Genomic DNA, 57,671 nt, shown 5'->3' with positions numbered 1-57,671 from the left:
GAACGCACCGAAGTCCGTCGTCTTCACCACGGTGCCGAGGAACCGCTCGCCGATCTTGGGCAGCTGCGGGTTGGCGATGGCGTTGATCTTGTCGATCGCCGCCTGCGCCGCCTCGCCGTTCGAGGCGCCGACAAACACGGTGCCGTCGTCCTCGATGGAGATGTTCGCACCGGTCTCCTCGGTGATCTGGTTGATCACCTTGCCCTTGGGCCCGATCACCTCACCGATCTTGTCGACCGGCACCTTGATGGTGGTGATGCGCGGCGCGTACGGGCTCATCTCGTCGGGCTCGTCGATGGCCTCGGCCATGACGTCCAGGATGGTCAGACGCGCGTCCTTGGCCTGGGCCAGGGCACCGGCCAGCACCTTGGACGGGATGCCGTCCAGCTTGGTGTCCAGCTGCAGGGCGGTGACGAAGTCCTTGGTACCGGCGACCTTGAAGTCCATGTCGCCGAAGGCGTCTTCAGCACCGAGGATGTCGGTCAGCGCGACGTAGCGGGTCTCGCCGTCGACCTCGTCGGACACCAGGCCCATGGCGATACCGGCGACGGGGGCCTTCAGCGGCACACCGGCGTTCAGCAGCGCGAGGGTCGAGGCACACACCGAACCCATCGAGGTGGAACCGTTGGAGCCCAACGCTTCCGAGACCTGACGGATGGCGTACGGGAACTCCTCGACGCTCGGCAGCACCGGCATCAGGGCCCGCTCGGCCAGCGCGCCGTGGCCGATTTCGCGGCGCTTGGGCGAACCCACGCGGCCGGTCTCACCGGTCGAGTACGGCGGGAAGTTGTAGTGGTGCATGTAGCGCTTGGTGGTCTCGGGACCGAGCGAGTCGATCTGCTGAGCCATCTTGATCATGTCCAGCGTGGTGACACCCATGATCTGGGTCTCGCCGCGCTCGAACAGCGCGCTGCCGTGCGCCCGCGGGATCACGGCGACCTCGGCGCTCAGGGCGCGGATGTCGGTGATGCCACGGCCGTCGATGCGGAAGTGGTCGGTCAGGATGCGCTGGCGGACGAGCTTCTTGGTCAGCGAGCGGAACGCTGCGCCGATCTCCTTCTCGCGGCCGGCGAAAGTCTCGGCCAACCGGCTGAGCACCTCGACCTTGATCTCGTCGGTGCGCTCTTCGCGCTCCTGCTTGCCGGCGATGGTCAGCGCCTGCGACAGCGCGTCGGTGGCCACCGCGGCGACGGCCTGGAAGGCGTCGTCGGCGTAGTCGGGGAACAGCGGGAACTCGCCGGTCTCCTTGGCAGCGGCTTCGGCCAGCTCGGCCTGGGCGGTGCACAGCGCGGCGATGAACGGCTTGGCGGCCTCCAGGCCCTCGGCCACGACGGCCTCGGTGGGGGCACCGGCGCCACCGGCAACAAGCTCGATGACATTGTCGGTGGCCTCGGCCTCGACCATCATGATGGCGACGTCACCCTCGACCTTGCGGCCGGCGACGACCATGTCGAACACGGCCTTCTCCAGCTGCTCGATGGTCGGGAAGGCGACCCACTGGCCCTCGATCAGCGCGACGCGGACGCCACCGACCGGACCGGAGAACGGCAGACCGGCCAGCTGGGTGGACGCCGATGCGGCGTTGATGGCCACGACGTCGTACAGATCCTTGGGGTCCAGGCTCAGCACGGTGACGACGACCTGAATCTCGTTGCGCAGACCCGAGACGAACGACGGGCGCAGCGGCCGGTCGATCAGGCGGCAGGTCAGGATCGCGTCGGTGGAGGGCCGGCCCTCACGACGGAAGAACGAGCCGGGGATGCGGCCCGCGGCGTACATGCGCTCCTCGACGTCCACCGTCAGGGGGAAGAAGTCGAAGTGGTCCTTGGGGCTCTTGCTGGCCGTGGTGGCCGACAGGAGCATGGTCTCGTCGTCCAGGTAGGCGACGACGGAGCCGGCGGCCTGACGTGCCAGACGGCCGGTCTCGAAGCGGATGGTGCGGGTGCCGTAGCTCCCGTTGTCGATGACGGCGGTCGACTCGAAAATGCCGTCTTCAATTTCAACTGCAGACATGGATGTCGCAATAACCTCTCTGGGCCCGCCCTATGCGGGTTCCGTTTTTTCTGGTTCCTCTTTGTTACAGCTGTCGCATCGTCACACGTGAGCATCCAGAAAACCCGAAAACCATCCCGCTGATTGCTGACGGCCGTCGATCGAAGCGGCCGGGGTCGTGCCCCGGCAGCCACTACCGAAGACCGCCCCACGAGGTTCAGGCGGACGCTGTGTGACGTTCCGACGTCTTGGGCGCTAGGCCCAAAACAAATACATGCTACACCGGGGTGATTTGCCTGATCGGCGCGGTAAACCGACCGGTGTGAGGGCTACGCACGGGAAATCGCGCAAATCTGTACATGACCCTCACACTCGTCGGCGTCCCCCAACGAAAAAACCACCAGTCTGCGTGGCAGACCGGTGGCTCTTTTCAGACTTGCGTCAGCGACGCAGACCCAGACGCTCGATCAGCGAGCGGTACCGCGCGACGTCGACCTGAGCGACGTACTTGAGCAGCCGGCGGCGACGGCCGACCAGCAGCAGCAGGCCACGCCGGCTGTGGTGGTCGTGCTTGTGCTGCTTGAGGTGCTCGGTCAGGTCCGAGATGCGCTTGGTCAGCAGGGCGACCTGAGCCTCCGGCGAGCCGGTGTCGGTGTCATGCAGGCCGTACTGACCCAGGATCTCTTTTTTCTGCTCGGCAGTGAGTGCCACGAAACAACTCCATCAATTCGGTCCGCGAAGAACAACGAGGGCGCGGCCACCGCGAACTGCAGCACGCGCGTCGGGCAGTTTATCAGGAAGCTACTGCGGAACCAGAATCGTGCGAGCCCGCTGGGTATCGCGATCCATGGCCACGACCAGGTCGTCCACCGAATCGAACTTCTCCTGGCCGCGGATGCGCGAGACGAAATCGACCGCCACGTGTTGCCCGTACAGATCGGCCTCGGTGTCGAGCACGAAGGCCTCGACGGTGCGGGTACGACCGGAGAACGTCGGATTGGTGCCGACGGACACCGCGGCCTGGTAGCGCTCCCCCGGCGTCACGGTGCCGACCGAGGGGCCGTGCCCCAGGACGGTGAACCAGGCGGCGTAGACGCCGTCGGCGGGGATCGCCGAGTGCATCGGCGGCGCGACGTTGGCGGTCGGGAAGCCCAGCCCGCGGCCGCGACCGTCCCCGCGGACGACGACGCCCTCCACGCGGTGCGGCCGGCCCAGCGCCTCCGTCGCGGCGGCCATGTCACCGGCGTCCACGCAGGACCGGATGTAGGTGGAGGAGAACGTGACCGTCTCGGCCTGGTGGTGCTCGGCCACCAGCGAGATGCCCTCGACAGCGAAGCCGAAGCGCTCGCCGGCCTTGCGCAGCAGCGGCACGTTGCCGCCGGCCTTCTTGCCGAACGTGAAGTTCTCGCCGACCACGACCTCGAGCACGTGCAGGCGCTCGACGAGCAGCTCGTGCACGTAGCGCTCGGGGGTCAGCTTCATGAAGTCCGTGGTGAACGGCATGACGAGGAAGACGTCGACGCCCAGTTCCTCGACCAGTTCGGCCCGGCGCGTCAGCGTCGTCAGTTGCGCGGGGTGACTGCCCGGGAGGACCACTTCCATCGGATGCGGATCGAACGTCATCAACACGGTGGGGACGCCGCGCGACCGGCCGGCCTTCACCGCGTGGCTGATCAGTTCTGCATGTCCACGATGTACGCCATCGAATACCCCGATGGTGAGCACACATCGGCCCCAATCCGTGGGGATCTCGTCCTGCCCACGCCAGCGTTGCACGACCGCAAGCCTACGGCGCGCCGCCGCGGCAGGCACCGTGAGATCCCCGGATGAGGTGACGATTGCCTAAACTTTGTGCTGTGAGTCCTGCAGAAGACGCCGGCAATACGCCGGATCTATCCACGGTCGCCCAGGACTACCTCAAAGTCATCTGGACCGCGCAGGAGTGGTCACGCGAGAAAGTCAGCACGAAAATGCTGGCCGAACGCATCGGGGTGTCGGCATCGACGGCCTCGGAGTCGATCCGCAAGCTCGCCGATCAGGGCCTGGTGCACCACGAGAAGTACGGCGCGGTGACGCTGACCGACATCGGCCGCAGCGCGGCGCTCGCCATGGTCCGCCGCCACCGATTGATGGAGACATTCCTGGTGCGCGAGCTCGGCTACGGCTGGGACGAGGTGCACGACGAAGCCGAGGTGCTCGAGCACGCGGTGTCGGACCGGATGCTGGACCGCATCGACGCCAAGCTCGGCTTCCCGACCCGGGACCCGCACGGCGATCCCATTCCCGCGGCCGACGGCCAGGTGCCGACTCCCCCGGCGCGGCAACTGTCGGCGTGTTCGGACGGTGACGCCGGCACGGTGGCCCGGATTTCCGACCACGATCCCGAGATGCTGCGGTACTTCGACAGCGTCGGGATCACGCTCGACTCACACCTGCGCGTCGTGGCCCGGCGCGACTTCGCCGGGATGATCTCCGTGGCGGTCACGGCCGCGGACGCCGCCAATGACGACACGACGACGGTCGACCTGGGCAACCCGGCGGCCGAGGCGATCTGGGTCGTCGCCTAGGGCGCGTCACCACACCAGGCTGACCTGCTCGGCCCAGCCCAGTAGGTGTTCGACGGCGATGGTCTGGCCGTCGTCGGTGCGGATGCGGCCGTCGTAGTGGCCGAAACACTGATGCGTGCCGGGTCCGGGTGCGCGATCGTGGAACGGCGTGAACACCAGGTCCACGTCATCGGAATCGGGTGTGCGGATGGACCACGGTGCCAGGTAGTCGGTGTACTGCCAGTCCAGCTCCGCGCCGATCTTGGTGAGCCTGCCGTCGACGCAGAGCGCGTTCTCGGTCATGCCGGTGCCCACTGTCCATTTGCCGCCGAGTTGCAGTCCGACGACGTGGCCGTCGGTGTGGCCGGACGCCGCGCCCCAGTTCCAGCGGACCAGTGCCGGCCATCGGCCGCGGCCGTGGTCGAGAACCCCCCAGCCGCCCGTGAAGTCGTACGTCTGGTCGCCGAGCTGCACGCTGCCCGACGCCGGCCGCGCGGTGTGCTTGGCGGTGTACTGAAACTTGCGGTCACTCCACGGGACAACGACGCCGAGCGTCTCGTGTCCCGGCGGCAGGGCCACCGTCAGGTCACCGGTCAGCGGGCCATGAGCGGTGTTGCAGGAGAAGTGGATTCGGGTGCTACCGGGACCATCGGTGAGATCGATGGTGACTGCGCCGCGGGCGCGGGTCGGACCGTCGCCCAGGCTCGTCGGCAGCGTCACGCCGCGCGCCAGCGGCAACACGCTGTTGCGGTTGACCTCGCGGCCACCGTATTCGAGGAAGTAGATGTTGTTGACTGCCAGGTAGTCGAGGCTGGAGACGGTGACCGCGACCAGATGGGTCGGTGTCGTCACGCACCAGTACTCCCAGCGCTTGGTGCGCCCCCAGCCGCGTAAGTTGCAGCGGTGCAACGATGTTCGGGTCCAGCCGACCGCGTCGCGGTTGAGCCGCCCGGACGGTGTGCACAGGTCGACCGGCCGCGTGATCTCGCGCTCGTGGGTGGCCATGTGCCGACGCTACAACGTGACGGGGTGATCAGTTCACGAGTCGGCGGTGGTACGCCGCGCGCACCGCGGGATCCGTATGGGTGAACGTCGTGTCGAAATGGGCGACATGGGAGATCCAGTGCCGGGCACCGTCCGGGAGTGCGCCCATGATCTTGATCATGGCCCCGAGTGCTTGTGGCACGGCCACTTTCGCCCTGCCCCGCACCACAGCTCGGACGATGGCGGCGGCGACGTCGTCGGGCTCCACCTCGCTGATGGGCTGAATCCACCGCGGGGCGCTGTGGCCGGCGGACAGTTCGGTGTGTACGACGCCCGGCAGCACGGCCGTGACGGCGATGTCGTCGGCTGCGAGTTCAAGATGCAGCGCCTCGGTGAATCCGACCACCGCATGTTTGGTGGCGCAGTACGTGGCCAGGCCGGGAAATGCGCTGACCCCGGCTAGGGAGGCCACATTGACGATGTGACCCCCGCGTCCCCGCATCCGCCCCGCGGCCAGCTTCGAGCCGTTCAGCACGCCGCCGAGGTTGATCGCCACCATCCGGTCGGTCATCTCGTCGGTCTCTTCGGCGAACAAGCCGGTCGGCATGATGCCGGCGTTGTTGATGAGGACATCGACGGGGCCCAGCCGGCTTTCCACCTCGTCGAGAAATGCTTCGAAGGACGTCCTGCTGGTGACGTCGAGCTGCAGCCCACAGACCTGCTCACCGGTAGCGGCGAACTCGGCGGCGGTCTTCTCGGCGAGCTCGACGTCGATGTCGCCCAGGGCAACCCGGGCGCCGGCCCGCAGGAAAGCCAGGCCGGTGGCCCGACCGATCCCCCTGGCGCCGCCCGTGATCACCACGACGCGACCGCGAATGTCGGTGTTCTTCTTGGTCATTGCTCCACCATCTTGTGCAGTTGTGCTTTGAGGACCTTGCCGGTTTCGTTGCGTGGCAATACGTCGACGAACACGACGTCGCGCGGCACCTTGTGCCGAGCCAACTCCGCGCGTACGTAGCTCCTGACCTGATCGGCATCGAGTTCAGCGTCGGGACGGCGTACTACGAACGCGCACAGCCGCTTTCCGAATTCCAGGTCATCCACCCCGACCACCGAGGTCTCGACGACGGCGGGGTGGCCCGCGAGCAGATTCTCGACCTCCAGCGGGAAGACGTTCTCGCCGCCGGAGACGATCATGTCGTCGTCGCGGCCGTCGACGAACCACAGTCCGTTCTCGTCGAAATGACCGGTGTCGCCCGAGGACAGCAGCCCGTCGACGCACTCCTTGTGTCCACCGTCGGTGTAGCCCGCGAAGCTCAAGTTGCTGGAAACGAAAAGCGTTCCGGTGCGGCCCGGTTCGGTGATTCGCCGCCGGTTCTCGTCGTATACGGCCAGCGTGCATCCGACCGGCGGCCGACCCACGGTGCCTGGCGCGGTGCGTAATTCGCTGGGCGTCGCTACGGCCGCGACCGCAACTTCTGTCGACCCGTACAAGTTGTACAGCACGTCCCCGAACGCTTCCATGGTGCGACGGCACAGATCGGGTGACAGCGCCGAGCCCGCGGCGAACACAACGGTCAGGGACGAGGTGTCGTAGCGCGCCAGCACCTCTGGCCCCAGATCGAGGATGCGACTCAGCATCGTGGGCACCACGATGAGCGCACCCACCCGGTGGTGTTCGATCGCCGCCAGGGTGGCCTCCGGGTCGAATCGGCGGGCCAACACGACTCGGTTGCCGAGGGCAAAACCGAGAGAACAGGTCGCCAGCCCGGTGGCGTGAAACATCGGCGCCGCAACGTAATAGGCGCCGCCCGACGGCCACGGAATCCGGTCCAGCAGCTGCGCAGACTGCAGCGGACTCACCTTGTTGCGCGGCGCGCCCTTGGGGGTGCCGGTGGTACCGCTGGTGAGCAGCACCATGCCGCCGATCGAAGCCGGCGCGGGCAACGCCTTGGCGGTTCGGCCGGCGGCGACGCCCGCCAGCCCGCGCACACCGGACCAGCCGACGATACGGTCGACTCCGAAGGGCAGGACCTCGAGCAGGTCGCCGAACTCCTCATCCGCGATCACCGCGGTGACGTTCTCGCGCTTGCACACGTCGGCGAGTTGCGGTGCCGCAAAACCGGTATTGAGCAAAACCACTCTCGCGCCGATTTTTCCGGTGGCGAACAGCGCCAGCGGAAGCGCTCGGTGGTTCCGCAGCAGCAGACCGACCACTGTGCCCGCGCCGATCCCGCGATCCCCGAGGCCCCGGGCCAGCGCGTTGGACGCGGCTTCGAGTTCGGCGAAGCTCATCGTGCCGAGTTCATCGGTGAGCGCGGGGGCGTCGCCGTAGCGGGCCGCGACGTGACCTACCAGACCACCGAACGAACCGTAGCGGCGCAGGCCCCGCGAGGCGGTCACCGCATCGAGGGGACGGCAGACGTCCACCAACCCCCGGCGCTGCAGCACCAGTGCCGCCTCGACCATGCCACGCGCGTCCCGCACCTGGCGCAGCAACTGCGTCATCACTTGTCCTACTCCTTCGCCATGGGCCGGTCGGGCTGAGCCACAGCGGCACGCAGAAACGCCCCACCGGTCATCATGCTGTCCAAACTTCCGTCCTTGCGGCGCGGGAACATCCAGTAGGCGTGTGCCAAACCCGGCCACAGGCGCTGTTCGCAATGACCTCCCGACGCCGTCACCCGCGCGGCGAACGCCTCGGCATCGGCTCGCATGACTTCCCTTGTTCCGTAGTGCAATTGGATGGACGGCAGCGCTGACAGGTCGGCGTTCAGCAGACACAGCCGCGGATCCGCCGGGTCCGCATCCCCGACATACAGCGCCAGGGCGCGGGCGGCGGCCTGCGGATCGAAGGGCTGCCGGCGCACCCGGGGATCGGCGATCGAAGCGCGGTACGACGGATCGATCAGTGGACCCCACAAGGCGAGCGCGGCGGGCGTGGGCAGTCCCTCAGCCCTGGCGCGCAAGGCCACCGCCACCGCGAGGTGCCCGCCCGCCGAATCACCCGCGATCACCACTTTGCTCGGGTCGTAGCCCCAGATGCGATGCGAAACCCCGGTGTGTGCGCGGCGAACAGATCAGATAGCCACTGCCGTGTAGCACCAGCACGACACCATCGCCATCACGAGCGCCGGGCGCTCGGACCCACTCACCGGACAGCGGTGCCGTCGCCGGCGCCACCGCCGTGCCGGCGACGACGGGGCTGACGCCGACGATCGCCGAGTTGGCGACCGGCCGGATCAGCGTGATCAGCCGCGGGTTGGCCATCAGAAACCGCAAAGCGGCACCGATGGTCAGCCGCGCAACCGAATTCGCCGTCAACCGGTCGAACGCCATCATGAGTGGGTCCGCCGCTCTCATCCGGCCAGCAGTCCCTTCGCGATGTGGGTCACCTGAACCTCGTTGCTGCCCGCGTAGATCATCAGCGACTTGGCATCGCGCGCCAGCTGCTCGACGCGGTATTCGGCCATGTATCCGTTGCCGCCGAAGAGCTGTACGGCGTCCATGGCCACCTCGGTCGCCGCTTCCGATGAGTACAGCTTCACGGCCGACGCCTCGGACAGCGACGGGATCTTGCCGGCCTGCAGCTTCTCCAGGGTCTGGAACACCATGTTCTGCACGTTGATCCGCGCGACTTCCATCTTGGCCAGCTTGAGCTGGATCAGCTGGAACTGACCGATGTTCTGGCCCCACAGCGTGCGGGTCTTGGCGTAATCCAGGCAGCGCCGGTGACATTCGTTGATGATTCCCAATGCCATCAGCGCCACGCCGAGTCGCTCGGCCGCGAAGTTCGCCCGAGCGCTCTCCCGCCCGTCACCGCCACCATGATCTTCGGTTTCCCCGAGCAACCGGTCCGGGGTGATGCGCACATTGTCGAAGAACAGCTCACCCGTCGGCGAGGACATCATGCCCATCTTCTTGAAGGCCTTGCCCTGCGTGAGGCCGGGCATCCCGGCTTCGAGGACGAACGTCAGCACCTTGCGGTTCCGGCGGTCCGCAGTTGGGTCGCCTTCGTCCAGTTTGGCGTAGACGATCAGCACGTCGGCATCGGGACCGTTGGTGATGAAGGTCTTCTGGCCGTTGAGGATGTAGTCCGCGCCATCGCGTTTGACGTAGGTCTTCATGCCGCCGAAGGCATCTGAGCCGGCGTCGGGTTCGGTGATGGCCCAGGCCGCGATCTTCTCGAGCGTCACCAGATCGGGCAGCCACCGCTCTTTTTGGGCCAGCGTGCCGCGGCTGGCGATGGTGGCCGCGCCGAGGCCGAGGCTGACGCCGATGGTGCTGAGCAATCCGATGCTGACGCCGGCGATTTCGGACACCAGCACCGCAGCCATCGACACCTGGCCACCCAGGTCGCCCATACCGCCGGATGAGCCCTTCTCGGGCCTGGGCTCCCCTGCGGCAATCGCTTCCGCTTTGGCCCGTTCCTTGTCCAGCATGGTCTTGACCGCTTCCGCGGCCACCACGTCGAGACCGAACTCACTGAACAGCTTTCGCGCGACCGGATACGGTGACAGCTCGCCGCGTTCCAGTCCATCGCGGTGCGGCTCGACTTCTTTGGCGATGAATTCGCGGACGCTGTCCCGAATGAGCTCGTCTGATTCGGACCACTCGATCATGACAACCTCGCCGAGATGTCGTCGATCTCCCACAGCCCGTCGGTCTCGATCGTCGTCACGTCGTGCCAGCCGCCGAGCTCGGAGATCGCGCCGCCCTGCACCGCGAAGACCTTGCCGGTCAGCGGGCACTTCTCCGTCGCCAGGTAGGCCACCAGCGGTGAGATGTTCGCCGGACTGAAAAGGTCGACCCCGCCGTCTTCGGGCTCGGCCATAAGCGCACCCATGCCCGGTGTCGCCAGCGTCAGCCGGGTGCGTGCGATCGGGGCGATCGCATTGGCCCGTACGCCGTATCGCTCCAGCTCCTCGGCCGCAACCAACGTCATGGCCGCGATACCTGCCTTTGCAGCACCATAATTCACCTGCCCTGCGTTCGGGATCGTGAGGCCCGACCCTGACGCCGTGTTGATGACGGCGGCGTTCGGCTGGTTACCTGCCTTGCTCTGCGCCTTCCAGTACGCCGCGGCGTGCCGGAGCACCGAGAAGTGACCCTTGAGGTGCACCGAAACCACAGCGTCCCATTGGGATTCGTCCATGGTCGGGATGAAGCTGTCCCGCAGAATCCCCGCGTTGTTGACCACGACGTCCAGACCGCCGAACTCGCTGACCGCCTGCTCGATCAGGCCGGCCGCACCGGTCCAGGTCGCGATGTTGTCGGTGTTGGCCACCGCCGTTCCTCCGGCCGCGATGATCTCGTCGACGACCTCCTGCGCCGGTCCAGCATCTGCGCCCTCGCCGGTGTTGCTGCCGCCGAGATCGTTGACGACGACGCGCGCGCCCTCGCGCGCGAACAGCAGCGCGTGCTCGCGGCCGATGCCGCGGCCGGCGCCGGTGATGACGGCGATCCGTCCTTCCAAAGCTCCCATGTCTAGCGTCCTTTCAAATCAACTAGTCGGCGAAGACGGCCAGGCCGTCGGTGATGGCGAATTCCTCGCCTGCTTCCGCATTGCGCGCGGTTTCGAACGCGTACGTCGTCTCACCGCCGCCGCTTTCGGTCTGCCAGATCCGCGTCTCCAGATCGTCACCGGGCAGCACCATCTTGGAGAACCGGACCGCAAACCGCTTGAGCCGGTTCACATCCGAATTCCCGACCTCGGTCAGCAACGCCCATGAAGTGAACGCCATCGTGCACAGACCATGGGCGATGATGCCGGGCAACCCGGCATCTTTAGCGACCTCTTCTTCGAGGTGGATCGGCATTGGATCACCGGAAGCCGGCGCGTAACGGAACGTCTGGTCGGCATCGACGTGCTGCACGACTTTGGCCAGTGGCGCCCCGTCGCGCAGCGCTGGGTCGAACTTGTGGTTGGGAACCTATTCTCCGACCGCCTGGCCCGCGTTGACGCCACGGAAGAAGCCGATCAGGTACTGCTCGTTGACCAGTTCACCGTCGTGTGCACGGGTCTCCAGGTGAATCGACACCCGAGCGCCCGAATCCACCGTGTCGTACCCGATCACCCGGGCCCGCGACGTGAGCTTGTCCCCCGGACGGATGGGTCGGTGGAAATGGAAGTCCTGTTCGCCGTGGACGATTCGACCGAAAATTTCGATCGGGACGACGTCGATCACGGGTCCCATCAGCGCGTCGAAGGCAGGCACGATGGCGAACACCGGCGGCGCGATATCGCCATTCAGATGCGCCGGTATGGGGTCGTTGGTCGCCGCGGCGTACTCGGCAATCCGTTCCCGGGTCACCTCGAAGGTCTCCGGGTCGGCCCATACATTCAGTCCCGAGTTGTCGAACTCGGTTACCGGCTCTGCCACGTCAGACCGCCGCCGCGGCCAGTGCGTCGAGCTGCTCGAGCGTCTTGTCCAGCTGCTTGGCGCCGTCCTTCTCGACGGCCTTGGCCAGCGCGCCCTTCACCAGCGCGCCTTCGAAATCACCGGCGACCTTGAATTCCGACCCGTCACCCGACGGTGTCACGGTGAACTCGAAGAGCGCCTTCACCCCGGCCATACCGGTGCCGGACAGCGCGAACGTCGTCGGCGCGTCCATGCGCTCGATCTTCCATTCGATTTTGTTCAGCATGCCGAGCATGACGATCTTCGCGGTCAGCGCGGTGCCCGGGGTGACGGTCGCCGGCACGTCGCTCAGCCACTTCTCGTGGACGGTGAACCACTTGTCCCACGTGGAAAGGTCAGAAACGATCGCCCACAGCGCTTCCGGCGTGGCCGACAGCTTCTTGGTGGCTTCGATGTGTCCCATGGTTGTACTCCTTGGTTGATCGGTTGTGTTGTTGTGGTTGATGTTTCGGTTCAGCGCTCGGCGCGCTGGTAGGCGGTGACCACGGCGGCCCCGCCCAGGCCGATGTTGTGCTGCAGGGCGGCGGTGACGCCGGACACCTGCCGCTTGTCGGCGGTGCCGCGCAGCTGCCAGGTGAGTTCGGCGCACTGCGCCAGACCGGTCGCCCCCAGCGGATGCCCCTTGGAGATCAGCCCGCCGGAGGGGTTGACCACCCAGCGCCCGCCGTAGGTGGTGTCGCCGTTGTCGATCAACTTCGCCGCTTCGCCTTCGGCGCACAGACCTAGCGCTTCGTACAACAGCAGTTCGTTGGCACTGAAGCAGTCATGCAACTCGATGACCTGGAAGTCCTCGGCACCCAGGCCCGACTGCTCGTAAACCTTTTGCGCGGCAGCGACATTCATGTGGTAGCCGATCAGCGCCTTGCAGGTGCCGTCGAAGCTGTTCTCAAAGTCGGTGGTCAGCGCCTGTCCGACAATCTCGACGGCTTGGGCGGCCAGGCCGTGCTTCTCGACGAATGCCTCGCTTGCGAGGATCGCGGCGCCGGAGCCGTCCGACGTCGGCGAGCACTGCAGCTTGGTGAGTGGGTCGTAGATCATCCGCGCACCGAGGATGTCGTCGAGGCTGTACTCGTCCTGGAACTGCGCGTACGGGTTGTTGACCGAATGCTTGTGGTTCTTGTAGCCGATCTTCGCGAAATGCTCAGCGGTGGAGCCGAATTGCTTCATGTGCTCGCGTCCGGCCGCGCCGAACATCCACGGCGCCGGCGGGAAAAGCACCTCGCTGATCTCGGCCAGCGCCAGGAAGTGCTTCGCCATGGGCTGCTCGCGGTCGTCATATGTCGAACCGAGTGAACCGGGCTGCATCTTCTCGAATCCGAGCGCAAGCGCGCAGTCGGCCAGACCGCTGCGTACCGCACGTGCCGCGAGGTACAACGCTGTCGATCCGGTCGAACAGTTGTTGTTGACGTTGACCACCGGGATGCCTGTCATGCCGAGCTCATAGACCGCCCGCTGCCCCGATGTCGACTCGCCGTACACGTAGCCGACGTAGGCCTCTTGCACCTCGCGATAGTCAATCCCGGCATCTGCCAGCGCTTTTGAACCGGACTCGCGGGCCATATCCGGATAGTCCCAGGGCGAGCCGTCCGGATTGAGCCGAGCGCCGGGCTTCTCGAACTTCGTCATACCGACGCCGACCACATACACCTTGTTGGGCATGAACCCTCTCCTTCTGCGTGTTGGCAGAAACATACCGACTTGTTTGTATCTTTACAAGAGGCCAGCCGGTGCTGATGTTCAGCAATCGACGGAGATGGGTACCCGGTGGGCGAAAAGTACTAGCTAAGAGGAGGTTTCAGCAGTGACGGCACTGCCGTCGAGCGCGTCGACAAACATGCCGCGCAGCTGGCTACACACACGCTTCCAGCGCTTCTGGGCCCGTTCACTATCGCGGTCCACAAAGCTCGACAGGAGAATCCCCCGCAGCGCATCCATGGCCGTGAACGCCAGATCGCGCAGTTCTTTCTGAGCAGCTCGATTCGGAACCAGCTGCGCCAGCGCGCTGATCAACGCGCCGGTGACGATGGGCTCTACCCGATCGATATTCTCGGCCAGACCTGGGTCGGTCCGGGAGGCCACCCAAAGCTCGAGCGTGGCAACGAAAACCGGCCCCTGGTGCGATTCCCACAGGTAGTCCAGCAACGTGGATACCGGATCGGGGTTCGCTGCTACCCGCCCGAGATCCCGGATCGCGGCCTGCACCCGCTGCTCGGCGAGATGCTCCACAGCAGCCGCCACCAGGTCTTCCTTCGAACGGAAATGGTGTACCTGCGCACCGCGCGTGACACCGGCGATTTCCGCGACGCGTTGCGTCGTCGTGCCGGAGTAACCGTAGGTGACCAGGCATTCCACGGTGGCATCCAGCAGGCGCGCACGCATGGCCGCACTTCGCTCGGCCTGCGTGCGCCGCCTGGTAGGCCCATCCACCCCAGCAGTCACGATTGCATCGTACGTGGCCGGAAGGCGGATTCCGGCCCAAAACCATTCCAATTGGAACGTAAGAGCGCCGTCCGCGGCGGCCGCTACAACGTCGCCGGCCGCAGCACCACGACGCTGCTGGTGCGCTTGGGCCCGTCCTCCAGCAGCGCGATGACCCGCCCGTCGGGCGCGGTCGCAGCGTAGGTCCCGTCAATACCCGCCGGCGTGAGAGCCCGGCCATGGCGCGTGTCCTCGGTCTCGCCGTCGGTCAGGTCGCGCCGTGGGAACCCCAGCAGGCACGCCGCGTCCAGCGAGTAGCTCAACTCGGCCGCATCGGTCAGCTGTTCCAGCGTGCGCGCCTCGTCCAGCCCGTAGCGGCCAACCTTGGTGCGCCGCAACGCCGTCAGGTGCCCACCGACGCCGAGCGCGGCACCGACGTCACGGGCCAGCGCCCGGATGTAGGTGCCCGACGAGCAGTCCACCGTGACATCGACATCGACGAAATCCTCGACCCGCCGCACCGCGTCCACTGTGAAGCGTTCGATCCGTACCCGGCGGGCCGCCAACTCAGGCGCCTTGCCTTCGCGCACCAACTTGTAGGCCCGCTCGCCCTCGACCTTGATCGCACTGACGGCCGACGGCACCTGGTCTATCTCACCGCGCAATGCCGCGACCGCGGTTTCGATCTGCCCGTCGGTCACGTGCGCGGCCGAAACCGTCTGCAGCACTTCCCCTTCGGCATCCTCGGTCGACGTGGTCTGCCCGAGCCGGATGGTCGCGATATACGTCTTGTCGGTGGCGGTCAGCAGGCCCAGGATCTTGGTGGCACGCTCGATGCCGACCACCAGCACGCCGGTCGCCATGGGGTCGAGCGTGCCGGCGTGCCCGACCTTGCGGGTGCCGAACAATCGCCGGCACCTGCCGACGACGTCGTGGCTCGTCATTCCGGCGGGCTTGTCGACGATCACCAGCCCCGGCGGCGGAGCCGGCTTCGACGCCGCCTTCACAGCGAGATCGCCGTCAGGACAAGGCCGTTCGACACGGTGAAGCGGCCCGGCAATTCAATCAGCGGCGGGCCGGACTCGGCGGCCGGGTCAATGAGGATGCGGGACAGGAACGTGCCCGAACTCCCCGACGAATCCAGCTCGAACGTGATGTGCGCGTCCTCGAAACCCAGCCAGCGGTGCGTCAGCGGGAACCAGGCCTTGTACGTCGCCTCCTTGGCGCAGAACAGGATTCGGTCCCAGTGCAGGTCGCCTTCCAGCGTCGCCACGGCGTCCTGCTCGGCAGGCAGGGCAACGGCGCCGAGCACCCCCTTGGGCAACACCCCGTGCGGTTCGGCGTCGATGCCGACGGACCGCACCTGCGTGGACCGCGCCACCACCGCGCCACGGAAACCCTCGCAGTGCGTCAGACTGCCCACGATGCCGTCGGGCCAGCACGGTTCGCCCTTGTTCCCCTTGAGGATCGGAACCGGACCCACGTCGAGCTTGCTCAACGCTTCCCGGGCACAGTGCCGGACGGTGATGAACTCGTTGCGGCGCTTGGCCACCGAGCGGGCGATCAGCGGCTCTTCCTCCGGTAGCGGCACGAGATCGCCCGGGTCCGAATACGTCTCGGCGGTGGCCACCACGTCGGGCAGCACCTGGGTCAGCAACATCACAACCGCCTCGAATTGATTCGGTCCTGCATCTTCTGCGCGTGCTCCCGCATTTCCTGGGTGATCTCGAAGTGGCCACCGAAGTCGTTGAGGTAGCCGGGTGGGTACTGGGGGTCCGGCAGGATTTGGCGCATCCACCGATAAGGCTTGCGGCGCCGCCACTCTCGCGGATAGCCGACCGAGACCTCCTCGAACCGCACCCCGTCGTAGTAGGTGGTGCGCGGAATGTGCAGGTGGCCGTACACCGAGCAGATGGCGTTGTAGCGGGTGTGCCAGTCCTTGGTCGCGGTGGTGCCGCACCACAGCGAGAACTCCGGATAGAACATGGCGTCGCAGGGTTCGCGCACCAGCGGGAAGTGATTGACCAGAACCGTCGACTCCATCCAGTCCAGGTCGTCGAGCTTCTTGCGGGTGACGTTCAGCCGGTCGCGGCACCACGCGTCCCGGGTGGCGTACGGCTCGCTCGACAGCAGGAACTCATCGGTCCCGACGACGTTGCGCTCCTTGGCCAGCGCCAGGCCCTCGGCCTTCGTCGCGGTGCCCGCGGGCAGGAAGCTGTAGTCGTACAGCAGGAACATCGGCACGATGGTCGCCGCGCCGCCCGGGCCGGTCCACACCGGGAACGGATGCTCGGGGGTCACGATGCCCATCTGGTCGCACATGTCGACCAGGTAGTCGTAACGGGCCTTCCCGAAGATCTGCATCGGGTCCTTGTTGGTGGTCCACAACTCGTGGTTGCCCGGTACCCAGATCACTTTGGCGAAGCGCTTGCGCAGCAGGTCCAGGGACCACCGGATGTCGTCGGTGCGCTCGGCGACGTCGCCGGCGACGATCAGCCAGTCGTCCGGTGAGGCCGGGTGCAGCGACTCGGTGACCGGCTTGTTTCCGGTGTGCCCGATGTGCAGGTCACTGATTGCCCATAGGGTCGGCTGAGTCGACACAAAAATCCAGGGTACTTGGGTGACAGCAACGCCCGCTGGAGTGCCAACCGTCCCGCGCAGCGGGAGAAACTAGAACAGGTTCTCCCATCCTGTCCGGTGTGACGCAGGCGACTTGTAGACTCCCCGCAGTATTGCTCGGATTTAAGGGGTGTCATGGCAGCGATGGCCGGGAAACTGCGGCTCGTGTCGGCGCTGTGTGCGCTCGTGACGGCGGGCGTGGTGGTCGCACAGACCAACCCTGTGACACCCACCGGCGGCGACAACGTCGAGTTGCGCTCCACCGCGGCCCCCTTGGCCCCGATCAGCAGCACCATCAAGTCGCCGATCATCTCCACCACGAACCCGAGCCCGTTCGACCCGTGCGATCAGATTCCGCTCGACGCCATCAACGCCATGGGCCTGGGCTTCACCCCGCCCGACCACGAAGACGGCCTGCGCTGCCACTACGACGCCGGTAACTACCAGATGGCCGTCGAGCCGATCGTCTGGCGCACCTACGAGCAGACGCTGCCGGCCGACGCCGTCGAGCTGAACATCGCCGGCCACCGGGCCGCGCAGTACTGGATCATGAAGCCCACCGACTGGAATGACCGCTGGTGGGTGACTTGCATGATCACCTTCAAGACGAGCTACGGCCTGATCAACCAGTCGCTGTTCTACTCCCCGATCGAGTCGCCCGACCGCCCGGACTGCCTGCAGACCAACCTGCAGCGCGCCAACCAGCTGGTGCCGTTCTACAAGTTCTGATTTCCGGCCGGACCAGCGGGCACGGCGCCGACCGGTACGGATCGGTACCATCCGAATGGTGAGCTCCCGAATCGCCCGTGTCGGCTCCCGGTTGCTGAGCCGCATCCTCGACGTCCCGCCCCCGACAACCGACTACACCGTCAGCCGCGTCACCACCCCGATGCGTGACGGCGTCGAACTGGTCGGCAGCCACTACGCGCCCACCGGCACCGCGAAGGGCACCCTGCTGGTGCGGTGCCCCTACGGCCGCGGCTTCCCGTTCGGCCCGGTGTTCGGCGCGACGTACGCCCGCCGCGGTTACCACGTGCTGCTGCAGAGTGTGCGCGGCACGTTCGGCTCCGGTGGCGACTTCGAACCCATGGTGAACGAGATCGCGGATGCCGTCGACACCGCCGCCTGGTTGCGCGACCAGCCGTGGTTCACCGGATCGTTCGCGACGATCGGGTTGTCGTACCTGGGCTTCACCCAGTGGGCGCTGCTCACCGATCCCCCGCCCGAACTCAAGGCCGCGATCGTCATGGTCGGCCCCCACGACTTCGCTGAATCAACCTGGGGCACAGGCGCGTTCACGCTCGACAACTTCCTGGGCTGGAGCGACATGATGGCGCACCAGGAAGACGCCCCGCTCTCCGTCGTGTTACGGCGATTCCGGGCACCGCGCCTGGTCGCCCGCACCCACACGCAGGCTCCCGCCGGGGCCGCCGGACGTCGGCTGCTGCGTTCCGGAGCGCCCTGGTACGAATCGTGGCTCAGCCACCCCGACGGCACCGACCCGTTCTGGGAGAACATGGCCCTGGCCGACACCCTCGACAAGGTCGACGTGCCGGTGCTGCTCATCGGCGGCTGGCAGGACCTGTTCCTGGAGCAGACCCTGACGCAGTTTCAGCGCCTGAAGTCGCGCGGTGTGCCGACCGCGGTCACCATCGGGTCGTGGACCCACAGCCAGGTGATGGCCCGCGGCGGCACCACGGTGCTGCGCGAATCGCTGGCCTGGCTCGATACCCACCTGGCCGAGAGTCCTACGTCACCCGAGCGGCCGGCGGTGCGGGTCGAGGTCAACGGGCAAGGCTGGCTGACCATGCCGGACTGGCCACCGGCCGCCACCGAACTCGAGCTCTACCTGCAGCCGGCGCATCGGCTCAGTGCGACCGCGCCCGCCGAGACCGCATCGCCGTCACGGTTCACCTACGATCCGGCGGCGCCGACGCCCACGCTGGGCGGCCGGCTGCTGTCATCGGCTGCGGGCTACCAGGAGGACTCGGCGCTGAGTCGGCGCCCGGACGTCGTCGACTTCACCGGTGAGCCGCTCGCCGAAGACCTGTACCTGATCGGCAACCCGGTGATCGAGCTGACCCAGTCGTGCGACAATCCCAACCGGGACATCTTCGTCCGGCTCAGCGTGGTCGACGCACAGGGCAAGTCCCGCAACGTCAGCGACGGATTCCGTAGGCTCACAACACCTTCGGACGAACCCGCGACCGTCCGACTCGAGCTCGACGCCGTCGCGCACCGGATCCCGGCCGGGTCCAGGCTGCGGGTGATCGTCGCGGGCGGTTGCCATCCGCGCTACGACCGGAACCTCGGCACCGGCGAGCCCGTCGTCTCCGGTGAGCGCATGGTGCCGTCCACCCAGACGGTGCATCACGGTACGGGCGGGGTGTCCCGGCTGCTACTGCCGATGGTTGCACTGTCAGCCGACTGAGTCACGTACCCGCTGGGCGACGGCGGCCAGCGCGGCGTCGTCGTGCACCGGCGGGCCCCACTCCGGCGTGACGGGCAGGTCCACCCAGCTGCGGCAGCCGGCGTAGTCCGGGGTGCGCAGCAGCCGGACTGGTGCCACGAGCGGTTTCGCCTGCACCACCAGGACCGTCAGCCGGTGCCGGGGCCGGAAATCCAGCCGGTCGCTCTGCACCGATTGAGCGGTCCAGATGTGCAGATCGGCGATGGCGTCCAACCGCTCCGGGCGCTCGACTGCCACGGCGGCAACGACTTTCGCGCCGCCGCGCAGAACCACTTCGGTTTCGGTGCTGTCGCCCGCCGCCCGCTCGAGAAGATCGGCGAACTCCGGCCGGACCCGCGCCGCGTGGCTGTGCTCGACCGTCGGAAAGAACACGAACTCGGGAGCCTCTACCGCAAATCGCTTCTCCCCGATGCCGCCCTTGCGCAACAGCACCGTCTGTCGGCCGTCGAGCAGCGCCTGCACCGCCGCGCCCCACTCCTTGAGCGCGGGCGAATTCACTTGGCGGCCAGCCTCGCCTGCACCTCGGGCCGGCGCAGCGGCGGCACCGTCTTGGGTGGCTGCCGACGGGCCGGCAGCTGGTTCAGCAGCCTCTCGGTCACGGCCGTGACCTCCGCGACCGCGGCTTCGAAGGCGTCGACGTTCGCAGCGGTGGGACGGGTGATCCCGCTGACCTTGCGGATGTACTGACGCGCGGCGGCCTCGATCTCCTCGGCCGTGGCGGCCGGTTCCAGGCCACGCAGTTCGGTGATGTTCCGGCACATGGCCTCCACGATAGGCCCGTCCCGGCCGCAAGTTACGGTGTCGGTGGGTGACCACGAAATAAGGAGCCAATGTGACTGACGTTCTACTGATCGACACCACCGACCGCGTACGCACCCTGACGCTGAACCGGCCGAAGTCGCGGAACGCGCTGTCCTACGAGCTTCGGGACGCCTTCTACGGCGCACTGCGCCATGCCGAGGCCGACCCGGACGTCGACGTGGTGATCCTGACGGGCGCCGACCCGGTGTTCTGCGCCGGCCTCGATCTCAAGGAACTCGGCGAAGGCGCGGATCTGCCGGACATCTCGCCGAAGTGGCCCAACATGACCAAGCCCGTGATCGGCGCCATCAACGGTGCCGCCGTCACCGGCGGCCTGGAACTGGCGCTGTACTGCGACATCCTGATCGCCTCGGAGAACGCCAAGTTCGCCGACACCCACGCCCGCGTCGGCCTGCTGCCGACCTGGGGTCTGAGTGTGCGACTGCCGCAAAAGGCCGGCGTCGGGCTGGCCCGCCGGATGAGCCTGACCGGCGACTACCTGTCCGCGGCGGAGGCACTGCGCGCCGGGCTGGTCACCGAGGTGGTCCCGCACGACGAGCTGCTCCCGACCGCACGCCGCGTCGCCGCCTCGATCGTCGGGAACAACCAGAACGCCGTTCGCGCGCTGCTGGACTCGTACCACAAGATCGACGGCTCGCAGACCGACGCCGGGCTGTGGATCGAAGCCGCGTCGGCCCGGAAATGGATGGACGCGTCCAGCGGCAACGACATCGCCGCCAACCGCGACGCCGTCATGCAGCGCGGCCGCACCCAGGTCTGATAGCTGTCCTTTCCTTCCCGCGAGCTGTCCTCTCCTTCCCGCGAGCTGTCCTCTCCTTCCCGCGAGCTGTCCTTTCCTTCCCGCGAGCTGTCCTCTCCTTCCCGCGAGCTGTCCTTTCCTTCCCGCGAGCGGCCGTGTCTGTACGCCGACACGCCGCTCCAGCTGTGCAAGACCGTCCCGCTCACCAGCGCTGAGCGGGACGTTTTTGCACGGAAACCACGGTGTGTCGGGTACAGACACGGCCGCTCGCGAGAGGAGCCAATTAAGCCCAGCGGCCGGACAACGCACGCCAGCCGACGAAGACGAGCCGCAGCACCAGGAACGTACTGAGCCCGGACCAGATACCGGCCAGACCCCAGCCGAAGGCCAGCGACAACCAGATCAGCGGCAGGAAGCCGACGAGCCCGCTGACCAGGGTGGCGTTGCGCATGAACTTCGCGTCACCGGCGCCCAGCAGCACCCCGTCGAGGGCGAAAACGATTCCCGCGATGGGCAATTGGGCCACCATGAACCACCACGGGATGCCGATCTGACCGCGCACCCCCGCGTCCGAGGTGAACAACGCAGGCAACACGCCGGAGCCGAGCGCGAACACCGCCGCCAACACCGTTGCCGCGGCAGCCGAGTAGATCGTCACACGCCGCGCCACGATCTTGGCATGCGCCGGCTCCCCCGCGCCGAGGGCCGCACCCACCAGCGATTGCGCCGCGATGGCCAGCGAATCCAGCACCAGCGCAAGGAAATTCCACAGCTGCAGCACCACCTGATGGGCCGCGACGGCGGCCGCGCCGAACCTGGCCGCGACTGCGCCGGCAGACAGGAAACACACCTGGAACGCCAGGGACCGCAGCACCAGGTCGCGTCCCATGGTCAGTTGGGCGCGCAGCACGTCGGGCCGCGGCCGCAGCGAAACCCGTTCGGACAGCAGCGCATACCCGAACAGCGCCGCGGCGAGCCACTGCCCCACGAGGTTCGCCACCGCCGAGCCCGTCAGGCCCAGCCGTGGCAATCCGAGCCACCCGAAGACCAGCAGCGGGCACAGCACAGCCGAAACACCCACGCCGACAAGCACATACCGCAGCGGCCGCACCGTGTCCTGCACGCCGCGCAGCCACCCGTTGCCGGCCATCGACATCAGGATCGCCGGCACTGCCAGGACCGCGACGCGCAGCCACGGCAGCGCGGTCTCGGCGATGCCGCCCCGAGACCCGGCGATGGCCGTGAGCAGAAATGGCGCCAGCGCCTGCACGACGGCGACGATCAGCAGCCCGACACCCAGTGCCAGCCACGTCGCCTGCACGCCCTCCCCGACCGCGCCGGCCCGGTCACCGGCGCCGAAGCTCCGGGCCGAGCGTGACGTCGTGCCGTACGACAGGAACGTCAGCTGCGACCCGACCAGACTCAGGATCAGTCCACCGACGGCCAGACCGGCCAAGGGCAGCGCCCCCAACCGGCCGACGACCGCGGTGTCCAGCAACAGGTAGATGGGCTCGGCGGCCAGCACCCCGAGCGCCGGAAAAGCCAGCGCCACGATGCGCCGGCCGGTGACCTCAGTGGTCATGATGCGCACCCTCGTGGCCGACGAGCGGCCCTGAACTGCACGCCAAACACGGCGTGTCGGCGTACAAACACGGCCGCTCGCGGGGAGGGGGCTGGCACGGGCAACGGCGTCTAAGAGAGGGCGGCGACGAGGGCCGCGACGACGTCGTCGGCGGTGCCGGTCGGTGAGTAGCCCGCCGCGAACCGGTGGCCGCCGCCGCCGAACGTACTGGCCAGCACCGACACATCGACCTCGGTCTTGGCGCGCAGGGACACCGACCACTGCCCCGGTTCGATCTCTTTGAGCACCGCGGCCACCTCGGCCTCGGACGTGGTCCGCACGATGTCCACGATGCTCTCAACCTCTTCCGATCGCGCAGCCGCGTATTCCTGGTGCGCCACAACGGCATACACCAGGCCTTTGCCGCCGGCAGCCTCGGGCACCAGGCACGCCGTCGACAGCACCCGGGACAGCATGGGCAGCCACGAGTACGGGTGGGTGTCGAGCAGCGCGCGGCTGACCGCTGCGTTGTCGACGCCGATGTCGAGCAGCCGCGCCGCGAGCCGGTAGGCCCGGGCGCTGGCCCACCGGAACGAGCCGGTGTCGGTGGTCAACCCGGCGTACAGGCAGTGCGCCACCGGAAGCTCGATCGGTTTGCCCCAGGCGTCCAGCAGCTCGGCCACCAGCATGGTGGTCGAATCCGCCGACGGGTCAACGTAATTCGCGGTGCCGAACAGCCGGTTCGAGGCGTGGTGATCGATCACCAGCACCTGCCGCCCGGGATCGGCCAGCTTCGCCAACGAACCCAGGCGGTTGACGCTCGGAATGTCGACGGTGACCACCAGGTCGGCGTCGGGACGCATCTGATCCGGCGGCACCAGCAGGTGCCCGCCCGGCAGGGTCTGCAGCGAGTCCGGCACGGTCGCAGGAGCGGCAAAACCGACCTGCACGTCCTTACCGGCTTCGCTGAGCACCAATGCGAGCGCGAGGCCCGCCCCGATGGTGTCGGCGTCGGGGTAGACGTGGGCAACCACGCTCACGCTCTCGACCGCACCGAGCAGATCGGCCGCACCGCGCGCGTCAACCCGCGCGCCCTGCGGCCGAATCTCAGTCGTCGGTTCGATCGCCGTCACCTGCATCCTCGGAATCGCTGTCCCCCACCACACGGTACGGATCGGCGTCACCGGCGTGCTTGGCACCTTCGCGGATTCGGGCCACGTCCTCGTCGGCGGCGCGGGCCCGGGCCAGCAGCTCTTCCATCTTCAGAGCCGCATCCGGCACGGTGTCGCGCTCGAAAGTCAGCGTGGGCGTGAACCGAACCCCGATTCCCGCACCGACTTTCGAGCGCAACGCGCCCTTCGCCTTCTCCAGGGCAGCCGCGACACCGGCGTAGTCCGGCTCCTCGTCGAGGCTGGTCCCGATGACCGTGTAGTACAGCGTCGCGTCGTGCAGATCACCGGTCATCTTGGCATCGGTGATCGTCACGCCGTCCAGCCGCGGATCCTTGATCTCGTACTCGATCGCCGAAGCGACGATCGTCGAAATGCGCTTGGCCAATCGCTTGGCCCGTGCTGGATCCGCCACCTACGTCCGAGCCTTCTCGACGAGCTCGTACGTCTCGATGACGTCGCCTTCCTTGATGTCGTTGTAGGTCAGCGTCAGACCGCATTCGTAACCTTCGCGCACCTCGGTGGCGTCGTCCTTCTCGCGCTTGAGCGAAGACACCGTGAGGTTCTCGGCGATGACGATGTTGTCGCGCAGCAGGCGGGCCTTGGCGTTACGCCGCATGATGCCCGACTGCACGAGGCAACCAGCGATGTTGCCGACCTTCGACGACCGGAAGATGGCGCGGATCTCGGCGCGGCCGAGCTCCTTCTCCTCGTAGACCGGCTTGAGCATGCCCTTCAGCGCGCTCTCGATCTCGTCGATGGCCTGGTAGATCACCGAGTAGTACCGGATCTCCACACCCTCGCGGTTCGCCAGCTCCGTCGCCTTGCCCTCGGCACGGACGTTGAAGCCGATGATGATCGCGTCCGAAGCCGACGCCAGGTTGACGTTGGTCTCGGTGACGCCACCGACACCGCGGTCGATGACGCGCAGTTCCACCTCGTCGTCGATCTGGATGCCCATCAAGGCCTCTTCGAGCGCCTCGACGGTGCCCGAGTTGTCGCCCTTCAGGATCAGGTTCAGCTGGCTGGTTTCCTTCAGCGCCGAATCCAGGTCTTCCAGGCTGATGCGCTTGCGCGAACGGGCGGCCAGCGCGTTGCGCTTGCGCGCGCTGCGCCGGTCGGCGATCTGCCGGGCGATGCGGTCTTCGTCGACGACCAGGAAGTTGTCGCCGGCGCCGGGCACCGAGGTGAAACCGATGACCTGGACCGGACGCGACGGGAACGCCTCTTCGACGTCCTCGCCGTGCTCGTCGACCATGCGGCGGACGCGGCCGTAGGCGTCGCCGGCGACCACCGAGTCACCGACGCGCAGCGTGCCGCGCTGCACCAGCACCGTGGCGACCGGGCCGCGACCGCGGTCCAGGTGCGCCTCGATGGCCACACCCTGGGCCTCCATGTCGGGGTTGGCCCGCAGGTCCAGCGAGGCGTCCGCGGTCAGCAGCACTGCTTCGAGCAGGCCGTCGATGTTGGTGCCCTGCTTGGCCGAGATGTCCACGAACATGGTGTCGCCGCCGTAGTCCTCGGCCACCAGGTTGTACTCGGTCAGCTGCGCCCGGATCTTCTGCGGATCCGCGCCTTCCTTGTCGATCTTGTTGACCGCCACCACGATCGGCACATCAGCGGCCTGCGCGTGGTTGATGGCCTCCACCGTCTGCGGCATGACGCCGTCGTCGGCGGCGACCACGAGGATCGCGATGTCGGTGGCCTTGGCGCCACGGGCACGCATGGCGGTGAACGCCTCGTGACCCGGGGTGTCGATGAACGTCACCAGACGCTCGTTGCCGTCCAGCTCGGTCAGCACCTGGTAGGCGCCGATGTGCTGAGTGATGCCACCGGCTTCGCCCTCGCGGACGTTCGCCTTACGGATGGTGTCGAGCAGTCGCGTCTTACCGTGGTCGACGTGGCCCATGACGGTGACCACCGGCGGCCGGCTGGCCAGATCGTCCTCGTCGCCGGCGTCCTCGCCGTAGGTGAGGTCGAACGACTCGAGCAGCTCGCGGTCCTCGTCCTCCGGGGAAACGACCTGCACGACGTAGTTCATCTCGCTACCGAGCAGCTCGAGGGTGTCGTCACCCACCGACTGCGTGGCGGTCACCATCTCGCCCAGGTTGAACAGCGCCTGCACCAGCGAAGCCGGGTTGGCGTTGATCTTCTCGGCGAAGTCGCTCAGGGACGCACCGCGAGCGAGGCGGATGACCTCGCCGTTGCCGTGCGGCAATCGCACGCCACCGACGATCGGGGCCTGCATGTTCTCGTATTCGGCGCGTTTTGCGCGCTTCGACTTACGGCCACGACGGGGCGCGCCACCGGGACGCCCGAAGGCACCGGCGGCACCGCCACGCTGACCGGGACGCCCGCCGCCGCCACCGGGACCACCGCCACCAGGAGCGCCGCCGCCACCGGGACGACCACGGAAGCCACCACCGGCACCGGCACCTGCGCCGCCACCGGCGCCACCGCCGCGGTAGTTACCGCCGCCACCGGCACCGCCGGGACGAGGGCCACCACCGGGACGCGGACCGCCACCCGGGCCGGGACGCGGACCACCCGGACGACCGACGGCACCCGGACGGGCACCCGGCGGACGCGGGGGCATGTTGCCCGGCGTGACACCCGGACGCGGGCCGCCGCCAGGACGGGGACCGCCGGCGCCGGGACCCGGACGCGGGCCACCGGGACCGGGAGCCGGACGCGGGGCCGGGCGCTCGACCGGCTGCTGGGAAGAGAAGGGGTTGTTGCCGACGCGCGGAGCCCGCGGAGCCGGCTTGGGTGCGCCGGGACGCGGACCCGGGGTCGCACCCGGGGTGGCCGGACGCGGCTGAGCCGGAGCGGCCGGGGCCGCGGACGCTGCCGGAGCGGCGGGCGCTGCGGGCGCCGGGGCCTGGGGCTGCGGCGCTGCGGGCCGCGGTGCACCGGGCTTGGGGCCACCGGCGGCGGGAGCTGCCGGTGCTGCGGGAGCCGGAGCTGCTGCGGCCGACGCTGCCGGTGCAGGCGCGGCGGGAGCCGGCTTGGGTGCGCCGGGCTTCGGGGCACCCGACGGCCTGGCCGCGGGGGCGGCCGGTGCCGCAGAAGCTTCGGACTTGGCGGGCTTGCCGCCGCCGAACGCTTCACGCAACCGGCGTGCGACGGGCGCCTCCACAGTGGAGGACGCAGATTTTACGAATTCGCCCTGTTCGCTCAGTCGGGCGAGCACTTCCTTGCTGGTGACACCGAGTTCTTTGGCCAACTCGTGTACGCGTGCCTTACCTGCTGCCACTTCTCTCCTCGTCGTGAGGCGTCAGCGGTGGGTAGGCCGCGCCTCGGTTTAGCTATGACGCATGGTCATCGGGACTTCACGGTGTGCTCATGTTCTTCGCTACCTGTTCTCTAGCTGTGGTGTTCCGGGTCCGTCAGGCGGGTAAGGCACTGAAGAACTCTTCGACCGCAGAGGTGTCCGGCGAACCGGTGATGCGCAACGCTCGGGCGAATGCTCGCCGCCGAACTGCCGCGTTGAGGCACTGCTGAACCGGGTGCAACCACGCACCCCGACCCGGCAGGTTACCCGCTGTATCGACCGAGACGGCGCATTTACCGTTCCCGTCGCGTACAGCTGCCACTCGAAGCAAATCGACGGCCAGCTCTCGTTTCCGGCAGCCGATGCAGGTACGCACCGGAGCTGTCGGAGTCTCGCGCTGGATCACAGTGCAGTCTACCGTCTCGGGGCCCTTGGACTTCAATCGCGGTCGCGGCCCCGACACGCCGCCGGTAACTGCGGGTTTTGGCCTCAGCGGTCGCGGCCGGCACCGTGGCCGGTCGACCGGCCGCCGGCGTCTGCCCCCTGACCGTCGGCGTCGCTACGGATGTCGATGCGCCACCCGGTGAGACGCGCCGCCAGGCGGGCGTTCTGGCCCTCCTTGCCGATCGCCAGCGACAGCTGGAAATCGGGCACCACGACCCGCGCTGCGCGCTGCGCCTCGTCGATCACGGTCACCGACACGACCTTGGCCGGCGACAGGGCGTTGGCGACGAACTTCGCCGGGTCCTCGTCGTAGTCGATGATGTCGATCTTCTCGCCCGAGAGCTCGCTCATCACGTTGCGCACACGCTGACCCATCGGGCCGATGCAGGCGCCCTTGGCGTTCAGTCCCGGCACGCGCGACGCGACCGCGATCTTGGACCGGTGGCCGGCCTCACGCGCCACCGCGACGATCTCGACCGACTCGTCGGCGATCTCGGGGACCTCCAGCGAGAAGAGCTTGCGCACCAGGTTCGGGTGGGTCCGCGACAGCGTGATGACGGGTTCGCGGGCGCCGCGGGTGACCCCGACGACGTAGCAGCGCACGCGGTCGCCGTGCACGTAGCTCTCCCCCGGCACCTGCTCGGCGGCCGGGATCACGCCTTCGGAGCCCTTGGCCTCCGTGCCGACCCGCACCACCACGAGGCCGCGGGCGTTGGCCCGCGCGTCGCGCTGGATGACGCCGGCGACGATGTCGCCCTCACGCGCCGAGAACTCGCCGTAGTTCTTCTCGTTCTCCGCATCGCGCAACCGCTGCAGGATCACCTGACGCGCGGTGGTCGCCGCGATCCGGCCGAATCCCTCGGGGGTGTCGTCCCACTCGTGGATGACGGTCCCGTCGGTGTCGGTCTGGCGCGCGATCACCCGCACGATGCCCGACTTGCGGTCGATGTCGATGTACGCGTCGGGCTCGTGCCCTTCGGTGTGCCGGTACGCGGTCAGCAGCGCCGTCTTGATCGTGTCGACGACGACGTCGACGCTGATTCCCTTGTCCGCCTCGATGGCATGCAGTGCCGCCATGTCGATATTCATCCGTCGGCCCCCTCTCCGGTCATACCCGCCAGCTCCAGTTCCCGGCGATTGGGTGGTGAAAATTCAACCTGTACAACAGCTTTCGTAATGTCCGCGAGCGCGACGGTCTGCACCGACAGCACCCCGCGGTTGGCGACGACCAGTTGGATCGCGCTGCCGTCGTGCTCGCCCAGCCGGCCCGTCAGCGACGTGCCGTCGGCCAGGGTCAGCTCGACCTTTCGACCACGGGCGCGGCGGTAGTGCCGCTCCGCGGTCAGCGGGCGCTCCACGCCGGGCGAGGTGACCTCCAGCACATACGGCTCGGAATCGGCGGTCACCTGGTCCAGCAGCTCGGATGCGAGGCGGGAAAGGTCGGCGACGGCGTCGAGGTCCAGACCCGAGTCGCCGTCGGCCACCACGACGATGCGCGGGGGCCGCGCGGCAGCGTCCACCCGCACATCTTCGATGTCATATCCGGCGTCCGCAAAAGCACTGCTGAGCAGCTCAAGCACTTGGCCTGTGGTCGGTAACCGACTGGGTGGCAGCGGTCGTTCCGGCGTGTCCCGGGCCACGGCGAGCTCCTCATCTTGAGTTGTGCGGACAGGGCCCCCAGAAGGGTGAACCCGGTACCAACGATACGCCAGCAGCGCATGGCCGAATGGCAATCGCGACCGCGGCACCGGAGAACATCCGGCGCCGCGGTGCCCGGCGGCCGGTGTCCGCAATGGCAGGATGTGGCTGTGCCGCACACCGAAACCACCGTCAGCCGACGGCGTGTCCTGTTGGGCACGGCGGCTCTGGCGCTGCTCGGCGGCGCGGCGTCGGCCTGCGGGTCGGCACCGCAGCGCGATCCCGCCCTGGACATCCTGACCGCCGAACTCGACCGGGCCCGTCGCGACAGCCGACTGGCCGCGTCCGCCGCCACCGGCGTACCGCCGCAACTGGCGCCGGCGCTGACGGCCGTCGCGGCACTCCGGGACGCGCACGCCCGCGCGCTGTCCGACGAACTGACCCGGATGGGCAACCCGCCGTCAACCGCGCCGTCGTCCACCACCGAGACCTCCGCCGCCGCGTCGCCGACGCCTGGCGCCACCCCGCCGCCGGCACCCCCGACACCTCAGGAAGTCGTGGCAGCGCTGGAACAGGCCGCCGACAGCGCGGGCCGCGCCGCCGCCGGCCAATCGGGCTACCGGGCCGGGCTGCTGGCCTCGATCGCCGCCGCCTGCACCGCGGCGCACACCGTCACCCTCGCCGGACAGGCCGCGCCATGACCAGCCCGCAACCCACCCCGACCCGCCCGGGCAGCGCCGCCGACGCCGCGCTGTACGACGCGATCGCCACCGAACACGGCACCATCTACGGCTACGGCCTGGTGTCGGCGCACACCACACCCGACGTCAACGATCTGGTGGCCGAGGCCATGGCCAAGCACCGCGCCAACCGCGAAGCCGGCATCACCGCGCTGGCCGGACGGTCGGTGCCGGCTCCGCTGCCGGCCGCGGGCTACCAACTCCCCATCGACGCGAACAACCCGGCAGACGCGAGCAAGCTGGCGCTGCAGATGGAAGAGGAAACCGCCGTCGCGTGGCGCGCCGTGGCCGAGCAGGCCACCACCACCGACGACCGGACGCTGGCCGTCAAGGCCCTCACCGACTGCGCGGTGCTGGCCGCCCGGTGGCGCGCAGCCCTCGGCATGACGCCGGCCGTCGTGGCGTTCCCCGGCGGCGCCGAGCAGTCCTAGCCGTCAACGCCGCGGATCGCAGTCACCTGGTGACCGCAATCCGCGGCACAACGAGGCCTACCCCGCCAGCGCGGCCGTGATCGCCGCCGCGGCGCCGTCGACCGGCACCTCGGTCTTCTCACCGGTGAAGCGGTTGCGCAGCTCGACGGTGCCGTCGGCCCAGCCGCGGCCGACCACGACGATCCACGGCACACCCAGCAGCTCGGCGTCCTTGAACTTCACGCCCGGCGACGAGGTGCGGTCGTCGAGCAGCACGTCGAGGCCGAGGCGGTCGAGTTCGCCGGCCAGCTCGGTCGCACCGGTGCGGGCTTCGGCGTCCTTGTTGGCGATGACCAGGTGCAGGTCGAACGGCGACACCGACGACGGCCAGCGCAGGCCGAGCTCGTCGTGGTGCTGCTCGGCGATCACCGCGACCATGCGCGAGACACCGATACCGTAGGAGCCCATGGTCAGCCGCACCGGCTTGCCGTTCTCGCCGAGGACATCGGCGCTGAACGCATCGGTGTACTTGCGGCCCAGCTGGAAGACGTGCCCGATCTCGATGCCACGCGCCGACACCAGCGGCCCGGCGCCGTCGGGCGAGGGGTCACCGTCGCGGACGTCGGCGGCCTCGATGGTGCCGTCGGCCACGAAGTCGCGGCCGGCCACCATGCCGACGATGTGCTTGTTGGGCGCGTCGGCGCCGGTGATCCACGACGAACCGTCGACGATGCGCGGGTCCACCAGGAATCGAATGCCGTTCTCCAGCAAGGCTTTCGGGCCCACGTAGCCCTTCACGAGGAACGGGTTGGCGGCGAAGTCGGCGTCGTCGAGCAGCGCGTACTCGGCGGGCTCGAGCGCCGCGGCCAGGCGCTTCTCGTCGATCTCACGGTCGCCGGGCACGCCGATGCCCAGCAGTTCCCACTCCCCGCCCGGCTGGCGCACCTTCAGCAGCACGTTCTTCAATGTGTCGGCGGCGGTGATCTCGCGGCCGAGGTCGACGGTGTTGGCCCACTCCACGAGGGTGGCGATGGTCGGGGCGTCCGGCGTGTCGTAGACGACGGCCTCGGGCTGGCCCTCGATCGGCAGCGAATCAGGCACCGCGGTGACGACGGCTTCGACATTGGCCGCGTAGCCGGACTGCAGGCAGCGCACGAAGGTGTCCTCACCGACCTCGCTCTCGGCCAGGAACTCCTCGGAGGCACTGCCGCCCATGGCGCCCGACACCGCGGACACGATGACGTACTTGACCGCCAGCCGGTCGAAGATGCGCTGATAGGCCTCGCGGTGGGCGTGGTAGGCGTCCTTGAGTCCGCTGTCGTCGATGTCGAACGAGTACGAGTCCTTCATGATGAACTCGCGGCCGCGCAGGATGCCGGCACGCGGGCGCGCCTCGTCGCGGTACTTGGTCTGGATTTGGTACAGCCGCAGCGGGAAGTCCTTGTACGACGAGTACTCACCCTTGACCGTCAGGGTGAACATCTCCTCGTGGGTGGGCCCCAGCAGGTAGTCGTTCTTGCGGCGGTCCTGCAGGCGGAACAGGTTGTCGCCGTACTCGGTCCAGCGGTCGGTGGCCTCGTAGGGGGCCCGCGGCAGCAGCGCCGGGAAGAGGATCTCCTGTGCGCCGATGGCGTTCATCTCGCTGCGGATGACGTCCTCGATCTTGCGCAGCACCTTCAGGCCCAGTGGCAGCCAGCTGTACAGGCCGGGCGCGATCGGGCGGACGTAGCCGGCCCGGATCAGCAGCTTGTGGCTCGGCACTTCGGCGTCGGCGGGGTCGTCGCGCAGCGTGCGCAGGAACAGCTCGGACATGCGGGTGATCACGGGTGGCCAGCTTAATCGCGGCCCTGCCAGGTGCAGACACACACCTCATTGCCTTCGGCGTCGGCGAGCACCCAGAACGCCGGTGCCGCTCGGTCACTGAGCAGCACCCCGCCGGCCGCCAGTGCCGCGTCGATGCGCGCGGACGCCCGGTCGTGCGGGACGTCGACGTCGAGGTGGATGCGATTGCGTTGCGGCCGTGGCACATCCATCTGCTGGAACCACAGGGCGGGGCCACGGCCCGTGGGATCGACGAGTCCCCCGCTCAGATCCGACGGCCCCGCTTCGTCGACATAGCCGGTGACGGCCTTCCAGAACGGGCGCACGGCGGCGATGTCCATGGCGTCGATCGCGATCTCGATCGCCTGTACCGCGACGTCGCCCGGCGTGGTCGCCGCGCCGCGCTCGGCAAGTGATTCAGAGATGCGGCGTGCCAGCGCGATGTCGTGCGCGGTGACCCCGTCGGCCGAGCGCAGCCGCATGACGATCCGGTCGGCGCGAATGTCGACGGTCAAGTGGCCCTGCGCCTCTGGGCCGGTCTCCTCGACCACCGCGGCCGCGAGCGCCGCCGCCGCGCCCAAGCCAACCACCGGCACCTCCGTGTAGACGGCACCGAGCACCAGGCGCCACCCCAGCGGATTTACCGCATCCGAAATCTCCTGCCGCAGCATCATGATTCGGCCCCCGCGACCATGTCGAACCCCCTGGCGGTCATGCCTCATGCATAGCACCGCGGCGCGTCCGACGTCCTCAGAGCAGTGCTTTGTTCACCACCTGCTCGTATGCGGTCTTGTCCGCCGCGCTGACCGTCGGGCCGAACTGCAGGACGATGTTCATCGCCTGGAACGTGCCCGGCGTCGCTCCCGCATACCCTTCGGCCGCGCCGGTCGTGGAGAACACCAGCACCGTCACGGTGTCGGTCTCGATGGCCTCGATGCACTTGATGTCGGGGCATTTCTGCTTGGCCACATCCCGCGGGTTGGCCACCGGCAGGCCGGCGGCACCCATGTCCCGCACCACGGCCTGCGCGGTGACGGTGTTGAGGATCGGGGCGCCGGTCCGCGCACCGGCCTGTGGCCCGGGAGCCGGCGGGCGCTGGCATCCGGTGATCACCGCCGCGGCGAGCACAGCCGCCACGATCACAGCTCGGGCTCGCATTGCAGTCATGCACCATCAATAGCAGCGCAACCTGGAGCGCCGGCCACCGGGCGACGAAGCGGACGGCCCTTACAGCGTCGGGACGGCGTGCGGCCCGGGCGGTGCCGCGGCTCCCGGCGTGCGCAGCTTGCCTGCCACCCACGGCAGCGAATCCGCGAAGGCCTCGTTGGCGAAGCCCCAGTCATGAAGGCCGAGCAGGGCCCGGATGTCGGCGTCGATGCCGTGCTGCTGGGCGATTTCGCACAAGGTGCCGGCCGCGATGTCCTGGCCCTCCGGATTCGCGCGCGCATCGCGCGGCACACCGGGGCCAGGTGCGTGGCAGGCCGCGACGGTGCCGGGAATCTCGAACAGCCCGGAGATGCCGTGGTACCGGCCGTACTGCCGCATCACGGTGCTCGGATCGAACTCGGCCCATTTGGCCGCGTCACCCCCGTAGAGCTTGGCGATGGTCTGGTCCTTGCTACCGATGTTCGGGCTCAGGTCCCCGGCGATGTCGACGAACGCGCTGAACAGGTTGGGGTGGCGCGTCGTGAGCTGCACCGCGCAGGTGCCGCCCATGGACCAGCCGACGATGCCCCACTTCTCGGGCTTGGGACTGACGCCGAAGTTCGAGATGAGATACGGAACGACCTCTTTGGTCAGGTGGACCGACGAATTGCCGTGGCTGCCGTTGACGCATTCGGTGTCGTTGTTGAACGAGCCGGTGGCGTCGGCGAAGACGAACACCGGCGCCTCACCGCCGTGGGCCGCCGCGTAGTTGTCGATCGTGGCCTTGGCGTTGCCGGCCCAGATCCAGTCCGCCGGGGTGTTCAGCTGCGAGCCGATCATCATGACCGTCGGCAGCTGCGGCGGCGGATTGCTCGCGAACCATGCCGGTGGCAGGTAGACGAGTTCGGCGCGGTGCGTGAAGTTCGATTCCTGCGAGGTGGTCACGATGGGCACCACGACACCGCGCGGCGGCCGGATGCCTTTGAGCTGCATGGCCGTGACCGTCCAGCGGTCCACCTCGTCGGGCACCTTGCCGACGGTGAACTTGTGCCACGCCACGTACGCGGTCGGGAAATACCCGACCCAGACATTCATCATCAGCAGCGCGCAGAGTGCGCACAGGGGCACCGCGAGCAGGGCCACCCCGCGGCGCCGCCAGGGGGATCCGCGCCAGCCGAGGATCAGGACCGTGGCGGCGAACCCGCCGAGCGCCGTCCAGATCCACAGCAGTACCGGGGCCGGGTCGCCGGCGATACCGAGCGAGGTGATGTACCAGTACAGGCCGGCCGCGCACGCGACGCCGACCGCGAGTGCCCACGGCAGCCGGCTGATGCTCCACTGCCGCGACCGTCGCCCGACCGCACAGCACAGTGCCGCGAAAGTCAGTAGCTGGATCAGAAACGGAAGCCACCCATGCGTCAGCGACGCATGGGTGACGAACGAAGGCACGCCGATCCTCCAGGAAGCTACGTCGAGATCGAGCTACAGCTCGCCGGCGTCCAGCGCTTCCTTGGTGTCCTGCGCCGCCGCAACCTCGTCGGCGGTGTAGGTGATGAACAGCGACACCACGCCGACGATCACCGCCACCGCGGCGACCCAGAGCAGGCCGTAGGTGTAACCGTGGTCGAGGGCCGTGTGCTGCGCGGCGTTCATCTTGGCGACCGGACCGGTGGTCCCGCCGAGGTACAGCGTGCGCGACGTGATGACGGCCTGGATGACGGCCAGCACGACCGGCCCACCCAGGTTCTGCAGCATCAGCGCGATGGCAGACAGCGGACCGATGTCGCTCAGCGCGACGCCGGCGATGGCCGAGACGGTCAGCGGCACCACGATCATGCCGATACCGAAACCACCGACGGTGATCGGGATGACGAGGTTCGGGAAGTACGGGATACCGCCGTTGAGGGTGGACCCGTAGATCATCGCGGCGAGCACCAGGATGCCGCCGGCGATCACCAGCACGCGCGGCGAGAACATCGCCACCAGCTGCGACGACAGGCCCAGACCGATGCCGAGCGCGATGACGAACGGGATGAAACCGATGCCGGCCTTCAGCGCGCTGTAGCCCATGATGTCCTGCACGTACAGGCCGATCAGGACGGTCAGCGTGAACATCACGCCACCGGCGAGGAAGACCGCGGCGAAGGTGGCCACGCGGTTGCGGTCCCGGAACAGGCTGAACGGCACAACGGGGTGCTCGGCGCTGCGCTCGACGAACAGGAACGCCAGGAACAGCACGGCCGCCGCGGCGCCGGAGCCCAGCGTCAGCGGGGACAGCCAGCCCTTCTCCGGGCCCATCGAGAAGCCGAACACCGCCGCGGTGCAGGCCAGGGTCGCCAGGATGGCGCCTGCCGCGTCGAGCTTCATGCGCTCGCGGGACGTCTCGGTCAGGGTGGTGCGGGCCAGGTAGATCATGACCAGGCCGATCGGCACGTTCACCAGGAACGCGTAGCGCCACGAGAACACCGTCAGCGCGCCGCCGACGACGAGGCCCATCACCGAGCCGACGCCGGTCATGGCCGCGAAGATCGCGGTGGCGGCGTTGCGGGCGGGGCCCTTCGGGAAGGTGGTGGCGACGAGCGCCAGGCCGGTCGGCGAGGCGATGGCCGAACCGACACCCTGCAGCAGCCGGGCGATGACCAGGGTCGTCTCGTCCCACGCGACACCGCACAGGATGGAAGCGATGGTGAAGAGCGCGACACCGACGATGAAGGTGCGCTTGCGGCCGATGGTGTCGCCGAGGCGGCCACCGAGCAGCATCAGACCACCGAACGTCAGCACATAAGCAGTGATCACCCAGCTGCGGCCGGCATCGGAAAGCCCGAGCTCGTCCTGAATCTTAGGAAGGGCAACGATGGCGACGGTGCTGTCCATCGTGGCCAGCAGCTGCATGCCACCGATGGCGATGACCGCGGAAAGAAAGCGGGGGGACGGAAGCCAAGCTGGATACCAGCTCTTTCGTTCGTCCTCGGTCTGCCCCACGTGAATCGTGAGCGGTTCGCGGCGGCTGTGTGCCATGGCGGTGCGCTCAGCGTCGTTGAGAGCCGTCATGGAAAGCTACCTTACAGTAATCTTAAGATTTCTTTAACCCTGCGAAGGCCGCGACGTCCCCGATCACGATGATCGCGGGGGGTCGGATGCCCTCGGAACGGATGTCCTCCGCCGCATCGGCAAGCGTGGTCTGCAGCGTCTGCTGCGCCGCCGTCGTCCCGTGCTGGACCACCAGCACCGGTGTTTCCGCAGGTCGGCCGCCTTGCAGTAGAACCTTCGCGAAAAGCTCGATGCGCTCGACGGCCATCAGCAGCACGATCGTGCCGCGCATCGCGGCCAGTGCGTCCCAATTCACTAACGATTCCGGGTGCCCGGGGGCGACGTGGCCGCTGACCACCACGAATTCGTGCGTCACGGCCCGGTGGGTGACGGGAACGCCGGCCAGGGCCGGAACCGCTATGGCGCTGGTCACACCGGGTACGACGGTGACCGGAATGCCCGCGTCGGCGCATGCCAGCACCTCTTCATAGCCGCGCGCGAAGACGAACGGGTCACCGCCTTTGAGCCGGACCACGAACTTGCCTTCCTGGGCCCGGTCGATCAGGACGGCGTTGATCGCGTCCTGGGCCATCGCCCGGCCGTACGGAATCTTGGCGGCGTCGATCACCTCGACGTGCGGGCCGAGTTCGGCGAGCAGCTCCTGCGGGGCCAGCCGGTCGGCCACCACCACGTCGGCGTGGGCCAGCAGCCGGCGACCGCGGACGGTGATCAGCTCGGGGTCCCCCGGGCCACCGCCGACGAGCGCCACACCGCGGTAGCTGTCGGGTTCGGCGGCGTCGCCGATGGCGCCGCGCTGCAGCGCCTCGTGGATGGCGGTGCGCAGCGCCGCCGAGCGCCGGTGTTCGCCGCCGGCCAGCACGCCGACCGTCAGCCCGTCGTATTCGAAGGACGCCGGGGTCACCGCCGACCCTTCCTGGCCGGCGTCGGCGCGGACGCAGAAGATCCGGCGGCGGTCGGCCTCCGCGGCCACCGCGGCGTTGACGGCGTCGTCGTCGGTCGCGGCCAGGACGTACCAGGCGCCGTCGAGATCGTCGGTCTGGAATTCCCGCGAGATGAGGGTGATGCCGGTGCCGTCGGGGTTGTCGACGAGTGCTTCGACCACCGGGGTGGCGGCGGGCGCCACGACGTGGACGTCGGCGCCGCTGGCGATCAGCAGCGGCAGGCGGCGCTGGGCGACGCTGCCGGCACCCACGACCACGACCTTCTTGCCGGACAGATGCAGCCCCACGAGGTAGGCATGCTGGGACGTCATTTTGCTCCTCGCGTGCGCAGTATCACTCGGCGAGTTTAGTTGCCGCCGATACGAACCGACGCACCGAGTGCGGATGCGCGGCCGGATGGGTGTGCAGGTAGCCCGCGTGCACGCCGCCGCGGACGGCCCCGTCGTGCACGGTGGCCTGCCCAGCGCCCCGGAAAACCCAAGCCGGCGGCTGCTGCTCGGTGAATTCGACTGTGGTGCGGTGAAATTCGTGGCCGGTCACGCGCTCCCCCGCGGCGTGCATGCTGGAGTCGACCGTCGCCACGGCATCGCGGTAGCCCAGGGTCAGCCGCTCGGTGAAGCGCGCCGAACCCGGCAGCACGCCACACATGGGGTGCCCGTCAAGGTCGTCGACCAGGTAGGTGAGCCCGGCACACTCGGCATGCACCGGCGCGCCGGCGGCCGCCAGCGCGGCAATCTGTTCGCGGACAACGGCATTGGCCGACAGTTCCGCGGTGAACTGCTCGGGGAAACCACCGGGTATGACGAGCGCCTGCGTGCCGTCCGGCAGTGGGTCGGTCAGTGGGTCGAAGGCCACGACCTCGGCGCCGGCCATCTCGAGCAGCTCGGCGTGCTCGGCGTACCCGAAACTGAAGGCCCTGCCGGCGGCGAGCGCGACGGTTGCGGCCGGACCGGACTCCAGCTCGGGAGCCCACTGCGGTTCAAGAGTGCCGATCCCGGCACACCGGGCCACCGCCTCGGTGTCGACGTGGCGGGCGACGAGCTCGGTCATGACGTCGACGGCCTCGTGCGCCCGGCGGCCGTGTTCGACGGCGGTGACCAGGCCGAGATGCCGCGACGGAATCTCCAGTCCGCTGTTGCGCGGGATGGCGCCGAACACCGGGACGCCCGCCTGCTCGCAGGCCTGCCGCAGGACCTCTTCGTGCCGCGGCGAGCCGACCTTGTTGAGGATCACCCCGGCGATCCGCACAGCTCGGTCGAACGTCGAAAAGCCGTGCAGCAGAGCGGCAATGCTCTGGCTCTGTCCCCGGGCATCGACGACGAGTACCACCGGCACGCCGAGCAGCCCGGCGACGTGGGCGGTCGACCCGGGCGCCGGCGACATCGGCTGCTCGGTGATGCGGCCGTCGAACAGGCCCATGACGCCCTCGATGACGGTGACGTCGGCGCCCGCACTGCCGTGTCGGTAGAGCGGACCGATCAGCTCGGCGCCGACGAGGACCGGGTCCAGGTTGCGGCCCGGCCGGCCGGTGGCCAGCGCGTGATAGCCGGGGTCGATGAAGTCGGGGCCGACCTTCGCGGCGCTCACCGTGTGGCCGGCGCGGCGCAGGGCGCCCATCAGGCCGGTGGCCACGGTCGTCTTGCCGCTGCCCGACGCCGGCGCCGCGATCACGACCGCCGGGACGGGATTCGTGGTCACTTCGTCCCCGCGGGAGAACTCACCATTCGATGCCGCGCTGGCCCTTGCGGCCCGCGTCCATCGGGTGCTTGACCTTGGTCATCTCGGTCACCAGATCGGCGGCGTCGAGGAGCTGCGGCGGGGCGTCGCGGCCGGTGATGACGACGTGTTGGGTGCCGGGGCGCTGGGTCAGCGTCGACACCACCTCGTCGATGTCGAGCCAGCCCCACTTGAGCGGGTAGGTGAACTCGTCCAGTACGTAGAAGTCGTGCTGCTCGGCGGCCAGCCGCCGCGAGATCTCGGCCCAGCCTTCGACGGCCGCAGCGGCGTGGTCCTCGTCGGAGCCCTGCCGGCGCGTCCACGACCAGCCCGAGCCCATCTTGTGCCACTGCACCGGTCCCCCGATGCCCTGCTCGTCGTGCAGGCGGCCGAGCGTCTGGAATGCCGCTTCCTCGCCGACCTTCCACTTGGCGCTCTTGACGAACTGGAACACCGCGACGTCGAAGCCCTGGTTCCAGGCGCGCAGCGCCATCCCGAATGCGGCAGTCGATTTTCCCTTACCCGGGCCGGTGTGCACCGCCAGGATCGGCGCGTTGCGGCGCGCCTTGGTGGTCAGTCCATCGTTGGGGACGACGAGCGGTTGTCCTTGTGGCATGGGTTCTTCCTGCTGTGTTCTCTTACGCCGCGGCTTGCCCGGCCCGCACCACGCTGGCCAGGTTGTCGGCGCGCAGCTGCGCCAGTTGCACGGCGGGCGCACCGAGTTGGCCGGCCAACTGCTGCGCCAATCCCAGTCGAATATAAGACGTTTCGCAGTCGACGACGACGGCGGCGGCGCCCTCGGCGACGAGCAGACCCGCGGCGGTCCGGGTCCGGCCCAGTGGATCGGGTCCACCCGTCGCACGGCCGTCGGTCAGCACCACCACGAGGGGGCGACGGGCCCGGTCGCGGGTCTTCTCCCGCAGCACCACATCACGCGCGGCCAGCAGCCCCTGCGCCAGTGGGGTTTTCCCACCGGTGTCGAAACGTGCCAGGCGTCGGCTCGCGATGTGCACTGACGACGTCGGCGGCAACAGCAGCGCGGCTTCGGCGCCCCGGAAGGTGACGACGGCGACCTTGTCGCGGCGCTGGTAGGCGTCGCGCAGCAGTGACAGCGTCGCCCCGCTCACCGCGGACATCCGGTCTCGCGCGGCCATGGAGCCCGAGGCGTCGACCACGAAGATCACCAGATTGCCTTCGCGCCCTTCACGAATCGCGTGGCGGACGTCGGTGGGCGCCACCTGCAGGCGGCCGGCCTGTGGCCGGCGATCGGCCGCGGCCAGCAGCGTGCCGAAGACGTGCACGCCGTGTCCGGCCCGGGCATCGTCGGTCGCCGAGATCGGGGTGCCCGTGCGGTTGCGCGCCCGCGACCGCCGGCCGGGAGCACCTTCCCCGACCCCGGGCACCACCAGCGCCCGGGTCCGGAAGGTCGCCGACGGTGGCGCGCTGGGCCGCGACGCGCTACCGGGTCCGGCCGAGTTTCCTTGCGGCGCGGCCTCTTCCGAGCCCTCCGCGGAGATCCCGCCGCCCGGCGGATCAGGATCGGGTTCCGGCTCCGACGCGGACTGCGATTCGGCCTCGGCCTGCGCCATGGCGTCGTCGAGCTGTTGCGGATCCAGCCCGGGGTCGTCGAAGGGGTCGCGCCGACGCCGGTGCGGCAGCGCGAGTTCCGCGGCGACGCGGACGTCTTCCGCATCCACCGCGGACGCGCCGCGCCAGGCCGCGTGCGCGACGGCCGTGCGGGCCACCACCAGATCGGCGCGCATGCCGTCGACGTCGAACGCCGCACACAACGCCGCGATCCGGCGCAATTCGTTGTCCGGCAACGACACCGAAGCCACCGCGGCGCGGGCCTTGGCGATCCGCCCGGCCAGCTCGGCGTCGTCGACGGCGTACTGCTCGGCGAAACCGGCCGGGTCGGCCTCGTACGACATGCGGCGCCGGATCACCTCGACCCGGACGTCGACATCGCGCGACGCGTAGACGTCGACGGTCAGTCCGAAGCGGTCGAGCAGCTGCGGCCGGAGCTCGCCCTCCTCCGGATTCATGGTGCCCACCAACATGAATCGGGCCTCGTGCGAATGCGAGACACCGTCGCGCTCGATGTGCACCCGGCCCATGGCGGCGGCATCGAGCAGCACGTCGACCAGGTGGTCGTGCAGCAGGTTCACCTCGTCGACGTAGAGCACGCCGCCGTGTGCGCGCGCCAGCAGGCCCGGCGAGAAGGCATGTTCGCCGTCCCGCAACACCTTCTGCAGATCGATCGAGCCGACCACGCGGTCCTCGGTCGCACCGATGGGCAACTCCACCAGGCGGGCTCCGGCGTCCACGGCGGCCAGCACCTCGGCGAGACCACGCACCGCGGTCGATTTCGCGGTGCCCTTCTCGCCGCGGATCAGCACACCGCCGATGTCGGGACGCACCGCGCACAGGATGAGCGCCAGCCGGAGCTGGTCCTGGCCCACCAGCGCGCTGAACGGATAGGTCACTACTGCTGCCCCGCTCCCAGACCCGGTCTGATCATCGGCACATGCGGAATGCCGTCCTCCAGAAACTCCTCGCCGTCGCGCACGAACCCGTGGCGGGCGTACATCTCTTCGAGATAGGTCTGGGCGTCGATCCGGCAGGGGTAGGTGCCCACCTCGGCCAGCGCTGCCTGCATCAACCGCGTGGTGTGGCCCTGACCGCGGTCGCTGCGCTTGGTGCACACCCGGCCGATCCGGAAGACCTTCTCTCCCCCGGGATGTTCCTCCATCAGCCGCAGCGTCGAGATGACTTGTGCGTCAGGGCTTTCCAGCCAGAAGTGCCGGGTCTCGGCCAGCAGGTCACGGCCGTCGAGTTCGGGATACGGACACGCCTGCTCCACCACGAAGACCTCGACGCGCAACTTCAGCAGCTCGTAAAGCGTTGCGGCATCCAGATCCTTGGCCCAGCTGCGCCTCGGCGCGACGGTCATGCGCGATCCGCCCGAACTCAGGCCGGCTGGTCGAGCTTGAGCACCTTGGTCCCCCAGTCCCACACCTCGCGGTACAGCTTGGGTTCGCCGGACAGGTTGACGCCCAACGACGGCACCATCTCCTTGAGCTTGGGCAGCCAGGTCTGGTAGCGGTCGCCGAAGCACCGCTCCAGCACCTCGACCATGGCCGGCACCGCGGTGGAGGCACCCGGCGACGCACCGAGCAGACCGGCGATGCGGCCGTCCTCGGCGGTCAGGACGGTGGTGCCGAACTCCAGCACGCCACCGATGCCCTTGCGGCGGATCACCTGCACGCGCTGGCCCGCGACATCCAGCTCCCAGTCGGAATCGACTGCGCTGGGGGCGAATTCGCGCAGCGAATCGACCCGCTCACCCTCGCTGAGGGCCAGCTGCTCGAGCAGGTACTTCACCAGGCCCAGTTCGGTGACGCCGACGCCGAGCATCGAGGCGATGTTGTTGGGCTTGACCGACAGCGGCAGATCGGTGACCGAGCCCTGCTTGAGGAACTTGGGCGACCAGCCGGCGAACGGCCCGAACAGCAGCCAGGACTGACCGTTGATGATGCGGGTGTCCAAGTGCGGCACCGACATCGGCGGCGCGCCGACCGATGCCTGGCCGTACACCTTGGCCTGGTGCTTGACCGTCAGATCCTGGTTGTCGGTGCGCAGGAAGGCACCACCGACCGGGAACCCGCCGAAGCCCTTGGCCTCCGGGATACCGGCCTTCTGCAGCAGGTGCAGCGCGCCACCACCGGCGCCGAGGAACACGAACTTGGCATTGATCTTCTGCCGGTCCCCGGTGCGCCGGTTCACGACGTTGAGCTTCCAGCTGCCGTCGGACTGCTTGCTGAGGTTGGTCACCTCGTGCCCGAACAGCGTGTCCATACCGCGCTGCGCGGTGAAGCCGATGAGCTGCTTGGACAGCGAACCGAAGTCGACGTCGGTGCCGTCGGTGGTCCAGTTCAGAGCAACCGGCTCGGCGAAGTCGCGCTGCTCGGCCATGAACGGCAGCCGGCGGGCGAACTCGTCCTTGTCGTCGATGTACTCCATCGTCGAGAACAGCGGGTTGGTGACCAGCGACTCGCGGCGCCGGCGCAGGTAGTCCAGGTGTTCGGCGCCGTGCACGAAGCTGACGTGCGGGATGGGGTTCAGGAAGCTCTTGACGTCCGGCAGCACCCCGTTCTCCACCGCGTAGGCCCAGAACTGGCGCGTCACCTGGAACTGCTCGTTGACGTGGACGGCCTTCTTGATGTCGATGGTGCCGTCGGCGTTCTGCGGCGTGTAGTTGAGCTCGCACAGCGCCGAGTGGCCGGTGCCGGCGTTGTTCCAGGGATCGCTGCTCTCGGCGGCCGCGCCGTCGAGGCGCTCGATCATGGTGATGGACCACTCCGGCTCCAGTAGCCGGATCAGTGCCCCGAGGGTGGCGCTCATGATTCCCGCGCCCACGAGGACGACGTCGGTCTGTGCGCTCCCAGCTACGTTTGCATTCGACACGTGATCGCTCGTCCTTCGCACTCGGGTTACCCGCCGGTATTGACGGATGCTCGGTGCTCAAGGTTATCGCGACCGTGTTCGCCGCCGACGCGCTATCTCCTCCCATCGACCATGATGTTCGTCGCAGTTAGGGTTGAGCACGTGACGCCGCAGGAGCCACAGGGACAACCCGAGTGGCAGCCGGACGTGCTGCCCGGGTACTGGCAGCAGACCATCGCACTGGGACCCGACCCCGACGGCGAGGGTGACCTGGTCGCCACCGTCGTGCGGCGTGGTCCGCAGGTCCGGGCCGAGCACGCCGTGCTCGTGGTGCACGGCTACACCGACTACTTCTTCCACACCGAGCTCGCCGATCACTTCGCTGCCCGTGGCATGGCGTTCTACGCGATAGACCTGCACAAGTGCGGACGGTCGCGGCGCCCCGGGCAGACCCCGCACTTCACCACCGACCTGGGGTCGTACTACGGCGAACTCCGTCAGGCCCTGCAGCTCATCGCCGCGGACACCACCGGTGCCCGGGTGTGCCTGTACGGCCACTCCGCCGGCGGACTGATCGCGACGCTGTTCACCGACCGCCTGCGCCGCGACGGCGCGCTGGCGGCGCACCGGGTGAGGGGCCTGATCCTCAACAGCCCGTTCTTCGATCTGCACGGGCCGGCCGCGCTGCGCTCGGCGCCGGTGTCCGGCACGCTGCGGGCCCTGGCCCGGTTCCGCAAACTGGCGGTGATCCGCAAACCGACCGAGGGCGGCTACGGCACGAGCCTGCACCGCGACCACGGCGGGGAGTTCGACTACAACCTGGACTGGAAACCGTTGGGCGGCTTCCCGGTCACCGTCGGCTGGATCAATGCCATCCGCCGGGGACAGCTGCAGCTGCATCGCGGCCTCGATGTCGGGGTGCCGAACCTGATCCTGCGGTCGGACCACACCGTCGCCGAGACCACGACCGCGGCCGGCATGGAGCGCGGCGACGCGGTGCTGGACGTCAGCCAGATCGCCCGCTGGGCGGGGTGTGTCGGCAACCGCAGCACCATCGTCCCGGTCACCGACGCCAAACACGACGTGTTCCTGTCACTGCCGGAGCCGCGTGCCGTCGCGTTCGGCGAGCTGAACCACTGGCTGGATTGGTACCTCCCCCAAGCGGTCTCCCGCACCACCCAACACGAACAGGCCTGACGTCATGGAGCACTACGACCTGACCATCATCGGAACCGGCTCGGGCAACAGCGTGCTCGACGAGCGGTACGACGGCCTGAAGGTCGCGATCTGCGAGCAGGGCAAGTTCGGCGGCACGTGCCTGAACGTCGGCTGCATCCCGACCAAGATGTTCGTCTACGCCGCCGACGTGGCCCAGACCATCCGGCACAGCGCCACTTTCGGCGTCGACTCGCACATCGACGGGGTGCGCTGGCCGGACATCGTCGAGCGCGTCTTCGGCCGGATCGACCCGATCGCGGCCGGTGGCGAGGACTACCGCCGCGGCCTGCCGAACGTCACGGTCTACGGCAGCCACACCCGCTTCGGGCCGACGCTGCCCGACGGCACCTACACGTTGCGGACCGCCGACGGCGACGAATTCAGCTCCGACCGGGTGGTCATCGCCGCGGGCTCGCGCAGCTGGATTCCCCCGAACATCGCCGGCTCCGGTGTCCCCTACTTCACCAGCGACGACATCATGCGCATCCCGGCGCTGCCCGAGCATCTGGTGATCATCGGCGGCGGGTTCATCTCGGTGGAGTTCGCGCACGTGTTCTCGTCGCTCGGATCGAAGGTGACGATCGTCCTGCGTGGCGACCGGCTGCTGCGGCGCTGCGACGAGGAGATCTGCCGGCGGTTCAGCGCGGTGGTCGGCAAGAAATGGGACCTGCGGACGCAGGAGAACGTCGTCGGCGCCCAGCGCGACGGTGACGGCGTCGTGCTCGAGTTCGACGACGGCGAGACTCTGCGCGCCGACGCCCTGCTGGTTGCCACGGGCCGGGTGCCCAACGGCGACCTGCTCGATGTGCACTTGGCCGGGGTGGGCCTCGACGACGACGGCTACGTCGTCGTCGACGAGTTCCAACGCACCACGGCGCGTGGGATTTTCGCGCTGGGTGACGTGTCGTCACGCCACCAGCTCAAGCACGTGGCCAACCACGAGGCGCGGACGGTGAAGGAGAACCTGCTGCGCGACTGGGACGGCGAGCTGGTGGCCAGCGACCACCGGTTCGTTCCCGCCGCGGTGTTCACCGATCCGCAGGTCGCGATGGTCGGCATGAATGAAGCCGAGGCGCGGGCAGCGGGTTTCGACGTCGTGGTCAAGGTGCAGGAGTACGGCGACACCGCGTACGGCTGGGCCATGGAAGACACGACGGGCATCGTCAAACTGATCGGCGAGCGCGGCACCGGACGGATTCTGGGCGCGCACCTGATGGGTTATCAGGCGTCGTCGTTGATTCAGCCCCTGATCCAGGCGATGTCGTTCGGGCAGACGGCGCAGGACGTCGCCCGCGGGCAGTACTGGATTCACCCGGCGCTGCCCGAGGTGATCGAAAACGCGCTGCTGGGCTTGAGCTAGCTGTCAGCCGGGCTGAGCCGGGCCGTCCACTTCTCCTCGATCCGGCCCCACCGCCACACCAGCAGCGCCACCACCCAGGTGACGACGAACAGCCCGACGATGCCGAATCCGACGGTGTTCAGGTCGATTCCGCCGATCCACGCCCAGACGCCGCCGGTCCACCCCAGCTCCTCGGCCAGCAGGCCCAGCAATTCGATGGTGCCGATCACCAGGGCCACCATGACCGACAGCCCGGTGATGGTGATGTTGTAGTAGACCTTGCGCACGGGCCGGGCCAGCGCCCAGCCGTACGCGACATTCATGAACGCGCCGTCGATGGTGTCCAGCAGGCTCATCCCGGCCGCGAAGAGCACCGGCAGACAGAGGATTGCGTACCACGGCAATCCGGCCGAGGCGCCGGTCCCGGCCAGCACCAGCAGCGCCACCTCGGTCGCAGTGTCGAAGCCGAGGCCGAACAGCGCGCCGAGCGGATACATCTGCCACGGCTTGCTGATGGCGCGGGTGAACCGGCGCAGGATGCGGTTCATGAACCCGCGGTTGTTGAGTTGATGTTCTAGTGCGGCCTCGTCGTACTCACCGCGGCGCATCCGCATGAACACCTGCAGGATGCCCACCAGGACAACGACATTGATGGCCGCGATCAGGTACAGGAAGAAGCCCGAGACGCCGGCGCCGATGAGCCCGGTGTACCGGTGCAGCATCGACGAATCGTCCTGCAGCGGAACGACTATCGACGTGATGCCCAGCGACAGCAGCAGGGCCAGGCCGAACACGATGGTCGAATGCCCGAGGGAGAAGAAGAATCCGACGCTGAGTGGCCGGCTGCCACTGCGGCCGTGCGGGGCAACGGCGTTGTCCGCCATGAGCTTGCGGGTGGTGTTGTCGATGGCGGCGATGTGGTCGGCATCGAACGCGTGCCGCAGGCCCAGGGTGTACGCGGTGAGTCCGATTCCGATGCCGAGCGCCGTCCCGCCGACGGTGTGGTGCTCGGGTACGACGACGAGGATCAGGGTCCCCCAGCCGATGACGTGCAGTGCGGCGATGACGCCGAACATCGCCGCCAGTCGCCCCCAATCCTGACCGGACAACGAAAGCCGCATGCGGTTCAGTCTCCCTCAGCCCAGCAGTTCGCGTATGTCGGAGGCGGTAATTGCGGTGCCGAACATGTCGCCGTCGTCGATCACGGCGGCGAACAGCGCGCGCTTGCGCTCCTGCAGCGCGATCACCTTCTCTTCGATGGTGTTCTCGGACACCAGCCGATAGACGTTCACCGGGCGCTGCTGGCCGATGCGATGTGCGCGGTCGACGGCCTGCGCTTCGGCGGCCGGGCTCCACCACGGGTCGCACAGGAAGCAGTAGTCGGCGGCGGTGAGGTTCAGTCCGAAACCGCCGGCTTTGAGACTGATCAGGAACACCCTGGTCCGGCCGGCGCTGAAGTCGTCGATGGCCTGCGCCCGGGCCCGCGCGTCCACCGACCCGTCCAGGTAGCTGTACTCGATCCCGGCCGCGTCCAGGCGGTCGCGCAGGATCGCCAGAAAACCGGTGAACTGGCTGAACACCAGCGCGCTGTGATCCTCGGCGACCAGCTGGTCCAGTTGTTCGATCAGGAAGTCCACCTTCGTGGACCCGGCTTCCATGGTCTCGGCGTCGACGAGCCCGGGATGCAGGCTGAGCTGCCGCAACAGCGTGAGTGACCGGAAGATCTGGAAGCGGTTCTTCTCCCACTCCCCCAGCAGGCCGAGCACCTTCTGCCGCTCGCGCGCCAGCCGGGTGTCGTAGATCTTGCGGTGTCTGGCCGACAGTTCGATGGCCAGCACCTGCTCCTGCTTGGGCGGCAACTCCTTGACGACCTGATCCTTGGTGCGGCGCAACAACACCGGCTTGATGCGCCGCCGCAGCAGCGCCAGCCGTCCGGGCTCGCCGTCGGACTCGATCGGCTTACGGAAGTAGCGCTCGAAAATCTTCGGGCTGGGGAACAGACCGGGCACCGTGATCGACAGCAGCGACCACAGCTCCATCAGGTTGTTCTCCATCGGCGTGCCGGTGATGGCCAGTTTGAACGGCGCATCGAGACGACGCGCGCACTGGTGCGTCTTGCTGTGATGATTCTTGACGAATTGCGCCTCGTCGAGAATCATTCCGGCCCAAGCAATTTCCCGATACCGGTCGTTGTCGATCCGCAGCAGCGTGTAGGTCGTGACGACGATGTCGGCCGCGGCGACCTGCTCGGCGATGGGCACCGCGCCGCGGGCCTCGGTACTCGAGACGACGACGGTGGTGAGCCCGGGCGCGAACTTCGCACACTCCGCCGCCCAGTTGGATGCCACGCTGGTCGGCGCGACGACGAGAAACTTGCCCGCGCCCTGCTCGACGGCGCGACTGATCAGGGCCAGGGTCTGCACCGTCTTGCCGAGACCCATGTCGTCGCCCAGCACACCGCCGAGTCCGTTGTCCCACAGGAACGCCAGCCAATTGAGCCCGTCGCGCTGATAGTCGCGCAGCTCGGCCTGCAGTCCGGCCGGCGTGGGCACCGAAACCGGCGGCTGCGCCGCGGCCAGCCGCGCCATGTTGTCGCGCCACTGCGCCAGTTCCCGGTCGACGACGCCGAGGCCCAGCAGCTCGTCCCACAATGTCGCGTTCAGCGATGACGCGTTGACCCGGTCGCCGTCGAGCTCCCCCAGCGCCTGGGCCTCTTCGATCAGGGCCCGGAGCTTGAGCAGTTCGGGGGTGTCGAGCCGGAAGTAGACGCCGTTCGACAGCAGCATGTGGGTGGCACCGGACGCCAGTTCGGCGATGACGGCCGACAGCGCCACGGGGTAACCGTCGACATCGATGGTGATGTGCAGGTCGAACCAGTCCTGCGCCGGCGCCTCGTCGGAGGACGCGGTACCGAACCCGAGTTGCGCCCCGGCGACCGAGCGCCGGAATGCCGCGGCCCGCTCATCGATCTCGACGATCAGCTGCTCGTACCCGGCGAGCTGCGGCAGCACCTCGTGGCACAGCACCGCGATCTGCGGCAGGGACAGCCGGCGCGACAGCAACAGCGAGGCCAGCGGGTCCTCCTGCGCCGACAGTCCCGAAATCAGTTCCAGCGCGGGCGCGATCGCCCGCCACATCGCATCCTCGGCGGCGTTGTCCCGGATGCCGCTCGTGCGGGTGACGCCCGCCGCGTCGAACTCCTGGCGCCGCCCGTTCACCTCGTACCGGGTGCGCCACTTCACGCGGCCGTCAACCTCGTCGACCGTGATGCTCAGTACGGGCAACGGCCCCACGATGTCCGGTTCGGCGAACAGACCCTCCGGCATGTCGACGGGCACCGTCCGGCGCAGCTGCGGCAGCACGTCCGCTGCGAACTCCGAGAGCGCCTCGGGCGGAATCTGTACCTTCTCGTCGTTCGCGATCAACTTGAGCAGCGTGGGACCGGGTACCGGCGCGAAAGCCCCGAGATGCAGGATGCCGTCCACCAATTGATGGATGCCGTGGGGCGTGGGTGCGCCCACCAGCCCGACGCCTTCGGGCGCCCGCGGCTCGCCGTCGACGACGAGCACCGTCGACATCTGCGCACCGCCGGTGTCGGAGACGGTGAAGTCCAGCCGCAACTGGACGTCCTTGGCGAGCTCCACCGCCCGGATGCCCGCTCCCGGGACGAGCGTGACGCCGGCCTCGACCGCCGCGTCGAGATCGTTCCAAAAGCTCTGTCCCACAGCGGAAAGCACCAACTGGTCACTGCTGTACGGATAGTAACCGGGCACGGCGAGCACCAGCGCCCGCAGCGCGCTGTACTGCTGCCGGTCGAACTCGCCCGGGTCGGCGGTGTCGAACAGACGCCGCCAGCTGATCCCGCTCTTGATCCAGTTTCCGCGCTTGCCGACCGTCAACGCCCGGAGCGTCGCGATCGGCGTCGTGTGGTACCGGCCCGCCGGCAGCATCCCGAACTCCAGGGCCAGCGGCTTGCCGCCGGTGTCGCTGTCGGCGCCGGTCATCTCGTCCAGCAGCGAACCCAGCACCACCTGCCAGCGTTGTGGGGCCGCACGGTGGGGTGCGCTCGGGACCGCCGCCAACAGCAGGGCCACCGCGTGCTTGCAGTACCGCCCCACCGGGCAGGTGCAGACGGTGTATTCGATCTCCAGGCCGGTGCGGGGACCCGACAACGCCACTTCGACGTCGTAGTACTCGGACTTCGAACCCAGGCACGAGCCGGTGAGCGTGCCGTCGACCGGGTCGTATCTGGCGGCGACCACGCGCCCCTGGTTCGCATAAGTCTCGCCGCGGGCCAGGGTCTGTGCGTTGAAGGCACGAAGCAACTCGTGTGGAGCGAGCGCTAGCCCGGCCGTCGAGTCCGTGCCTTCCATGTCGTCACGATAACGGCCGGGACCGACAGTGGCTGGTCTGTCACCAGGTACTGCTGCGCAGCACGATCTCGTTGGCCACCTGGGCGGTGAACTCCTCGGCACTGCGCCGGCCCATCAGCTCCGACATCCGGAATTCGCCGTAGATGAAGCGTTGTCCGGCCTGCGCCCGGGCGCGGGCATCGGCGCTTGTTACGACCACGGTGGTGTTGATCTCCACCGGCGGGCACCCGTCGCCCGACGCCCCGTCGGCGCGCGGATGGCTGCCGTCGATGGCCACCAGGGCGGTGAACCGATCCAGTCGGGTGGCCGCCAGGTGCCAGGCCAGCTCGCCCGCACCGCCGTCGGCGTACAACAGCGCCCACTTCACCCCGAGCGTATCCAGAATGCCGACAACCGAATTCACGGTCATCCGGTCGTCGGCCTCGATCACCACGGTGCGTAGCGATGCGGTGTGCAGCAATTCGCACAGGGCGCCCGTCGCCGGCTTGGTCGTGAGCATGACGACTGTCGTGGCGGCGTCGGGGCCAGACACGTCGACGGTGGCGCCGAAACCGTCGACGGTCGGGATGATTGGCATGACGCCACCGTAGCGAACACCACCGGACCGCCGGTACCGATATTCAGCAGCCGCCACCACCGCCGCAGCCACCACCGCCCCCGCACCCGCCGCCACCGCAACCTCCGCCGCCGCCGCAGCCACTGGAGCCACCGCCGTCCGAGCACGCGGACCCGCCGGCGTCCCAGCCGCCGCCATCGGAGCCGGCGTAGCCGTAGACGCCTGCCGCCCCCGCGCGCCGGCCTGTCCCCGCGCGGCGGCGGGGCTGTCGCCGGCCCATCAGGATGGCCATGCCGACGATGATGCCCACGACCGCGAAGCACACGATCATCGGGATCCACGAGGATTCCTGGTTCGCGGCGGCCGCCAGCCGAGCCGCGCTGCTTGCGAGTGCAACGTTCATGATCTGCTCCGCCCTCTCGTCGCTCAGGCCGTCGGCCGTGAGTTCAGGTCCAGGTAGGCCCGGCCGACCGTGGGCGCCGTGCCGTGCCGGTGCTGCCCGCTCTGGCACAGCGTGTTCGCCATGACCGCGACGTCGCAGGAATGGCCGGTCGCCACGGCATCGGCCGCGGGCACGAATCCGGTTGCGCTCCAGGCAGACCCGTGGACGCCGATGGCGATCAGGGCACCTGCCACGACGGAGACCGTCGCCCGGGAGAAATGGGTGTTCGGGTACATCGTGACCTCCTCGTGCCTGTTGATGAGCACATGGTTTCCGCACACCGGGTCCACCGGAAGACGCCGCGGCCCGCCCCGGGTCTTTCCTTGCACGATCCTCAGATTCAGCGCGAAATCAGCGGGTCCGCCCACCACGCCCCCTACCATCGGCCCATGCGCGTGCTGCTCGTCGAGGACGATCAGGGGGTCGCCGCTGCACTGGTCGAGCTGCTGGAACAGACGGGGCTCACCGTCACCCACACCACCCGCGGCGACGACGCGCTCAATCGCGTCAAGGGCTGCGACCTGGTGTTACTGGATTTGGGCCTGCCCGACATGGACGGGCTGGACGTCCTTCGCACACTGCGCCGGGCGTCGACCACGCCGGTCATCATCATGACGGCACGCGACAGCGACGGCGCCGTGGTGCTGGGGCTGCGCGCCGGGGCCGACGACTACCTGGTCAAGCCCGTCCGAAAGGCGGTGCTGCTGGCCCGGATCGAGGCCGTCATGCGGCGAGTGCAGCGCAGCACCGGTCCCCTCGCGCGCCCGCCCGTGGTGGCCGGGCCGGTGACCATCGATCGCGACCGGCACGAGGTGACCGTGGCCGGCCAGACACAGGCGCTGACCAAGACCGAGTACCAGATTCTGGCCACGCTGGCTGCCCGTCAGGGTGAGGCGGTCAGCCGTGAAGAGGTGATGCTCGAGTGCTGGGGCACCGCGGTGGTGGGCCGCTCCCGGTCCCTGGATTTCTTCGTGGGCCAGATTCGGTCCAAGCTGGCCGGAATACCGCTGCACACCGTGCGTGGCTTCGGTTACCGGTTGGATCACTGACGTGGGTCTGCGGGTTCGTGCGCTGCTGATGACGCTGCTGCTCATCGCGACGGCGGCGTTGGCGATCCCGCTTGCCCTGAGCCTGGCCGACCACCGCACCAACGTGCTGCACACCGAACGCGAGCGGCAACTGACGACGCTGGCCGACGTCGCTGCCAGCGCGGGCGCACTCGACACCGAACTGGTCGAGCGCTACCACCGGGTGTACGGCGAAGGGGTGCTGATCGTCGACGCGGACGGCCGGACGCTCGCCGCCGCCGGGTTGTCGGTCACCGATCCGGGAGTGACGACGGCCGCCGAGCGCGCGTTGTCCGACGCTCCCGCCGCACCGCGGGGCCGGATCATGCCGTGGGACCGGCGACCGATGCTGCAGGCCAAGGGAATTCGGCGCAACGGCGAGCTGGTCGGGGCGGTGGTCCTGGGCGTCGACCCGGCCACCGCCGCACACGACATCACCGTGGACTGGTTGTGGATCGCGGCGGGCTGCATCGTCCTGCTCGGGGTTGCGGCCGTCACCGCGCAGAGCGTGACCCGGTGGGTGCTGCGGCCGCTGGTCGGGCTGGAGCGGGCCGTCGAGGACATGGCCGGCGGCATCGCCGGCCAGCCGGCTCACGTGTCGGGACCGCCTGAGCTGCGGCGCTTCACGTCGGCGTTCAACGCCATGGCGCAGGCGGTGCACGCCTCGCTCGATCATCAACGCCGGCTGATCGCCGACGCCTCCCACCAGTTGCGCAACCCACTGGCCGCCGTGCGGCTGCGCGCCGACACCCTCGAAGACCACGTCGCCGCATCGGGGCGCCCGACCTACGACTCGATGTCGGCGGAGCTGGACCGGTTGGAGAACCTGCTGGCCCAGTTGCTCCGCCTGGCGCGCGCCGAGGAGGCCAGCCACAGCCACCGTTCCGGTCTGGTTGCGGCAGTGCATGATTCGACCGATTTGGACAGCGTCGTCGAGCAGCGGCTGGACTTCTGGCAGACCACCGCAGATCCCAACGACCAGCGACTGCGCTTCGAGACCGCCCACCCCCACCTCGCCGTCCAGATGCCGCGCCACGATGTCGAGCAACTCTTGGACATCGCACTGGACAACGCCTTGCGCTACTCCGGTACGGGCACCACCGTCACCGTGTCGACGCTGCCCACCGACACCGGCATCGATCTCACCGTCAGCGACAACGGCCCCGGCCTACCGGCCGACACCGTCTCGCAGGCGGCCACCAGGTTCTGGCGCGGGCACGACGACAGCCAGGGCACCGGCCTCGGCCTGGCCATCGCCACCGAAATCGCGGCCGCACACGGCGGATTGGCGTCGGTCGAGCGGTCCCCCGACGGTGGTCTCGCGGTCCGCTATCACCTGCCGGCGAGCACATCATGACCCTGACCCGGCGCGCGTTCCTCGCCTCCTCTGCCGCGGCGGTCGCCGCGGGCTGCCTGCCGAACAACGCCCAGGGCACAATCCGCCTGGCCGCCGGAGATCGCGGTGGTCTCTACCTGGCGGTGGGCGAGATCTTCGCCCAGCGCCTACGGGTTCGGTATCCCGGCATCACGGTCACAGTGATGCCCACCGCGGGCAGCGTCGACAATCTCGAGCTCCTGCGGTCGGGCCAGGCGGACATGGCACTCGCGCAAGCCGACGTGGTCGAGCAGCAGTTGCGAACCCGGCCGGCCGCCGACCTCCCGCCTGCGGTCGCGCGAGTCTACGAGAACTACCTGCAGCTGGTCGTCCCCGACCACTCCGCCATCCGACAGGTGAATGACCTTGCCGGACTGACGGTTTCCACCGGACCGTCCGGCTCCGGCGTCGCGGCCATCACCACGGTGCTGTTTCGCGCGGCGAATCTGGCTGACCGGGTCCGGCGGGTCGACCTGCGCCTGAACGATGCGGTGGCCGCCCTCGGCAACCACACCATCGACGCGCTGGTCTGGTCCGGCGGCATCCCCACGCCCGCCATCGCCGAGCTCGACAAGACGCTGCCGCTGCGCATCCTGGACCTGACGCCGTGGGTCGCACCGATGACGGAACTGGCGTCCTACCCCTACCTGCTCCTGCGGGCGCCGATCGGCGCCTATGTGCCGTCCAGCGTGTACACCATCGGCTCCCCCGATCTGCTGCTGTGCCGGCCCGGCCTGCCGAACGCGTTGGCGGCGGCCGCGGTCGATGTCTTGGCGAACGACGCGACGCAGCTCATGCCGCCGGAAGTCCGCGGGTTGCAGTACCTGCAGCCGCCGTCGATGATCCAGACCGGCCGAATCCCGTTGCACCCCGGCGCCATCGAGGAATACCGCATACTGCACGGCTGAGCGCGGGCCGAAACATCGCCGTAACGCCAGGACCCGTTGGCCAGCGCGAAACCCGGACTGACCCTATTGTTCTTCAACATCCGGGGGCGCCTAAGGAGGCCACAGTGCCAGAAGGACACGAAGCACTCACCGAAGACGAGCTGCTACTGGCCAAGCTCGGATACAGCCAGGAACTGCAGCGCTCCTGGTCCGGGTTCAGCAATTTCGCCATCTCGTTCTCGATCATCTCCATCCTCTCGGGGTGCTTCACCTCGTTCGGGCTGGGCTGGAACAACGGCGGACCGGCCGCGATCGCCTGGGGCTGGCCGATCGTCGCGGCATTCATCCTCGTCATCGGCCTCTGTATGTCCGAACTGGTGTCGGCCTTCCCGACCTCCGGCGGAATCTATTGGTGGGCAGCAAAACTCGGCGGCGCGAAAGCCGGCTTCTACGCCGGCTGGCTCAACCTCATCGGACTGGTGGCCATCCTCGCGTCCGTGGCCTACGGCTGCGCGACGTTCATCGACCTCACCTTGGGCACTCTCAGCGCCGATTGGCTGGCGGGATACAGCCTCACCCGGACCTTCGTCATCTTCGTTGCGATCCTGGGCATCTCGGCGCTGATCAACATCTTCTCCAGCCATCTGCTGGCGATCATCAACAACGTCTCCGTATGGTGGCACGTCTTCGGCGCGGCCGCGGTCATCGGCATCCTGATCTTCGTACCGACTCACCACGCGAGTTTCTCGGACGTCTTCGCCAAGACGATCAACAACAGCGGCATGTTCGGCGGCGCCACCTCGGGCGCCGGTTGGCTGTTGGTGGTGCTGCCGATCTCGGTGATCCTCACGCAGTACACGATCACCGGCTACGACGCGTCGGCACACCTGTCGGAGGAAACCAAGAGCGCGGCGGGTGCGGCCGCCAAGGGCATCTGGCGGTCCATCTTCTACTCGGCCGTCGGCGGCTGGATCCTCTTGCTGGCCTTCCTGTTTGCCGTCCAGGATTCCGACGCGGTATCCAAGGGCGGCGGCGCGGTGGCCGCCATCTTCAACCAGGCCATGAGTTCGAACTGGGCGACGGCAGTGCTGTTCATCTCGACAGCCGGCCAGTTCTTCTGCGCCGTCGCCTGCCAGACCAGCGCATCCCGGATGCTGTTCGCGTTCAGCCAGGACCGCGCGGTGCCCGGCCATCGGTGGTGGTCGGAGGTCAACAAGCACCGGGTTCCGACACACAGCGTCACGATCACCGCGGTCGTGGCCGCCGCACTCACGCTGCCGGCCCTGGTCAAGGTCGACATCAACGGCACGCCCACTCCGGTGGCGTTCTACGCCGTCGTCTCCATCGGGGTCGTCGGGGTCTACCTGTGCTTCGCGGTGCCGATCTACTACCGCTGGCGTGCCGGCGATGAATTCCAAACGGGCAGTTGGAATCTGCGCGGCCACCATCGCTGGATGGCGCCGGTGGCGCTGGCCGAGATCACGATCACCTCGATCATCGCGATGTTCCCGACATCCCTCGGCGGCGTGCCGTGGGACCCGAGCTTCGAGTGGAAGTTCGTGAACTACACGCCGTTGCTGGTCGGTGGTGTCCTGGTCTTGCTCTACATCTACTGGCACGTGTCGGTGAAGAACTGGTTCACCGGCCCCATCAAGCAGGTCGAGGAGCCGATAGAACCGACGGCGCCGACAGCACCGGCCGAGCCCGTGGGCGAGCCGAGCTGATCACGCGAGCAGGCTGCCGGTGATCACCGGCCGGGCCGGCGCACCGGACTCGACGAGCTTCAGCACCGTGTCGACATCCACATGTGCGGCAAGCAGATCGGCCATCACGTCGAGTTGCGCGTCGCGCAGCGCGGCGACGTTCACGTCGTCGGCCACGACGAACCCATCCTTGCCACAGCCCGTGGCGACCTCGGTGAGCCAGGCCCGCCGCACGGCGTCGTTGTCCAGCAGTCCGTGCCAGTGGGTGCCGTACACCTGGCCGTGGCGGATGCCGACGCCCAGCCAGTCCGGCTCCGCGCACCGCGCGACCCGGCCGTGGTGAATCTCGTAGCCGTACAACGGGGTGTCCCAGTGTTTCAGGGTCTTGGCGACGTCGAACTCGATGTCGGCGTCGAGCAGACCCAGACCGGGAACCCGACCCGCGCCGGACTCGACGGTGTCGTGGATCGTCATGCACAGCATCTGGAACCCGCCGCAGACGCCGAGCACCGCGCGACCGGACCGGGCATGTGCGACAACGGCTTCCGCGAGTCCACGGTCCCGCAACCAGTTCAGGTCGGAGACCGTCGCCTTGCTGCCGGGCAGCACCACCACATCGGCGCCGGCCAGCTCGGCCGCGGTGTCAACCCAGCGGACGTACACCCCCGGCTCGCAGGCGAGGGCCTCGACGTCCGTGGAGTTCGAGATGCGGGGCAGACGCACGGCGGCCACGGTCAGGACATCCCGGCCCCGCGGCGCCGTCGGCCGGCCCAGCTGCCCGCGTGGCGTGACCGACAGCGAGTCCTCGGCGTCGAGCCACAGGTCGTCGCAGTACGGGATCACGCCGTAGGTCGGGCGGCCGGTGAGCGACTCCAGTTGCCGCAGGCCGGGTTCCAGCAGCGCCGGTTCGCCCCGGAACTTGTTGACGAGGAATCCGGCGATCAGTTTCTGGTCCGCAGGTTCCAGTACCGCCACCGTGCCGTACAGGTGCGCCAGCAGCCCGCCGCGGTCGATGTCGCCGACGACGACCACCGGCAGGTTCGCGGCGCGGGCCAGGCCCATGTTGGCCACGTCGGTGGCCCGCAGGTTGATCTCGGCGGGCGAGCCGGCGCCTTCGCAGATCACCACATCGAATTCGCTTCGCAGCGCGGCCAATTCGTCGGCCACGACGCCGGCCAGCTGCGTCCGGCGGGTGAAGTAGTCCCCCGCCGCCACCGTGCCGGCGACGACGCCGCGCACCACGAGTTGTGACGTCCGGTCCCCGCCGGGCTTGAGCAGGACCGGGTTGAACCGCACGCTCGGCGCCAGCCCCGCCGCCCGGGCCTGCATCGCCTGGGCGCGC

53 protein-coding genes and 2 pseudogenes (2 of these 55 running past the window's edge) are annotated in these 57,671 nt (G+C 68.5%); 12 read left to right on the top strand and 43 right to left on the bottom strand.

Going from position 1 to position 57,671, the window contains the following annotated elements; translation table 11 throughout:
* From ACJH6H_RS12295 to ACJH6H_RS12285, 3 genes are all read right to left on the bottom strand, one after another.
* Window positions 1-2,013: the 5' portion of a polyribonucleotide nucleotidyltransferase gene (locus tag ACJH6H_RS12295; protein WP_064859412.1), read on the bottom strand. 264 nt of this gene lie to the left of the window's left edge; 2,013 of the gene's 2,277 nt are visible here — the first part of the coding sequence; the start codon lies at window positions 2,011-2,013; the stop codon falls past the left edge of the window.
* A 420-nt stretch (window positions 2,014-2,433) separates the two neighbouring features.
* Complete coding sequence (gene rpsO, locus ACJH6H_RS12290; protein ID WP_060999682.1) at window positions 2,434-2,703, bottom strand: 30S ribosomal protein S15; 270 nt, start codon at window positions 2,701-2,703, stop codon at window positions 2,434-2,436.
* Between the two features lie 90 nt (window positions 2,704-2,793).
* Entirely contained in the window at window positions 2,794-3,768 is a 975-nt protein-coding gene (locus ACJH6H_RS12285; RefSeq protein WP_060999680.1) for a bifunctional riboflavin kinase/FAD synthetase, read from the bottom strand.
* Window positions 3,769-3,848: 80 nt separating this feature from the next.
* On the opposite strand from ACJH6H_RS12285, the gene mntR reads away from it, so the two are divergent.
* On the top strand, window positions 3,849-4,559 hold the full coding sequence (mntR, locus tag ACJH6H_RS12280; protein ID WP_406774952.1) for a manganese-binding transcriptional regulator MntR: 711 nt from the start codon (window positions 3,849-3,851) through the stop codon (window positions 4,557-4,559).
* A 6-nt stretch (window positions 4,560-4,565) separates the two neighbouring features.
* Here mntR and ACJH6H_RS12275 read toward each other — a convergent pair whose 3' ends face one another.
* The 14 genes and pseudogenes from ACJH6H_RS12275 to ACJH6H_RS12210 all read right to left on the bottom strand — a co-directional run bounded on the left by ACJH6H_RS12275 (window position 4,566) and on the right by ACJH6H_RS12210 (window position 16,969).
* Window positions 4,566-5,543 (bottom strand): DUF2804 domain-containing protein, encoded by a 978-nt coding sequence (locus tag ACJH6H_RS12275; protein ID WP_406774951.1) that lies wholly within the window; start codon window positions 5,541-5,543, stop codon window positions 4,566-4,568.
* A 28-nt stretch (window positions 5,544-5,571) separates the two neighbouring features.
* On the bottom strand, window positions 5,572-6,420 hold the full coding sequence (locus ACJH6H_RS12270) for an SDR family oxidoreductase (protein WP_406774950.1): 849 nt from the start codon (window positions 6,418-6,420) through the stop codon (window positions 5,572-5,574).
* Entirely contained in the window at window positions 6,417-8,030 is a 1,614-nt protein-coding gene (locus tag ACJH6H_RS12265) for an acyl-CoA synthetase (RefSeq protein WP_406774949.1), read from the bottom strand. Before ACJH6H_RS12265 ends, ACJH6H_RS12270 begins: the two co-directional genes overlap by 4 nt.
* Window positions 8,031-8,038: 8 nt before the next feature.
* A complete protein-coding gene (locus tag ACJH6H_RS12260; protein ID WP_406774948.1) occupies window positions 8,039-8,539 on the bottom strand; it encodes an alpha/beta hydrolase fold domain-containing protein in 501 nt (166 codons plus the stop codon).
* Window positions 8,526-8,885 carry a hypothetical protein gene (locus ACJH6H_RS12255; RefSeq protein WP_406774947.1) on the bottom strand — a complete coding sequence of 120 codons (360 nt, stop codon included), beginning with the start codon at window positions 8,883-8,885 and terminating at the stop codon, window positions 8,526-8,528. Before ACJH6H_RS12255 ends, ACJH6H_RS12260 begins: the two co-directional genes overlap by 14 nt.
* Window positions 8,882-10,144, bottom strand: coding sequence for an acyl-CoA dehydrogenase family protein (locus ACJH6H_RS12250; RefSeq protein WP_406774946.1), 1,263 nt, complete (start codon window positions 10,142-10,144; stop codon window positions 8,882-8,884). Before ACJH6H_RS12250 ends, ACJH6H_RS12255 begins: the two co-directional genes overlap by 4 nt.
* The gene (locus ACJH6H_RS12245) at window positions 10,141-11,007 is read right to left on the bottom strand and encodes an SDR family oxidoreductase (protein ID WP_406774945.1); all 867 of its coding nucleotides are present in this window, start codon (window positions 11,005-11,007) and stop codon (window positions 10,141-10,143) included. Before ACJH6H_RS12245 ends, ACJH6H_RS12250 begins: the two co-directional genes overlap by 4 nt.
* Before the next feature lie 22 nt (window positions 11,008-11,029).
* Window positions 11,030-11,905 (bottom strand): annotated as a pseudogene (locus ACJH6H_RS12240) (MaoC/PaaZ C-terminal domain-containing protein).
* A 1-nt stretch (window position 11,906) separates the two neighbouring features.
* Window positions 11,907-12,347: an SRPBCC family protein gene (locus ACJH6H_RS12235; protein WP_406774944.1), complete on the bottom strand. Its 441-nt coding sequence runs from the start codon at window positions 12,345-12,347 to the stop codon at window positions 11,907-11,909.
* 50 nt (window positions 12,348-12,397) lie between these two features.
* On the bottom strand, window positions 12,398-13,603 hold the full coding sequence (locus ACJH6H_RS12230) for a lipid-transfer protein (protein ID WP_406774943.1): 1,206 nt from the start codon (window positions 13,601-13,603) through the stop codon (window positions 12,398-12,400).
* A gap of 123 nt (window positions 13,604-13,726) precedes the next feature.
* Window positions 13,727-14,323, bottom strand: coding sequence for a TetR/AcrR family transcriptional regulator (locus ACJH6H_RS12225; RefSeq protein WP_138248925.1), 597 nt, complete (start codon window positions 14,321-14,323; stop codon window positions 13,727-13,729).
* 143 nt (window positions 14,324-14,466) lie between these two features.
* Window positions 14,467-15,369 carry a tRNA pseudouridine(55) synthase TruB gene (truB, locus tag ACJH6H_RS12220; RefSeq protein WP_406774942.1) on the bottom strand — a complete coding sequence of 301 codons (903 nt, stop codon included), beginning with the start codon at window positions 15,367-15,369 and terminating at the stop codon, window positions 14,467-14,469.
* Entirely contained in the window at window positions 15,366-16,022 is a 657-nt protein-coding gene (locus tag ACJH6H_RS12215; RefSeq protein WP_406774941.1) for a 4'-phosphopantetheinyl transferase, read from the bottom strand. Before ACJH6H_RS12215 ends, truB begins: the two co-directional genes overlap by 4 nt.
* Complete coding sequence (locus tag ACJH6H_RS12210; protein WP_138248922.1) at window positions 16,022-16,969, bottom strand: metallophosphoesterase; 948 nt, start codon at window positions 16,967-16,969, stop codon at window positions 16,022-16,024. Before ACJH6H_RS12210 ends, ACJH6H_RS12215 begins: the two co-directional genes overlap by 1 nt.
* Before the next feature lie 156 nt (window positions 16,970-17,125).
* Here ACJH6H_RS12210 and ACJH6H_RS12205 point away from each other — a divergent pair, with 156 nt between their 5' ends.
* Together ACJH6H_RS12205 and ACJH6H_RS12200 are read left to right on the top strand one after the other, a co-directional pair.
* On the top strand, window positions 17,126-17,710 hold the full coding sequence (locus ACJH6H_RS12205) for a DUF3558 domain-containing protein (RefSeq protein WP_226521688.1): 585 nt from the start codon (window positions 17,126-17,128) through the stop codon (window positions 17,708-17,710).
* A gap of 55 nt (window positions 17,711-17,765) precedes the next feature.
* Window positions 17,766-19,412: a CocE/NonD family hydrolase gene (locus tag ACJH6H_RS12200; protein ID WP_406774940.1), complete on the top strand. Its 1,647-nt coding sequence runs from the start codon at window positions 17,766-17,768 to the stop codon at window positions 19,410-19,412.
* On the opposite strand, the gene ACJH6H_RS12195 is transcribed toward ACJH6H_RS12200, so the two are convergent.
* Together ACJH6H_RS12195 and ACJH6H_RS12190 are read right to left on the bottom strand one after the other, a co-directional pair.
* Window positions 19,401-19,949, bottom strand: a complete 549-nt coding sequence (locus ACJH6H_RS12195; protein WP_138248920.1) for a DUF1802 family protein — start codon at window positions 19,947-19,949, stop codon at window positions 19,401-19,403. The two genes, ACJH6H_RS12200 and ACJH6H_RS12195, sit on opposite strands and share 12 nt — an antisense overlap.
* Window positions 19,946-20,212, bottom strand: coding sequence for a DUF2277 domain-containing protein (locus ACJH6H_RS12190; protein WP_029105342.1), 267 nt, complete (start codon window positions 20,210-20,212; stop codon window positions 19,946-19,948). The genes ACJH6H_RS12195 and ACJH6H_RS12190 overlap by 4 nt, the downstream gene beginning before the upstream one ends.
* A gap of 71 nt (window positions 20,213-20,283) precedes the next feature.
* Here ACJH6H_RS12190 and ACJH6H_RS12185 point away from each other — a divergent pair, with 71 nt between their 5' ends.
* Window positions 20,284-21,033: an enoyl-CoA hydratase gene (locus ACJH6H_RS12185; RefSeq protein WP_138248917.1), complete on the top strand. Its 750-nt coding sequence runs from the start codon at window positions 20,284-20,286 to the stop codon at window positions 21,031-21,033.
* Window positions 21,034-21,295: 262 nt separating this feature from the next.
* On the opposite strand, the gene ACJH6H_RS12180 is transcribed toward ACJH6H_RS12185, so the two are convergent.
* The 7 genes and pseudogenes from ACJH6H_RS12180 to rimP form a co-directional block, all read right to left on the bottom strand.
* A complete protein-coding gene (locus ACJH6H_RS12180) occupies window positions 21,296-22,594 on the bottom strand; it encodes an MATE family efflux transporter (protein ID WP_406774939.1) in 1,299 nt (432 codons plus the stop codon).
* A 110-nt stretch (window positions 22,595-22,704) separates the two neighbouring features.
* Window positions 22,705-23,712 carry a bifunctional oligoribonuclease/PAP phosphatase NrnA gene (locus ACJH6H_RS12175; protein ID WP_327168331.1) on the bottom strand — a complete coding sequence of 336 codons (1,008 nt, stop codon included), beginning with the start codon at window positions 23,710-23,712 and terminating at the stop codon, window positions 22,705-22,707.
* Window positions 23,681-24,157 (bottom strand): 30S ribosome-binding factor RbfA, encoded by a 477-nt coding sequence (gene rbfA, locus ACJH6H_RS12170; RefSeq protein WP_406774938.1) that lies wholly within the window; start codon window positions 24,155-24,157, stop codon window positions 23,681-23,683. Before rbfA ends, ACJH6H_RS12175 begins: the two co-directional genes overlap by 32 nt.
* Window positions 24,158-26,998 carry a translation initiation factor IF-2 gene (infB, locus tag ACJH6H_RS12165; RefSeq protein ID WP_406774937.1) on the bottom strand — a complete coding sequence of 947 codons (2,841 nt, stop codon included), beginning with the start codon at window positions 26,996-26,998 and terminating at the stop codon, window positions 24,158-24,160.
* 65 nt (window positions 26,999-27,063) lie between these two features.
* Window positions 27,064-27,422: pseudogene (locus ACJH6H_RS12160) on the bottom strand (YlxR family protein).
* Between the two features lie 83 nt (window positions 27,423-27,505).
* Entirely contained in the window at window positions 27,506-28,549 is a 1,044-nt protein-coding gene (gene nusA / locus ACJH6H_RS12155; RefSeq protein WP_346414928.1) for a transcription termination factor NusA, read from the bottom strand.
* Window positions 28,546-29,100: a ribosome maturation factor RimP gene (gene rimP / locus ACJH6H_RS12150; RefSeq protein WP_212811794.1), complete on the bottom strand. Its 555-nt coding sequence runs from the start codon at window positions 29,098-29,100 to the stop codon at window positions 28,546-28,548. The genes nusA and rimP overlap by 4 nt, the downstream gene beginning before the upstream one ends.
* Window positions 29,101-29,268: 168 nt before the next feature.
* On the opposite strand from rimP, the gene ACJH6H_RS12145 reads away from it, so the two are divergent.
* Together ACJH6H_RS12145 and ACJH6H_RS12140 are read left to right on the top strand one after the other, a co-directional pair.
* Window positions 29,269-29,799: a hypothetical protein gene (locus ACJH6H_RS12145; RefSeq protein WP_406774936.1), complete on the top strand. Its 531-nt coding sequence runs from the start codon at window positions 29,269-29,271 to the stop codon at window positions 29,797-29,799.
* A complete protein-coding gene (locus ACJH6H_RS12140) occupies window positions 29,796-30,269 on the top strand; it encodes a ferritin-like domain-containing protein (RefSeq protein ID WP_406774935.1) in 474 nt (157 codons plus the stop codon). The genes ACJH6H_RS12145 and ACJH6H_RS12140 overlap by 4 nt, the downstream gene beginning before the upstream one ends.
* A gap of 57 nt (window positions 30,270-30,326) precedes the next feature.
* Here ACJH6H_RS12140 and ACJH6H_RS12135 read toward each other — a convergent pair whose 3' ends face one another.
* The 11 genes from ACJH6H_RS12135 to mqo form a co-directional block, all read right to left on the bottom strand.
* On the bottom strand, window positions 30,327-32,072 hold the full coding sequence (locus ACJH6H_RS12135; protein WP_212811797.1) for a proline--tRNA ligase: 1,746 nt from the start codon (window positions 32,070-32,072) through the stop codon (window positions 30,327-30,329).
* Window positions 32,073-32,083: 11 nt separating this feature from the next.
* Window positions 32,084-32,740: a VOC family protein gene (locus ACJH6H_RS12130; RefSeq protein ID WP_406774963.1), complete on the bottom strand. Its 657-nt coding sequence runs from the start codon at window positions 32,738-32,740 to the stop codon at window positions 32,084-32,086.
* 79 nt (window positions 32,741-32,819) lie between these two features.
* Complete coding sequence (locus tag ACJH6H_RS12125; RefSeq protein ID WP_406774934.1) at window positions 32,820-33,236, bottom strand: hypothetical protein; 417 nt, start codon at window positions 33,234-33,236, stop codon at window positions 32,820-32,822.
* A gap of 60 nt (window positions 33,237-33,296) precedes the next feature.
* Window positions 33,297-34,664 (bottom strand): alpha/beta hydrolase, encoded by a 1,368-nt coding sequence (locus ACJH6H_RS12120; RefSeq protein WP_406774933.1) that lies wholly within the window; start codon window positions 34,662-34,664, stop codon window positions 33,297-33,299.
* 33 nt (window positions 34,665-34,697) lie between these two features.
* Entirely contained in the window at window positions 34,698-36,233 is a 1,536-nt protein-coding gene (locus ACJH6H_RS12115) for an MFS transporter (RefSeq protein ID WP_244872949.1), read from the bottom strand.
* Window positions 36,234-36,288: 55 nt separating this feature from the next.
* Entirely contained in the window at window positions 36,289-37,518 is a 1,230-nt protein-coding gene (gene cobA / locus ACJH6H_RS12110; protein WP_406774932.1) for a uroporphyrinogen-III C-methyltransferase, read from the bottom strand.
* A 22-nt stretch (window positions 37,519-37,540) separates the two neighbouring features.
* The gene (locus ACJH6H_RS12105; RefSeq protein ID WP_406774931.1) at window positions 37,541-38,905 is read right to left on the bottom strand and encodes a cobyrinate a,c-diamide synthase; all 1,365 of its coding nucleotides are present in this window, start codon (window positions 38,903-38,905) and stop codon (window positions 37,541-37,543) included.
* 19 nt (window positions 38,906-38,924) lie between these two features.
* Complete coding sequence (gene cobO, locus ACJH6H_RS12100) at window positions 38,925-39,539, bottom strand: cob(I)yrinic acid a,c-diamide adenosyltransferase (protein WP_346414924.1); 615 nt, start codon at window positions 39,537-39,539, stop codon at window positions 38,925-38,927.
* Window positions 39,540-39,561: 22 nt separating this feature from the next.
* On the bottom strand, window positions 39,562-41,409 hold the full coding sequence (locus ACJH6H_RS12095; RefSeq protein ID WP_406774930.1) for a magnesium chelatase subunit D family protein: 1,848 nt from the start codon (window positions 41,407-41,409) through the stop codon (window positions 39,562-39,564).
* Window positions 41,409-41,876 (bottom strand): GNAT family N-acetyltransferase, encoded by a 468-nt coding sequence (locus ACJH6H_RS12090; protein ID WP_061010300.1) that lies wholly within the window; start codon window positions 41,874-41,876, stop codon window positions 41,409-41,411. The genes ACJH6H_RS12095 and ACJH6H_RS12090 overlap by 1 nt, the downstream gene beginning before the upstream one ends.
* Window positions 41,877-41,893: 17 nt before the next feature.
* Entirely contained in the window at window positions 41,894-43,390 is a 1,497-nt protein-coding gene (gene mqo / locus ACJH6H_RS12085; protein WP_406774929.1) for a malate dehydrogenase (quinone), read from the bottom strand.
* A 141-nt stretch (window positions 43,391-43,531) separates the two neighbouring features.
* Between mqo and ACJH6H_RS12080 the strand changes: the two genes are divergently transcribed.
* Complete coding sequence (locus ACJH6H_RS12080) at window positions 43,532-44,566, top strand: alpha/beta hydrolase (protein WP_406774928.1); 1,035 nt, start codon at window positions 43,532-43,534, stop codon at window positions 44,564-44,566.
* A gap of 4 nt (window positions 44,567-44,570) precedes the next feature.
* Complete coding sequence (gene mtr / locus ACJH6H_RS12075) at window positions 44,571-45,947, top strand: mycothione reductase (RefSeq protein ID WP_406774927.1); 1,377 nt, start codon at window positions 44,571-44,573, stop codon at window positions 45,945-45,947.
* Here the strand turns inward: mtr and ACJH6H_RS12070 are convergent.
* Genes ACJH6H_RS12070 through ACJH6H_RS12050 form a run of 5 tightly spaced genes read right to left on the bottom strand, consistent with a single transcriptional unit; the run spans window position 45,944 to window position 51,626 of the window.
* Complete coding sequence (locus ACJH6H_RS12070; protein ID WP_406774926.1) at window positions 45,944-47,047, bottom strand: HoxN/HupN/NixA family nickel/cobalt transporter; 1,104 nt, start codon at window positions 47,045-47,047, stop codon at window positions 45,944-45,946. The genes mtr and ACJH6H_RS12070 overlap by 4 nt on opposite strands.
* 15 nt (window positions 47,048-47,062) lie before the next feature.
* A complete protein-coding gene (locus ACJH6H_RS12065) occupies window positions 47,063-50,299 on the bottom strand; it encodes an SNF2-related protein (RefSeq protein WP_406774925.1) in 3,237 nt (1,078 codons plus the stop codon).
* Window positions 50,300-50,339: 40 nt separating this feature from the next.
* Entirely contained in the window at window positions 50,340-50,876 is a 537-nt protein-coding gene (locus tag ACJH6H_RS12060; protein WP_267325598.1) for an alpha/beta hydrolase, read from the bottom strand.
* Window positions 50,877-50,919: 43 nt separating this feature from the next.
* Entirely contained in the window at window positions 50,920-51,258 is a 339-nt protein-coding gene (locus ACJH6H_RS12055; RefSeq protein WP_406774924.1) for a hypothetical protein, read from the bottom strand.
* Between the two features lie 23 nt (window positions 51,259-51,281).
* A complete protein-coding gene (locus ACJH6H_RS12050; protein ID WP_406774923.1) occupies window positions 51,282-51,626 on the bottom strand; it encodes a hypothetical protein in 345 nt (114 codons plus the stop codon).
* A 60-nt stretch (window positions 51,627-51,686) separates the two neighbouring features.
* Here ACJH6H_RS12050 and ACJH6H_RS12045 point away from each other — a divergent pair, with 60 nt between their 5' ends.
* From ACJH6H_RS12045 to ACJH6H_RS12030, 4 genes are all read left to right on the top strand, one after another.
* Window positions 51,687-52,346: a response regulator transcription factor gene (locus tag ACJH6H_RS12045; RefSeq protein ID WP_406774922.1), complete on the top strand. Its 660-nt coding sequence runs from the start codon at window positions 51,687-51,689 to the stop codon at window positions 52,344-52,346.
* Window position 52,347: 1 nt separating this feature from the next.
* On the top strand, window positions 52,348-53,721 hold the full coding sequence (locus tag ACJH6H_RS12040; RefSeq protein WP_406774921.1) for a sensor histidine kinase: 1,374 nt from the start codon (window positions 52,348-52,350) through the stop codon (window positions 53,719-53,721).
* Window positions 53,718-54,647: a TAXI family TRAP transporter solute-binding subunit gene (locus ACJH6H_RS12035; RefSeq protein ID WP_406774920.1), complete on the top strand. Its 930-nt coding sequence runs from the start codon at window positions 53,718-53,720 to the stop codon at window positions 54,645-54,647. The genes ACJH6H_RS12040 and ACJH6H_RS12035 overlap by 4 nt, the downstream gene beginning before the upstream one ends.
* A gap of 104 nt (window positions 54,648-54,751) precedes the next feature.
* The gene (locus ACJH6H_RS12030) at window positions 54,752-56,350 is read left to right on the top strand and encodes an amino acid permease (RefSeq protein ID WP_406774919.1); all 1,599 of its coding nucleotides are present in this window, start codon (window positions 54,752-54,754) and stop codon (window positions 56,348-56,350) included.
* Here the strand turns inward: ACJH6H_RS12030 and ACJH6H_RS12025 are convergent, their stop codons facing one another.
* Window positions 56,351-57,671, bottom strand: partial view of a cobyric acid synthase gene (locus ACJH6H_RS12025; protein ID WP_406774918.1) — the 3' portion only. 170 nt of this gene lie beyond the right edge of the window; 1,321 of the gene's 1,491 nt are visible here — the last part of the coding sequence; the start codon falls outside the window, past its right edge; its stop codon occupies window positions 56,351-56,353.

This window comes from Mycobacterium sp. SMC-21, from assembly GCF_045310825.1.
Lineage (GTDB): Bacteria > Actinomycetota > Actinomycetes > Mycobacteriales > Mycobacteriaceae > Mycobacterium.
Note: the sequence above shows the minus strand (reverse complement) of the source record. Positions and strands in the feature narration are given on the sequence as shown.

What these genes read in the sequence shown, in the direction of transcription:
- ACJH6H_RS12275 (WP_406774951.1), bottom strand. Translation starts at nt 5,543, where the DNA reads ATGGCCACCCACGAGCGCGAGATCACGCGGCCGGTCGACCTGTGCACA.
- ACJH6H_RS12270 (WP_406774950.1), bottom strand. Translation starts at nt 6,420, where the DNA reads ATGACCAAGAAGAACACCGACATTCGCGGTCGCGTCGTGGTGATCACG.
- ACJH6H_RS12265 (WP_406774949.1), bottom strand. Translation starts at nt 8,030, where the DNA reads ATGACGCAGTTGCTGCGCCAGGTGCGGGACGCGCGTGGCATGGTCGAG.
- ACJH6H_RS12255 (WP_406774947.1), bottom strand. Translation starts at nt 8,885, where the DNA reads ATGAGAGCGGCGGACCCACTCATGATGGCGTTCGACCGGTTGACGGCG.
- ACJH6H_RS12250 (WP_406774946.1), bottom strand. Translation starts at nt 10,144, where the DNA reads ATGATCGAGTGGTCCGAATCAGACGAGCTCATTCGGGACAGCGTCCGC.
- ACJH6H_RS12245 (WP_406774945.1), bottom strand. Translation starts at nt 11,007, where the DNA reads ATGGGAGCTTTGGAAGGACGGATCGCCGTCATCACCGGCGCCGGCCGC.
- ACJH6H_RS12235 (WP_406774944.1), bottom strand. Translation starts at nt 12,347, where the DNA reads ATGGGACACATCGAAGCCACCAAGAAGCTGTCGGCCACGCCGGAAGCG.
- ACJH6H_RS12230 (WP_406774943.1), bottom strand. Translation starts at nt 13,603, where the DNA reads ATGCCCAACAAGGTGTATGTGGTCGGCGTCGGTATGACGAAGTTCGAG.
- ACJH6H_RS12225 (WP_138248925.1), bottom strand. Translation starts at nt 14,323, where the DNA reads ATGCGTGCGCGCCTGCTGGATGCCACCGTGGAATGCCTGGTCACCTAC.
- ACJH6H_RS12215 (WP_406774941.1), bottom strand. Translation starts at nt 16,022, where the DNA reads ATGTTGCTGACCCAGGTGCTGCCCGACGTGGTGGCCACCGCCGAGACG.
- ACJH6H_RS12205 (WP_226521688.1), top strand. Translation starts at nt 17,126, where the DNA reads ATGGCCGGGAAACTGCGGCTCGTGTCGGCGCTGTGTGCGCTCGTGACG.
- ACJH6H_RS12200 (WP_406774940.1), top strand. Translation starts at nt 17,766, where the DNA reads ATGGTGAGCTCCCGAATCGCCCGTGTCGGCTCCCGGTTGCTGAGCCGC.
- ACJH6H_RS12190 (WP_029105342.1), bottom strand. Translation starts at nt 20,212, where the DNA reads ATGTGCCGGAACATCACCGAACTGCGTGGCCTGGAACCGGCCGCCACG.
- ACJH6H_RS12180 (WP_406774939.1), bottom strand. Translation starts at nt 22,594, where the DNA reads ATGACCACTGAGGTCACCGGCCGGCGCATCGTGGCGCTGGCTTTTCCG.
- ACJH6H_RS12175 (WP_327168331.1), bottom strand. Translation starts at nt 23,712, where the DNA reads ATGCAGGTGACGGCGATCGAACCGACGACTGAGATTCGGCCGCAGGGC.
- nusA (WP_346414928.1), bottom strand. Translation starts at nt 28,549, where the DNA reads ATGAATATCGACATGGCGGCACTGCATGCCATCGAGGCGGACAAGGGA.
- ACJH6H_RS12140 (WP_406774935.1), top strand. Translation starts at nt 29,796, where the DNA reads ATGACCAGCCCGCAACCCACCCCGACCCGCCCGGGCAGCGCCGCCGAC.
- ACJH6H_RS12130 (WP_406774963.1), bottom strand. Translation starts at nt 32,740, where the DNA reads ATGCTGCGGCAGGAGATTTCGGATGCGGTAAATCCGCTGGGGTGGCGC.
- ACJH6H_RS12125 (WP_406774934.1), bottom strand. Translation starts at nt 33,236, where the DNA reads ATGACTGCAATGCGAGCCCGAGCTGTGATCGTGGCGGCTGTGCTCGCC.
- ACJH6H_RS12115 (WP_244872949.1), bottom strand. Translation starts at nt 36,233, where the DNA reads ATGGCACACAGCCGCCGCGAACCGCTCACGATTCACGTGGGGCAGACC.
- cobA (WP_406774932.1), bottom strand. Translation starts at nt 37,518, where the DNA reads ATGACGTCCCAGCATGCCTACCTCGTGGGGCTGCATCTGTCCGGCAAG.
- cobO (WP_346414924.1), bottom strand. Translation starts at nt 39,539, where the DNA reads ATGCCACAAGGACAACCGCTCGTCGTCCCCAACGATGGACTGACCACC.
- ACJH6H_RS12090 (WP_061010300.1), bottom strand. Translation starts at nt 41,876, where the DNA reads ATGACCGTCGCGCCGAGGCGCAGCTGGGCCAAGGATCTGGATGCCGCA.
- mtr (WP_406774927.1), top strand. Translation starts at nt 44,571, where the DNA reads ATGGAGCACTACGACCTGACCATCATCGGAACCGGCTCGGGCAACAGC.
- ACJH6H_RS12070 (WP_406774926.1), bottom strand. Translation starts at nt 47,047, where the DNA reads ATGCGGCTTTCGTTGTCCGGTCAGGATTGGGGGCGACTGGCGGCGATG.
- ACJH6H_RS12065 (WP_406774925.1), bottom strand. Translation starts at nt 50,299, where the DNA reads ATGGAAGGCACGGACTCGACGGCCGGGCTAGCGCTCGCTCCACACGAG.
- ACJH6H_RS12060 (WP_267325598.1), bottom strand. Translation starts at nt 50,876, where the DNA reads ATGCCAATCATCCCGACCGTCGACGGTTTCGGCGCCACCGTCGACGTG.
- ACJH6H_RS12055 (WP_406774924.1), bottom strand. Translation starts at nt 51,258, where the DNA reads ATGAACGTTGCACTCGCAAGCAGCGCGGCTCGGCTGGCGGCCGCCGCG.
- ACJH6H_RS12045 (WP_406774922.1), top strand. Translation starts at nt 51,687, where the DNA reads ATGCGCGTGCTGCTCGTCGAGGACGATCAGGGGGTCGCCGCTGCACTG.
- ACJH6H_RS12035 (WP_406774920.1), top strand. Translation starts at nt 53,718, where the DNA reads ATGACCCTGACCCGGCGCGCGTTCCTCGCCTCCTCTGCCGCGGCGGTC.